The sequence below is a fragment of the Solirubrobacter phytolaccae genome, assembly GCF_027587195.1.
GTDB lineage: Bacteria > Actinomycetota > Thermoleophilia > Solirubrobacterales > Solirubrobacteraceae > Solirubrobacter > Solirubrobacter phytolaccae.
In genome coordinates, this window is sequence record NZ_JAPDDP010000019.1 from 1 (window position 1) to 55,171 (window position 55,171).

The window sequence follows — 55,171 nt, forward strand, 5'->3', positions numbered from 1 at the left end:
AAGGAGCACTTCAACGCGGCGTACCTCGAGCCCACGAGCCACGCGCCGGACGACGTCCTCGCCACGCTCACCGAGCTGACCGCGCGCACGGTCACCGGCGCCGCGCACGCCCACGGCGTCACCGAGCTGATCGTCTCCGGCGGCGGCGTAAGCAACCCGACGCTGATGGCCGCGATCGAGCGCGAGCTGCCGACGCTCGTCAGCGACGAGCTCGGCCTCCCCGCGCAGGACAAGGAGGCGTACGCGTTCGCGCTGCTCGGCTTCCTGACGATCCACGGCCTCCCGGGCACGATCGCGCGCTGCACCGGCGCGACGCGCGCCGCGATCCTCGGCTCGATCACGCCCGGCCTCGAGACCGGCCCGGCACCGACGCGGCTCACGCTCGGGTGACCGCGCTCGCGATCAGCCCGGGCCACGCGACCACCCCACGCGGCGCCGCGCCGTGACCGCGCTCGCCATCGTCCTCGGGCTCGCGATCGGGATGATCGTGGGCGCCGTCGGCGGCGGAGGCGCGATCCTCGCGCTGCCCGTGCTCGTCTACGTGCTCGGCGAGCCGGTCGGCCCGGCCTCCACCGCGAGCCTCGTGGTGGTGAGCCTGGCCGCGGCGATCGGCGCCGGCGCGCTCGCCCGCCACGGCCGCGTGTGCTGGCGGATCGGGTTCACGTTCGCCGTGCCGGCCGCGCTGGGCTCGCTCGCGGGCACGGTCGCCAGCCACGAGATCGAGGGCAGCGCGCTGATCCTCGCGTTCGTGCCGGTGATGCTGCTCGCCGCGGTGCTGACCTGGAAACGCGCGGGGGAGACCGGCGGCGACGGCGCCTGCCCCGAACCGGCGCTCGACCGGACCGTGCTCGCGGGCCTGCTCGTCGGCCTGCTCACGGGCTTCTTCGGCGTCGGCGGCGGGTTCGTGATCGTGCCGGTGCTGTCGGTCTGGCTCGGCGTGCCGTTCCGGCGCGCGGTTGCGACGTCGCTGGTGATCATCGCGCTCACGGGTGTCGCCGCGCTCGCCAGCCACCTGCTCGCGGGCTCACGCCCCGACCTCACGATCACGCTCACCCTCGCGCTCGCGACCGGGGCCGGCGCGCTGCTCGGCACGCAGTTCGCCGAGCGTGTCCCGCAGTCACTGCTGCGTCGCGGGTTCGCGGTGCTGGTGGGAGCGGTGGCCCTGGCGCTGCTGGTCGACGTGCTCGCGCTCGGCGGGCCGCCCGGTCGCTGACACGCGGTGCACACCCCAGGCCAGCGCGGCCAGGAACGCGAGCGCGATCGCCAGCACAACCCCGTACGCCACCGCCCACAGCCAGCCCGCGACGTCGGTCTTGCGCTCGCGCTGGAGGAGCTGCTGCTCGGGCCCGAAGTCGCGCGTCGTCTCCGCCCGCGCGGGGATGCCCTCGACGGGGATCGCCGGATCGGCCGGCAGGTAGATCGGCAGCGCGCTGAGCGTACGGCCGTAGTGCAGGCGGATCATCGTCTTCCACTCGCCGTCCATCGGGATCGGCTCGGTCGTGCGGTACTCGTCCGGGCCGACGCGCTCGAGCCGGTCGACGACCAGCCCGCCGCCCTGCCACGAGGTCGAGGTCAGCCAGATCGGGTCCTGCGGGAGGTCGGTGCGCACGGTGAACCCGTCGCCCGCGACCGTCACGGTCCCGCGCGCGCCGCTCTCGCCGTTCGACCACAGCCCGTAGGCGGTGAGCGCGAAGATCAGCGCGGCGCCGCCGACGGCCGCGCTGCGCAGCGACGGCGTGCGGTCGGTCGCCAGCCGCGCGCCGAGCCATCCGCCCACGCACGACGCCGCGAGCGCCATCACGAACCCGGCCACGGCCCCCTCGGGCAGCAGCGCAGCCGGCCACGGGAGCGGCATGAACACGTGCGTCCACGCCCACTCGGACGCGAGCCCGACCGTACCCAGCAACCCGCCGCTCACCACCGCCAGGCGCAGCGGCTCCTTCACCCGCAGCGCGGCCAGCTCGACCAGCACCGCGGACACCAGGAACAGCGGGAAGTACGGCGTCGGCTCGCCCAGCACCGGCCCGACGAGCACGGCCATGAGGCCCCGCATGGCGAGGAAGAACACCGCCGCGCCGAGCGCCGCGCCGCGGCCGAGCCAGATCCGCGCGGCTACGAGCGACACGCCCGCGGCGAGCATGATCAGCAGCGGTTGGAAGACCATCCGGAACTGCGGCACGCCGAAGTCGAACTCGGCCTGGAAGGTCGAGAGCCCGAGCAGGAACGCGCCCGGGAGCGAGACGCGCTGCACGAAGGCGACCCACGAGCGGGCCCGGCGAGCGCTCGAGAGCCCCGCCTCGGTCATCAGCACGGCCAGGCCGATCAGGGCCATCGCCGCGCCGCCGATCAGCATCAGGTGCGTCGGGCCCCACAGCGTCACGTCCTGGCCGAACAGCCGGTGCCAGACGTCGTCCAGCGGGAAGCCGATCAGCGCGAACGTCCCCGCGGCGGCGATCAGCACGCCGCCGAGCGGCGCGTACCAGCCCGGCGCGACCTTCACCGCCACGCGCGAGGGCTTCTCCAGCGGCAGGCACATCGACAGGAAGCCGGACGCGAACACGCCGAACAGCCCGGCGAGGATGAAGTAGTGCGCGACGTTCGCCAGCGGGCCCTCGTCGCGGCCCTCCGCGATGTGCAGCGAGATGTCCCACAGCATCCCGAACAGCGCCGTGATCAGCGAGACGACGATCATCCCGGACGGGATCGCCGCCCACGCGGGCAGGCCGGACACGCGCTCGGAGTACGCGCCGATCCGGCCGAGCAGCGCGACCTTCCCGCTCCGGTGGCCCAATCCGAGCCACATGAGGACGGCGGTGACGACGATCGCGGCGCCCGAGGCGATCGCGACCTGGTCCAGCGCCGCGCCGCCCGCAGGCTTGGCCTGGGCGATGAGCTCGAACATGGAGGCGAATGTATCGTCGTTTGACGTCACGTTCTGTGACGTCGGATACCCTGAACGCCGTGCTCACGATCGACGAGCTCGCGCGGGAGACAGGGCTGACGGTCCGCAACGTGCGCTCGCACCACGCCCGCGGGCTGCTCCCACCGCCGCAGGTCCGCGGCCGCACCGGCTACTACGGGCCTGAGCACGTCGAGCGGCTGCGGCTCATCCAGGAGCTGCAGTCCGAGGGGCTGAAGCTGAGCGGGATCAAGCGGCTGCTGGGGGACCCGAGCGAGCGGCTGATCGCGCTGCGCAACGCGACCCGCGAGGCGCCGGAGACGTCCGAGGTCGTCACGGCGGCGCAACTGGCGGAGCGGCTGCAACTGGGGCCGGACGACGATCCCCGCAAGCTGATCGGCAAGGCCACGAAGCTCGGGCTCCTGCACCCGCTGGGGGAGGGCACGTACGAGGTCCCGAGCCCGGCGTTGTTGGCCGCGGCCGAGGAGGTCGTCGCGCGTGGGGTGGGGTTGGGCCACGCGCTGGACATGCTCGAGAGCGTCCAGCGGCACTCGCGCGCGGTCTCCAAGGAGTTCGTGAAGCTGTTCGTCGACGATGTGCTCAAGCCGTACGCGGACGCCGAGCGCTGGGACGAGCTGGAGGAGTCGATCCAGGCGACGCGGCCGCTCGCCGCGCAGGCGCTGCTCGCGGTCTTCCGGCAGACCATGGACGACGAGGTCGAGGCCACCTTCACCGCGCTCGCGCGCTCGCTGACGCGACGTAAGTAATGTGCAGGAGGTGAACGCCGCACCGTCGCAGCGGCCGACCCCGGTCCTTCTCACGCTCACCGGCGCCGGTATCGCCTTCGCCCTTTCCCAGACGCTCGTCGTGCCCGCGCTGCCCGCGCTGGCGCAGGAGTTCGACGCGTCCCCGTCGGCCGTCAGCTGGGTGCTGACCGGCTTCCTCGTCAGCGCCTCCATCGCCACGCCGATCGCCGGCAAGCTCGGCGACCTGTACGGCAAGGGCCGCGTGCTCACGTGGATCATGGCCCTGTTCGCACTCGGCGCGGTGGTCAACGCGTTCGCGCCGTCGATCGAGGTGCTGATCGCGGGCCGCGTCCTGCAGGGCGTCGCCGGGGGCGTGTTCCCGCTCGCCTTCGGCATCGTGCGCGACACGTTCCCGCGCGAGCAGGTGCCGAGCGGGATCGCGATCATCAGCGCCGTGTTCGGGATCGGCGGCGGCATCGGGCTGCCGCTCTCGGGTCTTATCGTCGACCACCTGAACCTGGACTGGCTGTTCTGGATCTCGCTGATCGCGCTGCCCGTGGGGTGGGCGGTCTGGCGGTTCGTGCCGCCTTCCCCGCCGGTCGAGAACGCGAAGGTGGACTGGCTGGGCGCGGCGATCCTGAGCGCCGGCCTGGCTGCGATCCTGCTCGGCGTCTCCCAGGCGGGCGAGTGGGGCTGGGGCTCGCCGGCGAACCTCGGCTCGGTCCTCGGCGGCCTCGCGCTGATCGGCCTGTTCGTGTGGGTCGAGACCCGTGTGCATCAGCCGCTGATCGACATGGCCGTGCTGCGCAAGCCGGCCGTGGCCTTCACGAACCTGACCGGGTTCCTGGTCGGCATCGCGATGTTCTCGAGCTTCCTCGTGTTCCCGCAGTTCGCGCAGGCGCCGGAGTCGACGGGGTACGGGTTCGGCTTCTCTGTGACCGCCGCGGGCTTCCTGATGCTGCCGACGGCGCTGGCGCAGCTCGCCGCCGGGGCGCCGGCGGCGAAGCTCGGTGAGCGGATCGGCTTCCGCGCCGTGCTCACCCTGGGCGCGATCCTGATCACGCTCTCGTTCCTGATCAACACCTTCGCCCACCAGCACCCGTGGGAGCTCGTGATCGGCGGCATGCTGATGGGCGTCGGGATCACGTTCGGCTTCGCGGCGATGGCGAACCTGATCGTCGACGCGGTGCCGCAGGGCGAGGTCGGCATCGCGACCGGCATCAACACGGTCATGCGGACGGTCGGCGGGTCGTTCGGCGCCGCAATCGTGACGGCGATCCTGACGAGCGGCTCCACGCCCGTGCCGAGCGAGGACCTCTACACGACGGCGTTCGCGTTCTCGGCGGCGGCGGGCGCGATCGCCGTGGCCGCTTCGCTGCTGGTCCCGCGCGGGCCGCGCCTGAAGCCCGCGCTGGCGACCGACTGATGGAGCTCGGCATCTACACGTTCGGTGAGCGCACGGACCCGGCGCTCACCGTCCAGCAGCGCATGGCGGATCTGGTCGAGGAGATCGTCCTGGCCGACGCGGTCGGGCTCGACGTGTTCGGCGTGGGGGAGCATCACCGGCCGGACTTCACGGTCTCCTCGCCGGCGGTCGTCCTGGCGGCGGCCGCGTCCCGGACCTCGCGCATCCGGCTGACGTCGGCCGTGTCGGTCTTGTCGAGCGACGATCCCGTGCGCGTGTTCCAGGACTTCGCGACGCTGGACCTGCTGTCGGGTGGGCGCGCCGAGATCATGGCCGGGCGCGGCTCCTTCATCGAGTCGTTCCCGCTGTTCGGGTTCTCGCTCGACGACTACGACGCGCTGTTCGCCGAGCACCTCGACCTGCTGCTCGCGGTGCGCGACAACGAGGTCGTGACGTGGTCCGGGAAGCACCGGGCGTCGATCGAGGGCCGGGGCGTCTACCCGCGGCCGGTTCAAGATCCCTTGCCGGTCTGGGTCGCGGTCGGCGGGACCCCGCAGTCGGTGGCGCGGGCCGGCGCGCTCGGCCTGCCGATGGCGCTGGCGATCATCGGTGGCCAGCCCGCCCGGTTCGCCCCGTTCGCCGAGCTGCACCGGCGCGTGGCGTCCGAGTACGGGCACGCGCGGCCGCTGCTGTCGATCAACTCCCACGGCTTCATCGCGGACTCCGAGCAGGAGGCGCTGGACATTGCCTTCCCCGCGCACAAGACCGTGATGGACCAGCTCGGCCGCGAGCGCGGCTGGCCGCCTCTGACCCGCGCCGCCTTCGAGGCCTCCGCGACGCTGGAGGGCGCGAACCTGATCGGCTCACCCGAGCAGGTGATCGAGAAGATCCTCCACCAGCACTCGCTCTTCCAGCACGACCGCTTCCTGCTCCAGCTGAGCGTCGGCACGCTCCCGCACGACGCGATGATGCACGCGATCGAGCTCTACGGCCGCGTGGTCGCGCCGGCCGTGCGTGAACGCCTCGGCTAGCGGGAACCAATGCGGCCATGCCCGTCATGGCCAAGCTCGGAGGGACGCTGGCCGCGCTGCTGGCCGGCGTGTGGCTGTGGTTCACGATCGAGGTGCTCGCCTACGATGACTGGGTCAACCCGGCGGCCGTCCTGTACGTCGCGGTCGTGGTCGGCGCGCTCCTGGGCCTCGCGGCACTGACCCGCCTTGCCTTGGCTGGCTTCGGCGTGCGCCCCCTCCGGCCCGGTGTAGTGGCCGTGCTCGTCCTGACGGTGATCGTCGGAGCGATGATCTGGGCGTTCTTCGGGCTCGCGCTGGGCGCGAGCTGAGGCTCAGGTGATCACGTCGACGGTCCAGCTCCGGCCTGAGCCGTTGAGCTCGACCTGATGGCCGGCCTGGCGGACCGCGCTCGCCACGTCCTCCGGCGTCTCGACCGGCTCGCCCGACAGCAGGATGCGCGCGACGTCACCGCGCGTCGCCTTGACCATGTGGCTGATCGTCTTGCCGTTCTCGAACGCGCGCACGCCGACGAGCGTCGCGGTCTTCGGCTTCCAGGCGGCGGTGTAGGCGCCGCTGCGCATGTCGACGATGAGGCCCTCGTCCGGGACGGCCTTGCGGAGCGGGTCACGCCACAGCGCCGGGAGCGAGTTGATGCGCGGGAGCGTTGCGCCCATGCTCAGGCGGTACGCGGGGATCCGGTCGCTCGGCCGGACGAAGCCCCAGAGCGCGCTCGCGATCAGCACGCGGTCGGTGTCGGCGAACGTGCCGAGACCGAGGTGCTCGTAGAGGACGCCGGTGTAGACCTCGTGCGCGGGTGCGGCGGGCGCCTCCCGCAGCGTGAGGTTGCGGCGCGCTTCCGGCTCGAGGCCGGGACCGACGTCGAGGTACTTCAGCGCGCGCGGGAACGTCAGCCGCGACAGCACGTCCAGCAGGCGTTCCCGCGTCTTGCTCAGACCCGGGAGTGCCAGCGACGTGATGTCCACCGGCTCCCCGTCGGAGGGCGCGGTCTTGCCCTCCGACGGTGGAAGCAGGATCAGCACTAGTCGGTCTTGACCTCGGTGCCGTCCTGCGACCAGCGCGTGTGGAAGGAGCCTTCCTTGTCCACGCGACGGTAGGTGTGGGCGCCGAAGAAGTCGCGCTGGCCCTGGATGAGGTTCGCGGGCCCGCGCTCGCGGCGGTAGCCGTCGTAGTACGCGAGCGAGGAGCTGAACGCCGGGACGGCGATGCCCTGCTCGACCGCGGACACGATCACCTTGCGCCAGGCGTTCTGGGCGTCGGCGACGGCGTCGCGGAAGTACGGCGCCATCAGCAGGTTCACGAGGTCCGGCGTCTCGGCGTAGGAGTCCGTGATGCGGTTCAGGAAGCGGGCGCGGATGATGCAGCCGCCGCGCCAGATCTTCGCGAGCTCGCCCATCTGGAGGTCCCAGTCGTACGTCTTCGCGGCCGCGGCCATCTGCTCGAAGCCCTGCGCGTAGGCGACCACCTTCGACGCGTAGAGCGCCGAGCGGATGTCGTCGACGAGGGACTCGCTCAGGCCACCCGGCTGCGGGCCGGCGAGGAAGCCGGACGCGGCCTTGCGCTGGTCGCGCAGGTTCGAGAGCGAGCGGGCGAAGACGGCCTCGGTGATGCCGGTGAGCGGGACGCCCAGCTCGAGCGCGTCCTGCGCGGTCCAGCGGCCGGTGCCCTTCTGCTCGGCCTGGTCGACGATCACGTCGACGAGCGGCTGGCCGGTCGCCTCGTCGGTCTTGCCCAGCACCGTGGCCGTGATCTCGATCAGGAAGGACTCGAGGTCGCCCGCGTTCCAGTCGTCGAAGATGCCCTTGATCGTCGGCACGTCGAGCCCGATGCCGAAGCGCAGGAGGTCGTAGGCCTCCGCGATCAGCTGCATGTCGGCGTACTCGATGCCGTTGTGGACCATCTTCACGTAGTGGCCGGCACCGTCGGCGCCGATGTACGCGCAGCACGGCTCGCCGTCGACCTGCGCGGCGATCGTGGTGAAGATCTCCTCGACCTCGGCGTACGCCTCACGTGGGCCGCCCGGCATGATCGACGGGCCCTTCAGCGCGCCCTCCTCGCCACCGGACACGCCGGTGCCGATGAAGCGCAGGCCCTTCTCGGTCAGGTACTGCTCGCGCCGGCGCGTGTCGACGTAGTGCGAGTTGCCCGCGTCGATGACGATGTCGTCCTTGTCGAGCAGCGGGATGAGGTCCTCGATCACGCCGTCGACGGGCGCGCCCGCCTTGACCATGACGATGATCCGGCGCGGCCGCTCGAGCGACTGCACGAACTCCTCCAGCGAGTCCGACCCGGTGTAGTCGCCCTCGGAACCGAACTCGGACACGAAGTCACGCGTCTTCGCGGAGGTGCGGTTGTGTACAGAGATGGGCACACCGCGACTGGCGATGTTGCGCGCGAGGTTCGCCCCCATGACGGCGAGCCCTGTGACTCCGATCTGGCTCATTGTTCGCCACCCTAGTGCAACGCAGCTGACGTTCGGGTGCTGACCGAACACTCTCGGCGCTTCCACTGCCTAAGCTCTAGGCGGTGGCGCGCCCCGACTACTACGGCAACCCGGCCGGCATCACGGAGGAGATCGAGATCGTCCGTGGGCTCTACGACGCCTTCGAGCGCCGCGATCTCGACGCCATGCTGGCCGCGATCTCCGAGGACTGCGTGCTGCATTTCGAGGGCACGGCGCGGCTCGCGGGGCGGTCGACGCCCTACGTCGGGCACGCCGGGCTGCGCGAGTACTTCGCCGACGTCCAGCGCCTGTGGGAGGAGCTCGTCCTCCACGCCACGGACTACCGCGCCGTTCCCGGCTCGGTGATCGTGATGGGCCACATCACCGGTCGCCGCCAGGGCCTGGACGTCCGCCGCTCCTCCGTCTGGACGTGGAAGGTCACCGGCGGCCGCGCCACGTCGGTCAAGGCCGCCGACCTCGGCGACATGGCCTGATATCCCATACGGGAGTGCCGCAGGACATCGAGACCCGTGACGACGTGGAGCGCCTCGTCCGCGCCTTCTACGGCCACGCGATGTCCGACGCGATGATCGGCTACCTCTTCACCGACGTCGCCAAGCTCGACCTCGAGGCCCACGTGCCCGAGATCACCTCCTTCTGGGCGACGATCCTGCTCGGCGAGCAGAGCTACCGCGGCGGCGCGTTCCGCCCGCACGCCGAGCTGAACCGGCAGACGCCGCTGCGCGCCGGCCACTTCGAGCGCTGGCTCGTGCTCTGGACGTCGACGATCGACGAGCTGTTCTCCGGCCCGCGCGCCGACCAGGCCAAGCATCACGCCACCCGCGTCGCCCGCGCGTTCTACGGCCGGATCGAGGCGCTGAACGCGCCGCTGTCCTCGCTCGGCGGCGGGTTCGCCGTCACGCAGCACGGACCCGGCTGAGCATCCGGTCGGGCCGGCTCGTCATCTCGGCCCACGACGTGCGGATGACGGTGTAGCCGAGGCCTTCGAGAACGGCCTGCTTGGCGCGGTCGTCGGCGCGGGCGAGCATCCCACCGTGGTGGCGCTCGGAGTCGGCCTCGAGGATCAGTTGCTTCTCTGGCCAGAGGAAGTCGGGGATGAGGTTGGTGCCTTCGATGGCGGGGTTGACGAGCGGCTTGGCGATCTCCGCGTCGTGGAGCAGCTGGAGGGCGAGGTTCTCGTTCTCGCTGCGCGTGGGCGCGGCCGTGGCGAGGACGGCGCGGAGCGTTTTCGCGCCGCGATGGCTCTGGGTGACGAGGTCGCCGAGCGTGACGAGCTTGAGGTTGAGCCCCTCGTTGACCGCGCGGCGCAGCGTGGCGAACGGCGCCACCGAGGAGAGGTGGATCACCGTCTGCGCCGGGGTCGTGACGGGGATGCCCTTGTGGACCGTGCGCTCGAAGGAAGCGGCGCGGAAGGTGTTGATGCCGTCGTGGCGTTTGACCGTTGGCGCAACCACGTCGGGGTAGCGGCCTTTGGGTTCGAGCAGCCCCCACAGAACCGCGGCCGCGTAGTGCGACAGCGCTGCGCTCGCGCTACACGCCTTAACCGCCGCGAGACACCACGCGGTGAACGGAACGTTCGCGTGGCCCGTGGCGTAAACACCCCGATAAAGGGGGAACAGCACGCGGCTCCGAACGCGACCCGCGATTGCGTCGTCCGACAGCCCGCAATCGTGCAGCTCGGCCGTGCTGATCACGCCGTACTGCCTCGCCGCGCGTTCTGCCACGCGAGCGTTCACGAACTCGGCTGAGGGACGAGTTCGTGAACGCTCGCGTGGCATGGGGCGGATCGTCGCCCAGGAGCGTGTTGCGGATCTACACGTGAATGTGCCGAAAGTGTGCCAATCGCCGGCTCGTCACCCAGCTGACTCAAGTGGTCGGGGCGGTCCGCCGATACAGGGGGTGTCAGACAGCGACGGCAACCAGAGGGCTGAGACCTCGTAACACGACGTCCCCCGACCATTATTCGCCTGAACTTCTGATGGCCGAAACCCGCCTCCCGAGGCGGGTTTCCGCGTTTAAGGGGCGTCCTCGCGGATGACCTTGCGCGGGTCCTTGTCGATGCGCTGGCCGAGGTAGCGGGGATGGCGGAGCCGGCCGTCGTTCGTCCACTCGGCGAAGCCGACCTGGGCGACCAACTCGGGCGAGACCCAGGTGACGTCGCGGAAGCGCGGTGCGTCGTAGAACGGGGCGTCGTCGCACGCCAGGGGACGCAGCAGCGCCGCCAGGCGGGACAGTTCCGCGCGGTCGAAGCCCGTGCCGACCTTGCCCGCGTAGTGCAGGCGGCCGTCGGGTTCGTAGACGCCGACGAGCAGCGCGCCGAACTCCGTCCGTGAGCCCTTGGGCGGCGTGAAGCCGCCGACGACGAGCTCCTGGCCGTGCTCGCACTTGAACTTGAGCCAGTCCTTGGAGCGCTTGTCGGTGTAGAGGGAGTTCGCGCGCTTGGCGATCACGCCCTCCCAGCCGCTCGAGCACGCCTCGGCGAACATGGCCTCGCCCGCCTCGTTGCGGTACTCGGTCAGCCGCAGCGGGTCGTCCCAGCTCAAGGCCTCCCGGAGCACGCCCTTGCGCTCGCGCAGCGGCACCGACCGCACGTCGTGCCCGTCCAGCCAGAGCACGTCGAACACGTAGTAGAAGAACGGCCCCGCCCGGTCCTGGAACTTGCCGGAGGCGGACACGATCTCGCCGTCCACGGCGAACCGCGCCCGCGACTGCCCGTCGAGCGCGTCGGCGATCAACGGGTAGCGATCCCGAAGCGACAGATCGTTGCGCGAGAGCATCCGGACGGCACCGCCGTCACGGATCGCCACGCAGCGGATGCCGTCCAGCTTGCGCTCGAAGATCCAGTCGGGGTCGGAGAAGCGCGCATCCGTCAACACGGCCTTCATCGCCGCCGCGCGCACAGGTGCGGGCGTCAGGCGCGCTTCTTGATCAGCAGCCACTGCGGCTTCTCCCCATCGGAAGTCCGATGCAACGTCCAGTCGCCCTGCAGGCGCTCACCGTCCAGGGTGAACGAGGCGTGCCCGTTGTCCAACGCCGCCGCGAACGAGCCGTCCGTCAGCGACGCGTACGTCCCGCGATCCCAGATCTCGACGTTCGGCCCCTCGTAGTCGCCGTGCGCCAGCGAGTGGTCGGGAACCTGCACGGCGAGCCGTTTCTCGGCCGGGTCCTCCGAGGGACCTTTGGGTACCGCCCAGGACCGCAGCACGCCGTCGACCTCCAGCCGGAAGTCGTAGTGCAGCGACCGCGCTTGGTGAAGCTGGATGACGTACCGAGGCACGCCCTCCGTTCTACACCACGGTGAAGCGGCCCACGAGCGCGTCGAGGTCGGCCGCCGTGCGCGAGAGCCCCGCGGCGGACGCCGCGATCTCCTGCGCGGAGGCGCCGGTCTCGTGCGTGGACGCGCTGACCTGCTCGGCCGAAGCCGAAGACGACTCGGCCACCGAGGCGACATCGTCGACCTCGCGCTCGGCCCTCGCCGCCTCGGCCGCGATCTGCTCGACGGCCACGGTGATCTCGGCCACGCGCGCGGTCATCTCCTCGACCGTCACGCCGATCGCCTCGAACGCCGACCGCGTGGTCGCGACCGTCGCCACGCCCGCCTCGGTCTCACGCCGGCTCTCGGCGACGACCTCGACGACGTGCACGGTCTCGGTCTGGATCTCGCCCACCAGGACGGAGATCTGGCGCGCCGCGCCCTGCGACTCCTCGGCGAGCTTGCGCACCTCCTCGGCCACGACCGCGAACCCCCGCCCGGCCTCGCCGGCCCGCGCCGCCTCGATCGCCGCGTTCAGCGCCAGCAGGTTGGTCTGCTCGGCGATCGCGGTGATCGTGTCGACGATGCCGCCGATCCGCGTCGAGCGCTCCGACAGCTCCTCGATCGCCTCGCCCACCGCGCTGGAAGAGGCGGCGATGCGGGTGATCGAGTCGCTCGCGTGCTCGGCGGTCGCGGCGCCGTCGCCGGCCGCCACGCGCACGCTCTCCGCGGCCTCGGAAGTCGCCCGCGCCGTCAGAGCGGAAGCCTCGGCCGCGCGGGCCGCTTCCTGCACCGCGGAGCGGGTGGACTCGACGAGCCGCACCTGGCGCTCGGCGCCCTGGGCCACGTCGTTGACGGCCGCCGCGATGTCGCCGACCGCGCGGCCGGTCTCCTGCGAGGACGCTGCCATCTGCTGCGACGCGGCGGAGACGGAGCCCGCGTTGGAGGACACCGTCCCGATCAGCTCGGCCAGCGAGGCGCGCATCGCGTTGTAGGCGTCGATCGAGCCGACCGTGCGCTCGCGGATCGTGTTGACGGCCACGGCGACCTGGCCGAGCTCGTCGCGCGAGATGTCGGTGATCGGCTGCGTCACCGGCGTGACCTCGACCGTGAGATCCCCCTCGGACATGCGCCGCAGCGCCGCGCCGAGGTCGGTCACGCAGTTGTCGCGCAGCGAGCTCAGGCGCTCGGAGATCTCGCGCACGCCACGCCGCGTGGAGAGGAAGAACCCGACGAACAGGAACACCGCCACCAACGCGCCGATGACGACCAGCAGCGCGATCTTCAGCCGCGCCGCCGAGAACTTCTCGGCGCGGGTGACGAGCAGCGCGTCCAGCGCGGGCGCGGCGGCCTGCTCGAGCGCACGCACGTCGCGCCCGGCGGCGAGCTTGCCGAGCGCCGGCTCGAGGTTCGCGTCGGCGGTCTCCTCGAACGAGGTCTTGAGCCCGGCGCGCATCGCCGCGATCGTCCCCGCGAGCGAGCTCTCGGCGGCCGCGAGCGCGATCCGGTCGTCCATCGTCTCCGCGACGACCTGCAGGTCGTTCACGCGCCCCGTGCCGTCGGCGATCGCCGGCAGCTTCGTGATCAGCGCGTCCATCACGTAGTAGGAGTCCAGGTCGGGATCGAGGATGAGCTTTGAGCCGTCGCCGGTCTTGATGACGAGGCCGAGCGTCGCCGACACCGCGTCCTCGTAGGCCGCGTAGGCCTCTTTGCCCGGCTTGGGCTTGGACCCGATCGCCGCGAGCACGGCCGTGCGGGTCTCTTGCCAGGTCCCGTCGACGCCGATCACGGCGCCGTCCGCGCGGTCCACCGCGGCGATCGCGGCCTCGACCGCCTTCGTGTCGACCGCGTCACCGCGGACGGCGGCCGAGCGCGCCGCGACGACGTCCAGCACGAGCTGGTTCGCGGGGATCACGAACGCCACGCCCGCCCGTTCGCTCTCGGCGAACGCGATCGTCTCGCCCTGCACGTTCCAGTACGCGTGAAGCGCGAACGCCGCGGGTGCCAGCAGCACCAACCCGACGAGGAGGAACTTGCGGGCATACGTCAGACGCGCCATGAGGGCGGCCACGGCGTTGAACGGGTTCATGGTGCCCCCGGTAGTCGACCGGAGAAGACCTACTCAGTAGAAGGACTGGACGAAGGTATGACCTTCAGCCCGTCGATTAACACCCGCAGCATCCGTCGCGCGCGCTCGCCGTCGGTGACCTTCCACACCGCCCCGATCATGCCCCGGACATCGTCGGCGTCCACATCGGCGCGGATCGTCCCGGCCTTTACGCCTGCACCGACGAGCAGCTCGATCGCGCCCGGGATCTTGCCGACCGTGGCCTCGCGCATGTCGGCGGTGAGCACGTCGGCCATCCCGCGCTTGGTCGCCGTGTAGTCGACGAAGCGGTCCATCCAGCGGGCGAGCGCCTCGTCGGGCGGGAAGGACGCGAGCAGCTCGTCCGCGGCGGCGCGCAGGTCGTCGACCTCGGCGGCGTAGGCGGCGGCCACGAGATCCTCGCGCGTGGGAAAGTGGCGATAGAGCGTGCCGATCCCGACGCCCGCCCGCTTGGCCACGGCCTCGAGCGAGGCGCCGGACCCGCGCAGGGCGAACTCCTCCGCGGCGGCGGAGAGCAACTTCTCGCGATTTCGGGCGGCGTCGGCGCGCATGATGGGGTTGGAAGCGGAGGCAGCCTCCGCTAAGCTGCAGGCATGCAACCGGAGGTGTCCTCCGGTTCACAGTTTAGGAGGCACACGCACATGTCGAAGGTCTGGTTCATCACCGGCACGTCGAAGGGCTTCGGCCGCATCTGGGCCGAGGCCGCCCTCGAGCGCGGCGACCGCGTGGTCGCCACCGCGCGCAACGCGGCCACGCTCGCCGACCTCGTCGAGCGCTACGGCGACAACGCCCTCGCGCTGCAGCTCGACGTCACCGACAAGCCCGCCGTCGAAGCGGCGGTCGCCAAGGCGCACGAGCACTTCGGGCGGCTCGACGTCGTCGTCAACAACGCGGGCTACGGCCTGTTCGGGATGGTCGAGGAGGTCTCCGAGGAGCAGGCCCGCGCGCAGCTGGAGACCAACCTGTTCGGCGCCCTCTGGGTGACGCAGGCGGCGCTCCCGTTCCTGCGCGCGCAGGGCTCCGGCCACATCCTCCAGGTGTCCTCGATCGGCGGCGTGAACGCGTTCCCGATCGTCGGCCTCTACCACGCGTCCAAGTGGGGGCTCGAAGGCTTCAGCCAGTCGCTCGCGCAGGAGGTCGCGGCGTTCGGGATCAAGGTCACGCTCGTCGAGCCGACCGGCTTCTCGACCGACTGGAACGGCCCGTCGGCCGTCACCGCCGAGCCGCTGGAGGCCTACGCGGAGCTGCGCGAGCAGTTCGCCGCGGCACGCGCCGCTCGGCTCGGCGTTCGCGGCAACCCGGAGGCGACCGGCCCCGCGATCCTCAAGCTCGTCGACGCCGATGAGCCGCCGCTGCGCCTGTTCCTGGGCGCCGGCACGCTGGACATGATCAAGGCCGAGTACGCGAAGCGGATCGCCGAGTGGGAGCAGTGGGACGACGTCGCAGTCGCCGCGCACGGCATCGTGGAGGAGGTGGCGTAGGTGGGGTTCAACTTCCACTCCACGGCGCAGGACGTCGTCGCCGGCCTCGACCTGACCGGCCAGCGCGTGATCGTCACCGGCGGCGCGTCGGGGATCGGCATCCCGACCTCCCGCGCGCTCGCGGGTGCGGGCGCGCAGGTCACGCTGGCGGTGCGCAACCCGGCCGCGGCGCAGGCGCTCGCCGCGGAGATCGGCGCGGACGTGCGGCAGCTCGACCTCGCGGACCTCACCTCCGTGGACGCGTTCACGCGTGCCTGGGACGGCCCGCTGCACATCCTCGTCAACAACGCGGGGATCATGGCCACGCCGGAGCTCGAGCTGAGCCCCGAGGGCTTCGAGCTGCAGTTCGCGACCAACCACCTCGGCCACTTCGCGCTCACGGTCGGCCTGCACGGTGCGCTCGCGGCCGAGGGCGCCCGCGTGGTCAGCGTCTCCTCGCGCGCGCACCTGCGCTCGCCCGTGGTCTTCGACGACGTCAACTTCGCCTTCCGCGACTACGACCCGTTCGCGGCCTACGGGCAGTCCAAGACAGCGAACGTGCTGTTCGCGGTCGGCGCGACCGAGCGCTGGGCGCGCGACGGCATCTACGCCAACGCGTTGATGCCGGGCGGGATCGCCACCAACCTGCAGCGCCACATGCCGCCGGGCTACCTGGACCGCGTGCGGGACACCGGCTTCGCGCTCAAGTCGCCGGAGCAGGGCGCGGCGACGTCGGTCTACGTCGCCACCTCACCCGACCTGGAGGGCATTGGCGGCCGCTACTACGAGGACGTCGCCGAGGCCTACGTGGTCGACCGGCGCGAAGAGCTGGGCGTCGCCCGCTACGCGCTGGACCCCGACAACGCCGACCGCCTGTGGGCGCTCTCGGAGGCAGCGGTCAAGCGCCAGGTCGAGGTGTGAACCACCTCACCCCGCCGAGCGATGGTCGAATTCCACGCTCGGCGGGCACACTTGACGTATGACCTGCATCGTGAAGCTGATCATGGACGCGCTTTTCGGGCGCGAAGAGCAGATCGCCTACGTGACCGTGACGACGCGCTGAGCGCCTCGTCCTGCGTCCGTAGCCGCTCCTCCATCGCGCGCTCCAGCGCGACGCGGAGCTCCGGGCGCGCGGCCAGCACCGGCTCGTACTGCTGCCGGCCGACCTCGTAGACGAGCGCACCGTCCAGCGCCCGCACGGTCGCGGATCGGGGTGCGCCCGTGAGCAGTGACATCTCGCCGAGCACGCTGCCCTGAGGGCGGGTGCCGAGGGCGACCTCCGTGCCGTCGTCGCGGCGCAAGAACACCTCGACGGTGCCCTCGACGACCACGAACAGCGAGTCGCCCTCCTGGCCCTGGACGATGATCCGCTCGGCCGGACCGATCGTGAGCGGCCGGGCGGTGCGCGCGAGCGCGTCCAGCTCCTCGGGCTTCAGCAGCGAGAACACCGGCGTGCCGGCCAGCGCGGCCGCGACGTCGCCGAGCGGCGGCGTGTAGTCGGGCGGCAGGTCCTCGCCGACTTCCAGCGGCCGCGCCGGGTCGTAGCCGTCGCGCGCCTGCAGGAGCGCGACCCGCGTCGGCTGGTTCATGTGCGCTTCGAGCAGGCTCACCTGGCGCGGCACGGACTCGTCGCCCGCGTGGTCCATCAGCCCCTGCTCGCGCGCCCAGTCGGCGACGTGGTTCATCGACGCCCGGTACTGGTTGCAGGCGGAGGCGAACAGCCCGTCCTGGTCGCCGAGCAGGCGCGGGAGCGGCCCGGGGACGCGCAGCGCCCGTTTGAGCCCGAGGTGCCCGCGGCGGTGCCAGAGCACGACGCGGCGCAGCTCCGCGGGCAGCGACTTGAGCTCGGGGAACGCGTCCGGCGTCTTGCACAGCACCGCCCGCTCGGCGTCGCGGAAGACGCGGTGCCAGGTCTCCTGCGCGTTGGTGGAGTTCGGGCCGGCGAGCGCGATCGCGTGCTTGAGGTCCTCGTGGTGGACGTGCAGGAACTCGAGCGTCGCCTTGCGCTTGGCGAGCAGGTTGCGGGAGCTGAGCGGCTGCGCGATCTTGCGCAGCGCCCACACGTCCTTCCAGCCGTCGACGTTGATCGTCAGGTCGTCCCAGGACTCGTAGGCGGCGCGCTCCTCGGGCGTCAGCAGGTCACCCAGATCGTCCTTGACCGCCTCGACGATCCCGAGCGCGGTCATCAGCTCCAGGTACAGCCCGACGCGCGTCAGCCACCCCGGGTCGGCGAGGTTCTGGCGCTTGTGCACGACGTCGCCGACCAGCGCCCGTGTGTACAGCTCGGCCTTGTGCGCGCCGATCAGCAGCACCGGGAACCACGGGTGCAGCGTGTGCGAGTGGCCGGGGGCCTGCCGCTGCGTGTCGGGCTTGACGACCCGCTCGACGATCCGCTCGTACAGCGACCCCATCTGCGCGAGGTCGAACACGTCGAGCCGCGTCTCGTCGACCGCCTCGCCGTTGCGGACCTGCACGAGCACCGTCTGCGAGAAGCGCTGCGCGAACCCGTAGTCGCCGGCGAAGTCCACGTCGGGGTCCAGCGCGAGCCCGAATGCGGCGCCGATCGGCTCGGGCGTGAACGACCGGCGCCGGATCGAGTGGCCGATCACGGTCGTGACCTCGAACGGCCCGTCGCCCTCGAGCTGCATCAGCAGCAGGCAGCGGTTGCCGGGCCCGGCGTTGACGAACGCCATCGGCTCGCTGGAGCCGAGGCCGGCGCTGCGCGCCTCGTCGGTCGGGCGCCGGCCGGGGACGAAGGGGATGATGCGAACGGAGGCGATGCTCCGAAGCTACCGGACCAGGTCGGCCGCTTGCACGGCCATCTCGAGTTCTTCGTCCGTCGGGATCACCAGCACGCGCACCGTGGAGTCGTCGGCGCTGATCACCGGACCGCCCGCGCGGTTGCGCTCGGGGTCGAGGATGATGCCCAGGCGCTCGAGCCCGGCCAGGGAACGCTCGCGCACGACGGCGTCGTTCTCCCCGACGCCCGCCGTGAACACGATCGCGTCCGCGCCGCCGAGTGCGGCCAGGTAGGCGCCGACGTACTTCTTGATCCGGTAGCAGTAGACGTCGAGCGCGAGCTGCGCGGCGGCGTCGCCGGCCTCGATCCGGCGGTGCACCTCGCGCATGTCGTTGTCGCCGGCGAGCGCGAGCAGGCCCGAGCGCGAGTTCAGGACCGTGTCGATCTCGTCCGTGGAGAGGTTGAGCGTGCGGCGCAGGTGCAGGATCAGCGCCGGGTCCACGTCGCCCGAGCGTGTACCCATCACGAGGCCCTCGAGCGGCGTGAGGCCCATCGAGGTGTCGATCGAGCGGCCCTTGGCGACCGCGCTCGCCGACGCGCCGTTGCCCAGGTGCAGGACGATCACGTCGACGTCCTCGGGCGCGCGCTCGAGCAGTCGTGCCGCCTCGCGGGAGACGTACGCGTGCGAGGTCCCGTGGAAGCCGTAACGGCGCACGTTCCACGCGCGCGGGACCGCGTACGTGTAGGCCTGCGGCGGGAGCGTGGCGTGGAACGCGGTGTCGAAGACGGCGACGTGCGGGACGTCCGGCAGCGCCTGCATCGCCACCTCGATCCCGTCCGCGTTGACCGGGTTGTGCAGCGGCGCGAGCACGCTGAGGTCGCGGATCGAGTCCAGCACCGCTGCGTTGATGCGCACGGGCGCCGAGTAGCGCTCGCCGCCGTGGACGACGCGGTGGGCGACGACCTCCAGCCCTTCCAGCGGCGCCTCGTCCAGGACCGCGCGCAACGCCTCCGCGTGGTCCTTGACCTGCTGCACGGTGCCACTCGCCACCGTCTCCGGTGGGTCGACCACCGACCACTTCAGCGACGAGGAGCCCGCGTTGACGGTGAGGACGCTCACGCGGCATCGCCCCCAAGTGCGGCGCGAGAACGAGCCGCCAGGCGAGTTCTCGCCGAAGCATGCGAGCGCGCAGCGCGAGTCATGCGGCTGCCTGGATCGCGGTGATGGCGACGGTGTTGACGATGTCGTGCACGGTGGCGCCTCGCGAGAGGTCGTTGACAGGCTTGTTCAGGCCCTGCAGCACCGGGCCAACGGCGACCGCGTTGGCGGAGCGCTGGACGGCCTTGTAGGTGTTGTTGCCCGTGTTCAGGTCCGGGAAGATGAACACGGTCGCGCGGCCGGCGACCTCGGACCCGGGCAGCTTCGTGCGCGCCACGCCCGCGTCCACGGCCGCGTCGTACTGGATCGGGCCCTCGACGGACAGCTCCGGCGCGCGCTCGCGCACCAGCTCGGTCGCCTGGCGCACACGCTCGACCTCCGCGCCCGAGCCGCTCTTGCCGGTCGAGTAGGAGAGCATCGCGATCCGCGGCTCGATCCCGAACTGCGCGGCGGTCGCGGCGGACGAGATCGCGATGTCCGCGAGCTGCTCGGCGGTCGGGTTCGGGTTCACGGCGCAGTCGCCGTAGACGAGCACCTGGTCGGCCAGGCACATGAAGAACACGCTGGACACGAGCCCCGCGCCCGGCGCCGTCTTGACCGTCTCGAACGCCGGCCGGATCGTCTCCGCGGTGGTGTGCGTGGCGCCCGACACCATGCCGTCGGCCATGCCCAGCGCGACCATCAGCGTGCCGAAGTAGGAGACGTCGGTGACGATGTCGCGCGCCGCGTCGAGCACCATCCCGCGGTGCTTGCGGCGCTCGGTGTACTCGAGCGCGAACCGCTCGCGCAGCGCCTCGTCGCGCGGGTCGATGATGTGCGCGCCCCACAGGTCCACGCCGAGGCGCGAGGCCGCGCCGCGCACCTCGTCCTCCGGGCCGAGCAGCGTGAGCTCGACGACGCGGCGGCGCAGCAGGATCTCGGCCGCGCGCAGGATCCGCTCGTCGTTGCCCTCGGGCAGCACGATGTGCTTGCGCGAGGCCCGCGCCCGGTCGAGCAGCTCGTACTCGAACATCAGCGGCGTGACCGCGTCCGAGCGCGCGACGTCCACGCGCGAGAGCAGGTCCTCGCCGTCCACGTACTCCTCGAAGACCGCGAGCGCCTTGGTGATCTTGCGCGGCGTGTCGCGGGCGATGACGCCCTCGCGCGCGCCGGCCAGCGTCGCCGCCTCGTAGGTCCCGTGCTCGGTCAGCACGACCGGCAGCATCGTCGGGAAGCCTTCGAGCGGGCGCAGGAACGCGTCGGGCGGCTTGAGCCCGCCGGTGAGCACCACGCCGGCGGGGGAGGGGAGCTCCTTGGAGGCGTGCGCGAACAGCGCCGCGAGCAGCACGTCCGCGCGGTCGCCGGGCGTGATCAGCACCGCGCCGTCCTCGACCCGCTCCATCAGGTTGGGGAGCGTCATCGCCGCGACGATGATGTGCAGCGCCTCGCGGCCGAGAAGGTCGGCGTCGCCGGCGATGATCTCGCCGTCGCAGGCCGCGGCCACCTGGCCGACGGTGGGCGCCATCAGTAGGTCGATCTCCGGCAGCGCGTACACCGGGACGCCGTCGTCCGTCGTGATCTGGTCGAGCTGGTCGGCGTGGACGCGGTTGGCGATCACGCCCACGACCTCGCAGCCGGAGCCGCGCACGGCCGTGAGCGCGACCCCGACGGCGTCGCACACCTCTTCCGCGGTGCGGTCGTGCCCGGAGACGACGATCAGCGCCGGGAGCCCCAGGTTGAGCGCGATCCGGCCGTTGAACTCCAGCTCGCCCGCCGTGCCCACGCCCACGTAGTCCGTACCGACGACGAGCACGCCGTCGCACTGCGCGGCGAGCGCCCGGTAGCGCGCGACGATCTCTTCCAACGCTCGTTCGGGGTCCGCGCGGACCTCGTCGTAGGTGACGCCGATCGACGCCTCGTACGGGAACGCCTCGTCCGCGCGCAGCAGGTCCACGAGCGGGTCATGCTCGGGGTCGGCGACCACCGGCCGGAACACGCCGAGCCGCGCGGTGCGGCGCGCGAGCAGCTGGCGGACGCCGAGCGCGACCGCCGACTTGCCGGTCGCGGGCTCGTTGCCCATCACGTACACGCCCGGCGTCATGTGAGGCGGACAGCCTCGTCGCCGAGCGTCACCACGTCACCGGGATGCAGCTGTCGGCCACGGCGGGTCTCGACCTCGCCGTTCACGCTCACCTGCTCGTCGGCGAGGAGCAGCTTCGCTTCCCCGCCGGTGCTCACGAGCCCGGACGCCTTCAAAAGCTGCCCGAGCCGGATCATGCCGTCCTTCGCCTGGAACTCGTCCATCTCGCCCACCATCATGCCCAACCGATGGAACTCCGCCACCTGCGCTACTTCGTGGTCGTCGCCGAGGAGCTGCACTTCCGCCGGGCGGCGGAGCGCCTGCACATGTCCCAGCCACCGCTGAGCCAGCAGATCCGCGCACTCGAGGAAGAGGTGGGGGCGACGCTGCTGCTGCGCAACCAGCGGCGCGTGGAGCTGACCGCGGCGGGCGCCGTGTTCCTGGAGCGGGCGCGGGAGATCCTCGCGGCCACCGAGGACGCGGCGCGCCAGGCCCGGCGGGTGCAGCGCGGCGAGGTCGGGCGGCTTGCGGTCGGCTTCGTCGGCAGCGCGATGTACTCGTTCGTGCCCGACCTGCTGCGGCGGTTCGGCGACCATGCGCCCGACGTGACCCTGCGCCTGCACGAGCTGGGGACGACCGAGCAGCTGCGCCAGCTCGAGGACGGCCGGCTGGACGTCGGCTTCCTGCGCGCGGGCCGCGCCCGCCCTGAGCTGCGGATCGAGAACGTCGCCGAGGAGCCGGTGATCGCCGCGCTGCCGGACCTGCACCCGCTGGCGGCCAAGCCGCAGCTGACGCTCGAGGACCTGGAGGGCCAGCCGCTGATCCTGCTCACGAACGGCGTCGCGCCCGGGCTGCGCACCGCGCTCCAGCCGACGATCGATCGCCTCGGCGGCGACGACACGATCGTGCAGGAGGTCCAGGAGATGCAGACCGTGATCGGGCTCGTGGCGGCCGGTGTGGGGATCTCGCTCGTCGCGGAGTCGGTGCGCGAGCTCGTCCGCGTGGGCGTGACCTACCGGGCCTTCACGGGTGAGGTGCCGAGCCTGCGCCTGGACATGGCCTGGCGGGCGGCGGACGAATCGCCGCTGCTCGCGACGTTCGTGGACATGGCGCGCGCGGCGGCCCCCGCCGAAGGAGAGAGAGGTCGACGGGGGCCGGCGCCACGTTGACGTCGCCTCAGCCCCGGGGAGGAGAGATATGTATCCGGGACCGCTGCGAGGTGGGGAGCCACCAAGTCGTCGAGAGGGATAGTACGAATCTCGGCCGAAGTGGTCCAATATCGAAACCAACCATCATTGATAGCTTCAACGTCTCACGGAAGGTCCGCTGATATGGAAACGAGCCTCGTTGGGTCTTACCCGCAGCCGGAATGGCTGGTGGACCGCGAAAAACTGCGTACCCGGCTCCCGCCGCGCGTGCGGGCGAGCGACCTCTGGAAGATCGATCCCGAGCAGCTGCGCGACGCCCAGGACGCGGCGACGCTCGCCGCGATCCGTGACCAGGAGCTCGCCGGGCTGGACATCATCACCGACGGCGAGATACGCCGCGAGAGCTACTCGAACTACTTCGTGCTCGCGCTGGACGGCATCGACGTCGACAACCCGGGCGAGGCGCTGGACCGCAACGGCAACCCGATGCCCGTGCCGCGCGTCGCTGGTCCGATCTCCCGCCGCGAGAGCATCCTGCGCGCCGACGCCGAGTTCCTGCGCGGCGCCAGCGACCGCAAGATCAAGGTCACGGTGCCCGGCCCGTTCACGATGGCCCAGCAGGCCCAGAACGACCACTACGGGAGCGAGGAGGAGGTCGCGTTCGCGTTCGCGGACGTCGTGCGCGAGGAGGTGACCGAGCTGTTCGCGGCCGGTGTGGACATCGTGCAGCTGGACGAGCCGTGGATGGAGTCGCGCTCCGAGCAGGCGCGCGCGTACGGGATCGAGACGCTGCGCCGGGCGCTCGACGGCGTCGACGGCACCACCGTCCTGCACATCTGCTTCGGCTACCCGCTGTTCGTGCCCGGCCACAAGCGCACGTACCGCTTCCTGCCCGAGTTGGCGGAGGCGCCCGTGGACCAGATCTCGATCGAGACCGCGCAGGCCGAGCTGGACCTCGAGGTGCTCGAGCAGCTGGGCGACAAGACGATCGTGCTCGGCGTGATCGCGCTGGACTCCAACGAGGTCGAGAGCGCGGAGACGGTCGCGAAGCGGATCGAGCGCGCGCTGCCGTACACGAAGAACCTCGTCGCGGCGCCCGACTGCGGCATGAAGTACCTCACGCGTGAAGCCGCGCTCGGGAAGCTGCAGTCGCTCGTGGCGGGCGCGCGGCAGGTGGCCGCATGAGCCGGACCTGCGCGACGATGGTCGTCCACGAGCTGCTGGCCGAGACCGTGCCGGGCTACCGCGAGGCGCGGCTGGAGGCGGAGGCGCTCACGCAGCGGTTCGTCCTGGAGGCGGTGGCGCGGACGGAGCCGGTGACGCTCCAGACGGTCGTCCACGTCGTGTACCGCACGGACGAGGAGAACCTCTCGGACGCGCAGATCGCGAGCCAGATCGACGTCCTCAACCGCGACTTCCGGGCGCGCAACGAGGACCGCGCGCAGGTGCCCGAGCCGTGGGCGCCGCTCGTGGCGGACGCGCTCGTCGAGTTCGAGCTGGTCGAGGTGACGCGCACGAAGACGGACGAGACGTCGTTCGGCGCCGACGACAGCGTCAAGGCGCTCGTCCCGGCCCAGCCCGACCGGCTGAACGTGTGGGTGTGCACGCTCGGCGGCGGGCTGCTCGGCTACGCGCAGTTCCCCGGCGGGCCGGCCGAGACCGACGGCGTCGTCGTCCTCAACCGCGCCTTCGGCACCGTCGGCACGGCGGAGGCGCCGTTCGACGGCGGGCGCACGGCGGTGCACGAGGTCGGCCACTGGCTCGGCCTGCGCCACATCTGGGGCGACATCAACGACTGCACGGGCGACGACTTCGTGGCCGACACGCCGCCCGCCCAGCAGGCCAACACCGGCACGCCGGAGTGGCCGCACATCACGTGCGACAACGGGCCCAACGGCGACATGTTCATGAACTACATGGACTACGTCGACGACGTGGCGATGTTCATGTTCACCGCCGGGCAGGCCGCGCGGATGAGCGCGACGTTGAGCGGGCCGCGGGCGTGAGTCGCTGGCTCCTCGAAGACGCCGGCGACGAGGAGCTGGTGTTCCGGCCGGACGGCTACCCGCTGCCGCTCGCGCGTGGACGGCGCGCGCTCGAGCTGCACGCGGACGGCTCGTTCACCGCGCTCGCGCCGGGCGCCGACGACCGGCCCGTCGAGTCCTCGGAGCTCGACGGGTGGGTCGTGGAGGCGGTCACCGAGGACCGCCTCACTTTGAAGCGAGGTCCGCGCCTTCCCTGAGGGCGCGGAGCTTGGCCCAGACGACGTCGGGGTCGACGGCGGCCTGGCCGACCCAGGTGCCGTAGCCGCAGTCGCTGCCGGCCATCACGGACTCGTCGCCGACGAGGTCGGCGTACCGGCGGATGCGCTGGGCGATCAGCTCGGGGTGCTCGATGAAGTTCGCCTTGGACTCGAGCACGCCCGGGATGAGGATCTTGCCGTCGGGCAGCTTGACGTCCTCGAAGATCGCCCACTCGTGCGCGTGGCGCGGGTTGGCGGCCTCGAACGCGATGCTGGCCGGCCGCGCCTCGAACACCAGGTCGATGATGTCCTTGAAGGGCACGTCGCAGTGGTGCGGGCCCTCGTAGTTGCCCCAGCAGACGTGCAGGCGCATCGCTTCCGGCGCGATGTTCCGCGTCGCGTGGTTGAGCGCCTCGATGTTGAGGCGCGCCTCGTCCCGGAAGGCGTCGAGGGACTTGTCCGCGAACTGGATGTGGCGGCCCATCGCGAGGTCGGGCGCGTCGATCTGCACCTGCAGGCCCGCGTTCGTGATCGCCTCGTACTCGACGCGCATGGCGTCGGCGATCGCGTACACGTACTCCTCGCGCGTGGCGTAGTAGTCGTTGCGGAAGAAGAGCGCGATCACGCCGGGGGAGGCGGCGTTCATGAAGCCGCGCTGGCCGTCCGGGAGGGCTTTGAGCATGTGCTCGATGTCGGCGTTCGCGGCTTCGGGGTCGCGGACCGTGATGGGCGCGTCGCAGGCGGGGGTCTTGCGCCGGGAACGTCCCGGGTCGCCGAAGACCTTCTTCTGCAGCGTCGGGAACTCGACGAGGTCCGCGTAGGTGAGCGGCTGGCTCGTGCCGCCGAAGCCGTCGAGGCGGTCGGCGATGTAGGTGACGTAGCTCGGCTTGCCCATCTCGCCGTCGCTGGGGACGTCGACCCCGCACTCGACCTGCTTGGCGACCACTTCCGCGACCGCCTCGCGGGTGCGCTGCTCGAGCGCGACGGGGTCCACGGGGACACCCTCCTGCTTGGCGAACATCGTGCGGATCAGGTCTTCTGGACGGGGAAGGCTGCCGACGTGGGTGGTGAGGATCTGGCTCATAGGCGTGCGGCGACGTGCTCCACGGTGTTCTCGAGATGGACGCGGGTGGCGGTGGCGGCGCGGTCGGGGTCGCGCGCCAGGCAGGCGGCGAGGATCGCGCGGTGCTCGGTGTCGAGGCGGGTCGTCGGGAAGTCGTCCTGCGCGCGGTAGATGTGCAGGTAGGCGCTCGAGGCGTCCCGCAGCGCGGCGATCATCGTGACCAGCTGCGGGCGGTTCGCGTGCTCGTACAGGCGCGTGTGGAAGCGCTGGTTGAGGGCGATGTAGCGGGGCGCGGGCGGTGCGTCGCGCATCTCGTCCAGGAGGGTGGTCAGCGGCGGCGCCCAGTCGGGCTCGAAGCGCTCTGCGGCCTTGGCCGCGGCCAGCGACTCGAGCGCGGCGCGGATCTCGTAGTGCTCGCGGAGGTCGTCGACGCTCGGGAGGAAGACGACGGCACCGCGTTGCGGGTGCGCGCGGACGAGGCCTTCGCGCTGCAGCGTGGCCAGCGCTTCCCGCACGGGTGTGGTGCTCACGCCTAGGGCACGGGCGATCTCGACCTGCCGCAGCTTCTCACCGGGGGCGCGCTCACCCGCGAGAATCTGGGCCTTCAGCTGCGCGGCGACGTGGCCGGCGACGGTGCGGGGTGCGGTCAACGCCACACAGCGGTACGTTAACGAATGTGCAAATTCTTGCGCCAGCGTGAGGAGACTAGGTATGAAGCAGCCGCTCAAGGGACCGCACCACTTCACCGGCATCACCCGCGACGTCACCGCGAACGTCGACTTCTGGTGTCGCGTGATCGGCCTGCGGTTCGTCAAGAACACGCTCAACTTCGAGACGACGTTCCGGTACCACACCTACTTCGGCGACGAGGAAGGCAACCCGGGGTCCGTGGTCACGTTCCTGGAGTTCAAGGAGGCGCCGGTCGGCGTTCCGGGTGACGGGGACATCCAGCGGCTCATCCTGCGCGTCGGCTCCTACGCCTCGCTCGAGTACTGGATGGATCGCCTGATCGCCAACCAGCACCACAGCGAGCTGATCCGGCTCGATCCGACGCAGCCGCAGTCGCTCGTGTTCTGGGACCCGGAGGGCCACGAGGTCGAGCTGATGGTGTCGGACACGACGGACGCGCCGCTGGTCGCCGACGCCGACGACATCCCCGCCGAGCACCGCATCCTGGGCATCGAGGGCGCACGCTCCTTCACCACCAAGGAGGAGCAGCTCCCGTTCGCCGAGCACCTCGGCTTCCGCGACGACGGCTACCGCCTCGTGCTCGACGCCGAGCGCAGCGGCCGCTGGTACTTCTCCGCGCCGCCCGGTCGCCCCTCGGGTGACGGCAAGGTCGGCGTCTGGCACCACATCGCCTACGACGCCGGCGACGGCGCCGAGACCGAGCGCACCCGCGACGAGGCCAACGAGGGCCCGCGCCCGTGGACGAAGATCTTCGACCACTACTTCTTCGACAGCTGCTACTCGATGTCTCCCGGAGGGCGGATGGAGATCTGCACGTCGGGGCCTGGATTTCAACTCGACGAGAAGCTCGAAGACCTCGGCGACCGACTCTGCCTCTCACCGCGAGTGGAGCCACTTCGCGCCAAGCTCGAATCCGAGCTCACCCTGATCACCAACCCGCGTCCGCGCAACAAGGCCAAGCAGGCCGCGTCGACCGCCCCACCCGCCGCGGACCCCGCCACCAACGGCCTCCCCGCAGCGACCGAGCCAGCCACGTCCGCCAACTAGGAGCCCGTTGGCCAATAACGACACGCCCGCTGCGGCACATCCCCGGCGCCTCGCGCCACCCACGACGCTCACGTGCCAGAGGCACGCCACGCTTGTCGCGGGCGGCCCGACGCACTGGGGGCTGCACCACATCAGGCGCATCGCCCATTGTCCAACGCACTCCTAACGCTCACCTTCGACAACGGTCCGGACCCGGCGGCCACGCCCCGGGTCCTGGACGTGCTGGCCGCGCGCGGTGTGCTTTCGACCTTCTTCGTGGTCGGCTCGGCGCTGCGCGAGCACCGCGCGCTCGCCGAACGCGCCCACGCCGAAGGCCACTGGATCGGCAACCACACGCTCACGCACCCGCGCCCGCTCGGCGAGAGCGGCGCCGAGGTGCGCGAGATCGAAGCGGCCCAGGCGGAGCTGGGCGCCTTGGCCCACCCCGATCGCCTGTTCCGGCCGTCCGGCGCGGGCGGCGACCTGTCGCCGGGGCTGCTGTCGACCGCGGCCGTCGAGTCCCTGATCGCCGGCCGCTTCACCTGCGTGCTCTGGAACGCGGTCCCGGGCGACTGGCGCGACCCCTCAGGCTGGGTCGACACCGCGCTCGCTCAGATCGCCTCACAGGACTGGACGCTGCTCGTCCTCCACGACGTCGCCGACGCCTGCGCGGACCGCCTCGACGAGTTCCTCTCGCGCGTGGACGCCGAGATCGTCCAGGCCTTCCCGCCGGCCTGCGTCCCGATCAAGCGCGGCGCGGTCCGCCGCTCGCTGGACGGGTTGCTCTGAATCCGCGTCGCCATCGTCGGTGCAATTGCTACAAATGACACATGGGTTCCCTCGGCCTAGAAGCTCGGCCGACCCAGCACCGCCGAGCGCTTGAACTGTCCGCGATCGCGCTCACTCCGCTGGTCGGGTTTGCGTTGCTCTTCGCCGGTGGACGTGCCACCACCGCGCTCGTCACGGATTTCGAGCGTGCGCCGCTGCTCTGGCTCACGATCGCGTCGCTGGCGTTCTCTGTCGCCCATGTGCTGACGGGAAACATCGGGCGGTGGGCCAGTGTCGCGCTCGAGGGCCGCATCGTCGAGTTCCTCCTCGCGCGGGAGCAGTTCCAGGCGGTGTACCCGGTTCGGGAGCGGACGGCGTCCGAGCTGATCGAGGAGCGCCTTCCCCTCAAGGTCCGCTGGGCGCGCGACACGCTTGAGGACCTCCGGCCGGCACGTTGGACGCGGTGGACGGCCTGCACGGTGTCGGCGCTGGTCGAGGCGTCCACGGTGGCGGTCGTGGTGCGCGACGTCATCGCTGGCGGGCGTCCATCGCTGTGGCTCGTGATCTCCGGTGCGCTGGCGCTCGGCGTGTTCTCGATCACGTGGTTCGACTTGGCCCGCGGGCAGTCGAGGAAGTGGCGGCAGCCACGGACGGTGGTTCGGTGGGGTGCGCGGTACGCCCCGGAGCGCCTCGACACGATCATCCCGTCCGCGTCGGTGCTGGCGATCGTCGCGGGTCCGCTGCTGCTGGCGTACCTGATCGCCACGGCACCGGGTCTGTCCGCCTCGCAGCGTGTGGTGGCCGCGGGTGGTGGCCTGTTGGCCACCGATCTGGTGTGGGACAAGCGCACGTTGCTGCGCGCCGGCGCATGGTGCGCTCTGGAGCGCCGCACGGTCTGGATCTCCACGGTCGTGGCCGGAGTCGTGGCGCGAAGCTGGACGTTCCTCCGCGGCCTCGCGTTTGCGGGCGGTGCCGCCTCGCTGGCGACGTGGGCCATCTTCCTGACCGCTTCGCCCGCGGAGCTCGCAGCGAGTCCGTGGTTGGACGAGCTCGCCACGCTCTTCGTGATGCTGGCCCTGGGACCGGTGATCATCCTGATGGGGTGGCGCCGGCCGCGAGCCGTTCACACGGTCAACGGCGCCGAGCTGATGGATCGATACGAGGATTCGGCCCTGGAGCGGCGCCTTGGCGCGATGATCCACTGGGCTCGCTGGCTGGCCATCGTCAGCCTGCTTGCGGCCCTGTTCGTGGAAACTGGCGCCTACCTGCGGTAGCCGGCGCGCAGCGCCGTGAGAAAGCCCCGCAGACGGCCTTCGAAGTCCGGCTGCAGTAGGTCCGTGCCCGCGTAGGCCTCGCGCACGGCCGGCGACGGGTTCGCGAGCGGATAGAGGGACGCCGCGAGCAGGAGTGCGGCGGCGACGACCTCGAAGGGCTCCGGGACCTCGAGGCGCGCGGCGACGTCCTCGACCAGCGCTATTGACGCGGCGCGGAACGCGCGGACGGCGTCGGCGGAGACGTTGTGCTCGAGCACGGCCGCCTGCTCGCCGAGCAGGTCGCAGAAGAACGGGCGCGCGGCCAGGGTGGGGGCGAGGTCGTCGGGACCCGTCACCGCGGCCGCCCACGACTCCCACTCGCGGAGCAGGAGCGTGAGGAAGATCTCCTCGCGCGACTCGAAGTAGCGCAGCAGGTTGGACTTCGCGAGGCCGACTTCACGGGCGACGTCACCGAGGGAGACGTCGCGCACGCGACGTTCCTCGGCCAGGGCACGGGCCGCGGCGAGGATCGCCTCGCGGCGCTCCTCCTTCTGCTCCGGCCGTCTCGCTCGCTGATAGCTCATTCACGCGATGACAATAGGGGAACGGCGTTCTATAGTTAGGAGAACACTGTTCTTGTATTGGAGGCATTCATGCCGCAGACCTGGCTCATCACCGGCTCTTCCCGCGGACTCGGCCGCGCGCTCGCCGAAGCGGCGCTCGCCGCCGGGCACAACGTCGTCGCCACCGCGCGCAACCCAGAGCAGCTCAAGGACCTGGAAGGCGCGTACGCCGTCGCGCTCGACGTCACCGACCGCGCGCAGGCCGACAAGGCCGTCGCCGCCGCGGTCGAGCGCTTCGGGCGGCTCGACGTCGTCGTCAACAACGCGGGCTACGCGAACGTGAACTCGCTCGAGGACTTCGCCGAGGAGGACTTCCGCGCGCAGGTCGAGACGAACCTGTGGGGCGTCATCAACGTCACGCGCGCGGCGCTGCCGGTGCTGCGCGAGCAGGGCGCGGGCCACATCATCCAGGTCTCGTCCGTCGGCGGCCGGGTCACGTCGCCGGGGATTGGCCCGTACCAGACCGCGAAGTGGGCGGTGGAGGGCTTCTCCGGCGTGCTGGCCAAGGAGGTCGCCCCGCTCGGCATCAAGGTCACGGTGATCGAGCCGGGCGGGTTCCGCACGGACTGGGCGGGCGCGTCGATGACCGTCCACGGCGTGCGCGAGGCGTACGAGCCGAGCGTCGGCGGGTTCATGCGCTACCGCGAGACCGCCGTCGCGCTCGGGGATCCCGCGAAGGCCGCCCAGGCGATCCTGCAGGTGGCCCAGCTCGACGAGCCGCCGCTCCAGCTGCTGCTCGGCAGCGACGCCTACAAGATCGCGCGCGCCACCGACGAGGCGCGGATCGCGTCGGACGAGACGTGGAAGGACCTCACGTTCTCGACCGACTACGAGGACGCGCTGACCTAGTCCTTCGGGACGACCGGCGCGGCGTCCTCGTCGCCGGCCTCGACCTGCTCGAGCCGCGAGCGCAGCCGCTCGCGCAGCTCCTCGGGCGCGAGGTCGGACTGCGGGCGACGGTTGCGCGCGACGACCGCGCCGGTCGCGGCGACACCGGCCGCGCCGGCTAGGCCCAGGAGCTTCCAACGCGCCTTCATGCCGCGAACCCTACTCTCTGGCCCTTGTCCGAGCTTGCATTCGACGAGGCCGTCGCAACCACGCGCACGGGTGACATCTGGCTGTTCCGCGGCCGGTCGCTGGCCGACCGCGCGATTCAGACGCTGACCAACTCGCCCGTCAACCACGTCGGCATGGCCGTCGCGCTCGAGGACATGCCGCCGCTGCTGTGGCACGCCGAGCTCGGCAAGTCGCTGCCGGACGCGTGGACGGGCGAGCGCCACCGCGGCGTCCAGCTGCACAAGCTGGAGGACGCGGTGCGCACGTGGGACACCAAGTACGGCCAGCGCGCGTGGCTGCGCCCGCTCGAGGGCGGCGAGGTCACGCGCGAGCAGGAAGACCGCCTGATCCAGACGATCGACAAGTACAGCGGCAAGCCGTTCCCGACGACGCCGGGCCTGGCCCGCTCGTGGGTGACCGGGCGTGTGCGCCGGAGCGAGGCGTCGCGCGAGACGATCTACTGCGCCGAGCTCGTCGCCGTGACGATGCAGCAGATGGGCCTGCTGCCGGACAAGCGGCCGATGAGCTGGTACGACCCCGGCAAGTTCTGGAGCGGGGACGCGATCGTCCTCGTGGAGCCGTTCTCGCTCGGCGAGGAGATCGCGGTCCGGCCCGGGTGATCGGGGTCGGCGTCATCGGCGCGGGCCTGATGGGGTCGATCCACGCGCGCCTGCTCGCGCACGACGTCCCGGGCGCGCGGCTCACCGCGGTCTGCGATCCCGACCGGGCCGCGGCGGAGCGGCTGGACGCGCCCACGCTCCACGCCGACGGCTTCGCCCTGATCGCCGACCCGGCCGTGGACGCGGTCGTGATCGCTAGCCCGGTCCCGACGCACGAGCCGTTCACGCTCGCCTGCGTCGCCGCGGGCAAGCCGGTGCTGTGCGAGAAGCCGCTGACTGCGACCTCGGAGGCCGCGCGCCGGATCGTCGAGGCCGAACGCGCGAGCGGCCGCCGGCTCGTCACCGTCGGCTTCATGCGCCGCCACGACCCCGCGTACGTGGAGCTCAAGGCGCAGCTGGACGCGGGCACGATCGGCCGGCCGCTGCTCGTGCACTGCGCGCACCGCAACCCGTCCGTGCACGCGTTCTTCGACAGCGCGATGATCATCACCGACAGCGCCGTCCACGAGGCCGACATCGTCCGCTGGCTGCTCGGCGAGGAGATCGTGAGCGTGGACGTGCGGACGCCGCGCTCAACGTCCCGCGCGCGCGAGGGCCTGCGCGACCCGCAGCTCATCCTGCTCACGACCGCGTCGGACGTGCTCGTCGACGTGGAGGCGTTCGTCACCGCGGGCTACGGCTACGACATCCGCTGCGAGGTCGTGGGGGAGGACGGGACGCTCGCGCTCCCGCTGGCCGTCGCGACCGGGTTCGAGGAGCGCTTCGCCGACGCCTACCGCAACGAGCTGATCGCGTGGCTGTCCGGCGAGCCGGTGGGCGCGACCGCGGCCGACGGCCTCGCCGCGGCTGCCGTGTGCGAAGCCGGCGTGCGCTCCCTCGCGGAAGGCCGCGCCACGCCGGTTGCGTGCTGATCCCCATGGGGAACAGCACGCGACGTGCGACCCTGAACGGGTGACTTTGCTGTGGCGTGTCGCCCTGATCAACGCAGCGGTGCTGGGGGCGGCGTTCGCCGCGCTCGTGCTCCTGCCCGTGAAGGTCAGCACGCACGCGACGCTCACGGAGATCGCCGTCCTGGCCGCGGGCGCGCTCACGCTGCTGGCGGTGAACCTCGTCGCGCTGCGGCTGGTGTTCGCGCCGCTGAACGAGCTGACCGCGCTGATGCGGCGCGTGGACCCGCTGCGCCCCGGGCGCCGGATCGACGTCCAGCGCTCGGTCGCCGAGGTGACCGAGCTGCAGGACGCGTTCAACGACATGCTGGACCGCGTCGAGCAGGAGCGTCGCACGAGCGGGCGCCGGGCGCTCGACGCGCAGGAGCGGGAGCGGCGCCGCCTCGCGCGTGAGCTGCACGACGAGCTCGGGCAGACGCTGACCGGGATCGTCCTGCTGCTGGACGGGCTGGTGCGCGAGGCGCCGGCGCCGCTGCAGCCGTCGGTCACCCAGGTGCAGGAGGCCTCGCGCGACGCGGTCGAGAAGACGCGCGACATCGCGCGCGGGCTGCGACCGGCGGCGCTGGACGAGTTCGGGCTGCGCAGCGCGCTGACGACGCTCGCCGCCGGGTTCGCGGAGCGCAGCGGGCTGCGGGTGCGGCACGAGCTCGCCGACGACATCCCCGCGCTCGCGCCGGAGCACGACCTCGCGATCTACCGCACGGCACAGGAGTCCTTGACGAACGTGGTCCGCCACGCGGAGGCGAGCGGCGTCTCGATGTCGCTCGCGGCGGTCAACGGGCACGTGGTGCTGAGCGTGGTCGACGACGGGCGCGGAGTCGCCCAGGAGGCGCTGCACGATTTCGGTGGCGTCGGCGGGATGCGCGAGCGCGCGATGCTCGTCGGCGGGCGGCTGGAGATCGGGCGTGGGCCGACCGGTGGCACGCAGGTACGGCTGGAGGTGCCGACGACATGAGCACGCCGTTGACGACGAACGTGATGATCGCCGACGACCACCCGCTGATCCGCACCGGCATCCGCAAGGTGCTCGACGCGGCGCCGGACCTGCGGGTCGTGGCGGAGGCGAGCGACGGGATCGAGGCGACCGAGCTGGCGCTGCGGGAGGACGTCGACCTCGCGATCCTCGACGTCGCGATGCCGCTGCGCACCGGGCTGCAGGCCGCGCGAGAGCTGGCCAAGCGCCGCCCCGAGCTGCGGATCCTGATGCTCTCGATGCACGACACCGAGGACTACTGCTTCCAGGCGCTGAAGGCCGGCGCGTCCGGCTACGTCCTGAAGACCGTGGCGGATCGTGAGCTCGTGGACGCGTGCCGGGCCGCGATGCGCGGCGAGCCGTTCCTCTCCCCGCCCGCAGTGCGCTCGATCATGCGCGCGTACCTGGAGAGCCCGGGGGAGGCGGTCGAGCATCCGCTGACCGACCGTGAGCTGCAGGTGGTCAAGCTCGTCGCCGAGGCGCACACCAACGAGCAGATCGCGCGGCTGCTGGTGATCAGCCCGCGTACGGTCGAGCGCCACCGCGAGAACATCCTCGCCAAGCTGGGCATGCGGGACCGCGTCGAGCTCACGCGCTGGGCCATCCGCCACGGGCTCGTGGAGCCTTAAAACCCCCATACGGGGGACCGCAAAGCGGTCTGTCGGTGCGCAGACCTAAAGCGATGCAGCACTGCAGCCGAGACTTCTTCTAGGTCGCAGTACGAAGTCCTTCTTCACGCAAGGCACTTCCCCACGACAAAGGCACACCCGCTGTGAAGCGGCGTCGCAAAGCTACGGGGCTCCTGCCTCCACAGGAGCGCGCCGGGCTGCCGAACGGGTCTGGGGAGCTGCATTTTCCATGCCCGTCCCAGGGGGTTCAGTCATGCGCAGCATCCGTCAGCTCGTCGCCACGTCAGTCGTCGCCGTCTCCGCCTTCGCCGCCGCTCCGACGGTCGCCGAGGCCGCCGCGTGCAAGGGCGCCGACACCGTCCCGTCGGCCACGTCGCACGAGACCCACGCGACGCTCTGCCTGCTCAACGAGCAACGCCGCGCTCACGGCCTGCGCCCGCTGCGCCTCGACGGCAAGCTCAACCGCGCCGCCCGCGGCCACGCGCAGGACATGGTCGCCAAGCGCTACTTCGCGCACGAGTCCCGCAACGGCGCGACGTTCGCGACCCGCATCAAGCGCACGGGCTGGACCAAGGCCCGCCGCTCGTACTCGATGGGCGAGAACATCGCCTGGGGCGGCGGCTCGCTCGCCACGCCGCGCGAGATCGTCAAGAGCTGGATGAACAGCGCCGGCCACCGCGCGAACATCCTCGACCGCGGCTTCCGCTACATCGGCATCGGCATCGCCGCCGCCACGCCCGAGGGCGGCGCCGGGGCCACCTACGCCACCGACTTCGGCGGCTGAGTTCGCGCCCCCTTTAGGATTGGGGGCGTGGCGCGTGGTGAACCTGTCCGTCGGCGCCAGGCCGGGGTGCTCGTCGTAGGTGCGGCGGAACCCGAGATCCAGTCCTGGCTGAGAGCCGCGGGGCATCTCCCGCGGGCGGTTCGGCGTGTCTCGGCGGCCGGTGCGGCGCTGGAGGCCGAGCCGGTGGATCTCGTGATCGTGGACCGGGACTCGTCCGGCAAGGACGCGCCCGAGGTGTGCAGCGCGCTGCGCGAGGACCCGCGGCTGGGTGACGCCTGGATGCTCGCGATCACGGTCGCCGCGAAGGGGCGGATGGCCGACTCGGTGCTCAACGCCGGCGCCGACGACTACCTGCACCGCCCGTTCACGCGCGCGGAGCTGATCGCGCGCACCCGGGCCGGGCTGCGCGCCGCGCAGGAGCGCTCGAACGACCGCATGCTGCGGACGCTGATGGAGAACGTGCCGGGCGCGATCTACCGCTCCGCCTGGCACGCCGACCACCAGCTGGAGATGATCACCGACGAGATCGAGCGGATCTCCGGCTACCCGCCGCACAACTTCCTCGCTTCGACGAAGCGGACGATCCTCACGCTGATCCACCCCGAGGACCTGACCGCCGTCATCGACGCGATCTCGCACTCCACCCCCGAGGAGCCGTTCGAGCTCGAGTACCGGATCGTCCGCGCCGACGGCGAGGTGCGCTGGGTGCTGGACCGCGGCCAGCTCGTCGCCGGCCCCGGCAACCGGCTGTGGCTGGATGGCGCGATGTTCGACATCACCGAGCGCAAGGGGGCCGAGGAGGCCGCGCTGCGGCACGAGGTCGAAGCGGCAAGAACCGCGGAGCTGCGCGCCTCGCGCGCCCGCATCATCGACGCCGCCGACAAGGCGCGGCGCAAGATCGAGCGCGACCTCCACGACGGCGCCCAGCAGCGCATGGTGAGCCTCGTGCTCGACGTCCAGGTCGCCAAGCGGCGCTTCGCGAAGGACCCCACGGACATCGTCCCGTTCTTCGAGAAGCTCGGCAAGGACCTGCAGGAGGCGTCCGCGGAGCTGCGCGAGCTCGCGCGCGGGATCCATCCCGCCGTGCTCACCGAGCGTGGGCTCACCGCCGCGGTCGGCGCGGTCGCGGCGCGCTGCGTCGTGCCGGTCGAGGTGGTGGACGAGCTCGAGGCGCGGGTCCCGCCCGCCGTGGAGGCGACCGCCTACTTCACCGTCGCCGAGGCCCTGACGAACGTGGCCAAGTACGCGGAAGCGACCCACGCGGTCGTCACTTTGACGCACACCGCCGAAGGGCTCGTGGTGGAAGTGCGCGACGACGGCATCGGTGGCGCGTCCACCGGCGGTGGCTCCGGGCTCAGTGGCCTCGCCGATCGGGTGGGTGCGCTCGACGGGACTTTGAGTGTGGATTCACCTGTGGGAGTTGGAACGTTGGTCCGCGCGGTGTTACCGGTGAACGGGGTAGGTTGAGTGTGATGGCCGATCGGCGAGTGGTGTATTCGAGCTCCGGTGGTGACCAGCGCAAGGCGCCGCCGGCGGACGCGGTCCGGGCGCGCGCGAACGCGGGCGGCCGGGTGAAGGTCAAGCGCGAGGTCGCGGGCCGCCGCGGCAAGGGTGTGACGACCGTGTACGACCTGCCGCTGCGCGACCCGGAGCTCAAGGCGCTGGCCGGCAAGCTCAAGAAGCGCTGCGGCGTCGGCGGGTCCGTCAAGGACGGCGTGATCGAGCTGCAGGGTGACCACCGCGACGTGGTCATGGAAGTCCTGAAGGCCGAGGGCTACGACGTCGTGGCCGCCGGCGGCTGACACGGCTCGACGCGAGCGCGCCAACATTTGCCCACGGCGTGTTCACATGTTGACATGATGAACACGGCGCGGCACTGACCAGTTGCGCCTTCCGTCGGTCCGGCGGCGTGGACAACCTGGGAATAGGTCGCGCCGCCGGCCCGCGCCCTCAGCGGGTGAGGACCAGCTTGCCGAAGACGTCGCCGGCGGCGAGCGCCGCGAACGCGTCGCGGGCCTGCTCGAGCGGCAGCTCGGACTCGATCACCGGGCGCACGTCGCGCTCCACGCACAGGCGCACGAGCCGCTCGAGCTCGTCGCGCGTGCCCATGGTCGAGCCGACCACCGACAGCTGCAGGAAGAAGATCCGGTTCAGGCTCGCTTCCGGGTTCTGCCCGCTCGTCGCGCCGGAGATCACGAGCGTCCCGCCCGGCTTGAGCGACTTGAGCGAGTGGTCCCAGGTCGCGGCGCCGACGGTCTCGGCGACGACGTCGACGCGCTCGGGTAGGCGCGCGCCCGGCTCGAAGACGGCGTCGGCGCCCAGCGCGCGAGCACGTTCCCGCTTCTCCTCGGACCGTGAAGTCGCCCACACGCGCGCGCCCGCAGCCTGCGCGAGCACGATCAGCGCCGTCGCCACGCCGCCGCCCGCGCCCTGCACCAGCACCGTCGCGCCCGGCTGCAGCCCCGCCCGCGTGAACAGCATCCGGTAGGCGGTGAGCCACGCGGTCGGCAGGCAGGCGGCCTCCGCGAAGGACAGCTCCGGCGGCTTCGGCACGAGGTTGCGGCGCGGCACCCACACCGACTCGGCGAACGTGCCCGCGTGCACCTCGGAGAGGATCGAGCGGCGCGGGTCGAGCGTCTCGTCGCCGCGCCACTCGGGGTCCGAGACGACCGCGTGGACGACCACCTCGTTGCCGTCCTCGTCCACACCCGCGGCGTCGCAGCCGAGGATCATCGGCAGCGCGTCCGCCCGCAGGCCGACGCCCCTCAGCGACCACAGGTCGTGGTGGTTGAGCGAGGCCGCGCGCACCTGCACGCGCGCCCACCCGTCGGGCACGCGGGACGGCTCGTCGACCTCGCCCACGATCAGCCCGGAGAGCGGATCGTCGGCGCTTAAAGACTTCGCGAAGACGGCGAGCACGCCTTGAGCGTACGCGCCGAAATGCCGACAAGCGTTGGAGATGATCCGGAAGTTCGCCCTCCCCATTTCCCTCCTGACCCTTGTGCTCCCCGCGACCGCGCAGGCCGCTCCCCGGATGGAGTTCGCCCTCCAGGACGACGCCGTCTTCGTCGAGCAGGCGTACATGCCGCGCGAGAAGGCGCTCGACCACGCCGCGGCGCTGGGCACGAAGCGCATCCGCGTGAACATCCTCTGGGCGCGTGCGCTCGTCAGCGGCGCCGACCACCGCACCCCGCCGGCGCAGGGCGCGCAGTACGACTTCTCCAAGATCGACGCGCTCCAGGCGGCCGCGGCCGCCAAGGGCATCAAGCTCCAGTTGACCCTTACAGGCCCGGCGCCGGCGTGGGCGACGAAGGACGGCAAGGTCGGCGCCAACCAGCCCGACCCGGTCAAGTTCGCCGCGTTCGTGCGCACCGCCGCCGCGCACTTCAAGGGCCGCGTCGACCGCTACTCCGTCTGGAACGAGCCGAACCTGAGCGCCTGGCTCGCGCCGAGCAGGACCGCGCCGAAGCAGTACCGCGCCCTCTACAAGGCCGCCTACACGGCGATCAAGACCGTCGACCCGAACTCGAAGGTGCTGTTCGGCGAGCTCGCCCCGAACCGCGACGGCCGCACGATCGCCCCGCTGAAGTTCATCCGCGAGGCCGCCCCGAAGAACGCGAGGCTCAAGGCCGACGGCCTCGCCCACCACCCGTACCAGTTCACGGTCGCCCCGAACAAGCCGACGGGCGGTCCGGAGGACGCGCCGATCAGCCAGCTGGCGCGCCTGACGAAGACGCTCGACCAGGTCGCGAAGCACAAGGGCCTGAGCACGCCCAAGGGCAAGGGCCTGGACCTCTACCTGACCGAGTTCGGCTACCTCAGCGCCGGCAACCGCGCCATCTCCCAGAGCGCCCGCGCCGCCTGGCTGCGCAAGTCCTACGCGATGCTGCGCGCAAACAAGCGCGTCAAGCAGGTCCTCCAGTTCCAGCTCGTCGACGGCCCCGCCGAGCAGCTCTGGCACACGGCGATCATCGACCACCACGGCCGCCCGATGGGCGCGTACGCGGGCCTGGTGAGCGCCGCAGCATCCATTGCGCGCTAGGACCGGTACGCGTGACCACACGCGATCGCTGGTGGTCGCCGGCGCCGGCTGGGGGCGCACGGTGACTGGAAGTGGGCTGGTGGCCCATGACCGGTCGCCGGGGGCCGCCAGGCGGTGATCGGCGGACGCCAGAATCGTGTGTGGGCGCGCGTGCCGGTCCAGGAGTAGCATCGCGAGCCCAGCGTCGACGGGGGAGGAGAGCCTCGTGAAGACCAAGGCAGCGATGTTGCGCGACACCGGCTTGGACTGGGAGATCGCCGAGCTCGAGCTCGACGAGCCTAAGGCCAACGAGGTGTTGATCCGGTGGGTGGCCGCGGGTCTGTGCCACTCGGACGAGCACCTGCGCCACGGCGACATCGTCCCGCGCTTCCCGATCGTCGGCGGTCACGAAGGGGCGGGGGTGATCGAGAAGTGCGGCCCGGGCGTGAGCCGGGTCAAGGAGGGCGACCACGTCGTCACCTCGTTCCTGCCGGTCTGCGGGCACTGCCGCTGGTGCGCGACGGGCCACTCGAACATCTGCGACTACGGCGCGACGATCCTCGACGGCTGCCTGCCCGACGGCACGTTCCGCTTCCACAGCAACGGCTCCGACGTGGGCGCGATGTGCATGCTCGGCTCCTTCAGCCAGTACTCGGTGATCTCCGAGACGAGCTGCGTGTCCGTGGACAAGGACCTGCCGCTCGACGTCGTCGTGCTCGTCGGCTGCGGCGTGCCGACGGGCTGGTGCTCCTCGGTCTACGCGGCCGACGTCACGCCCGGCGAGACGGTCGTCATCTACGGGATCGGCGGGATCGGCGCCAACGCCGTCCAGGGCGCCGCCCACGCCGGCGCGGCGAACGTGATCGCGGTGGACCCGCTCGCCAACAAGCGCGAGGCCGCCGAGGACCTGGGCGCCACGCACACCGCGGCCAGCGCCGAGGAGGCGCACGAGATCGCGCAGGAGCTGACCCGCGGGGTCGGCGCCGACAAGGCGATCATCACCGTCGACATCGTCAACGAGGAGGTCGTCGGCAACGCCGTCAACGCCATCCGCAAGGGCGGGACGGCCGTGATCACCGGCCTGGCGGACCCGAACAAGGTCACGGTCCAGCTCTCGGGCGCCGTGATGACGCTCTACGAGAAGACGGTCAAGGGCACGCTGTTCGGCTCGGGCAACCCGATGTACGACATCCGCAACCTGATCGGCCTCTACCAGGCGGGCAAGCTCAAGCTCGACGAGCTGATCACGAACCGCTACGCCCTCGAGGACATCGGCCAGGGCTTCCAGGACATGCTCGACGGCAAGAACATCCGAGGCGTGGTCGTCCACGAGCACTGACGCCTCAACGCTGCTGGCGCGGGTCGACGAGCAGATCGTCGGCCTGCGCCGTGAGGCCGAGGTGCTGACGGCGAGCCTCACCGCGGGTCTGCACGTCGTGCTGGAGGGCCCGCCCGGGACGGGGAAGTCGACGCTGCTGCGTGCCGTCGCGCAGGCGGCGGGGCTCGGCATGGAGTTCGTGGAGGGCAACGCGGAGCTGACGCCCGCGCGGCTGGTCGGCCACCACGACCCGGCGCTCGTGCTCGAGACGGGCTACACGCCGGACATCTTCGTCGACGGCCCGCTGGCGACCGCGCTGCGCGAGGGGCATCTGCTCTACATCGAGGAGCTCAACCGGGTCCCGGAGGAGACGCTCAACGTGCTCGTCGGCGCGCTCGCGGAGGGCGAGATCCATGTGCCGCGGCTCGGCCGCATCGTCGCCGGCCCGGGCTTCCGGCTGATCGCCGCGATGAACCCGTTCGACGCCGTCGGGACCGCGCGCGTGTCGCAGGCCATCGCCGACCGCATGTGCCGGATCGCGATCGGCTACCAGGACGCGGTGGGGGAGCGGCGGATCGTGAAGGCCGTGGCCGGCGTGGACGGCGCGCTGCCCGCCGCCGCCGTGGAGCTCACCCGGCTCACGCGCGAGCACGCCCAGGTCCGCATGGGCGCTTCGGTGCGTGGCGCGATCGATCTCGTCCGCCTCGCCACGGGGCTGGCCGCGCTGCGCGGGGAGGGGGAGGCCGCGCCGGGCGACGCGACGTTCGCCGACGCCGCCGTCGCCGCGCTCTCCGGCCGCCTGCGGCTCGACGAGGGCTGTGAGCGCACTCCGGAGGACATCGTGCTCGAGCTCCTCGAGCGCCTGAAGCCTCGACCCAAGGATCAGCCGCCGGGAAAAGCGACGGCGCCGGAGCGGCGCCCGACCTGAGCGAGGACGCCGCCGGCGAAGAGAACGGGGACGGCGCCCGGCGGCGTCGTCAAGCCCGTGCGACGGGCCGCGTCGGCGCCGGACCGCCACCCGGCGCGGCCGGGCGGGCCGTCGGTGGCGCCGAGGCCCGCGCCGTCGTCCGGGATCGCGGCCGCCGGACGCTCGCCCGCCCGCAGCTCGAACGCCGCCACGCGCAGCTCGCTCGGGTCTCGCCCCAGGTCGGAACGCTCGACGAGGACGCGCTCGGGACGCTCCTGCGCGAGGACGCCGACGCCGCGCTCGCGCTGCTCGCGGACCTCGCCGCCGCGACCGACCCGCAGCTCCGTGCGCAGGCTCGACGGCTCGCGGCTCGGGTCTTCGTCCGGGCGGGACGGCTCGGCGCGGCGAACACGCGGGGCTATCGGCGGCTGACGCCGCACCGGGGCGCGGGGGAGGGCGACCTCGACCTCGACCTGACCCTTGAGGTTGCGGGCGGAAGGCCGCGCCACGCCGACGATCTCGTTGTTCGTCGCTGGGCGGCGCCGAAGCGCGCGCTGTGCCTGGTCGTCGACCACAGCGGCTCGATGGAGGGCCACGCGGTCGGGCTCGCGGCGATGGCCGCCGCCGCTGTGGTTCTCGCGCGCGCGGAACGTGCGTCCACGAGCGTGATCGCCTTCGCCAAGGACGCGCTCGTGCTCCAGGCGCAGGGCGAGACGCGCCCGCCCGCGGCCCTCGTGGACGACCTGCTGTCGCTGCGGGGCAAGGGCCGCACCGACCTGGCCCTGGCCCTCCGCACAGCCTCGACCCAGCTGAACCGCCAGTCAGGTGCCGAACGCGTGGTCATCGTGCTGTCCGACTGCCGCCCGACGGCCGGATCGGACCCGCTCACGGCGCTGTCGGGCCTGGACCGGGTCGACGTGCTCGGCAGCAGCGACGACCCGGAATCCGTGCGCTGCGGCCAACTGCTGGCTTCACGCGCGCGAGGTTGTTACCGGTCTGCGACGACCTACGTCCGATTGCAGTCCGGGCTGATTACGCTGCTCTCCTGAAGAAAGCGTGGAGGGATCTGGACGAATGGTGGCTTGACGTCACCGTCGCAGCCGGGTTACCTTCGCCGCACTCGGGGTGTGACGCGCCTCAACGGGGAGATGCGCGTCCTACGATGCTCCGCTCGGTCAACTACGGGTCCATGCAGTTCTTGCAGGAGGGAGAGTGGCAGAGATGCCCTCAGCAGGTCGGATAATGCGAGTTTCGATAGCGGGAGTCGTCGCAACCGCGATCCTGGGCATCTCAGCCGCCAGCGCTTCTGCGAGCGACGTGTGGATGTGGGCGTGCCATGGCCCCAACGGCCAGGCGCTCACCAACATCGCTGTGTCGCCCTACACCAGCAACGGTGGCGTGATCACGGACGGCGGCTGCAACACCGCCGGCACCGACCAGGCGCGGACGCTCACCGCGGCCGCGACGGGCAGTGTCGCCACGCTCACCGTCACGGTTCCGGACGGCCTGAACGTCAAGCGCGTGCGCCTCGTCCGCACCGCCAACGGCCTCGGCGGCGCCGGCGCGGCGAGCTACGCCGCCACGTACGGCCCGAAGCCCAACGGCGACACGACCTTCCCGGCCACCCCGCTCCCCGACACCGACTTCTCCGTGGCCAACCCGGAGTTCGCCGTCAGCGGCGCCGGCGAGCTCAAGCTCAGCTTGAGCTGCAGCGCGACCTGCACCGGCTCGCTCGGCGTGCAGGGCGTCGCGTTCCTCGTCGAGGACAACGACGCGCCGTTCGCGCTCGGCGTCAACCGCAACAACCCGGTCGTCACGACGCGCGACAGGGAGCTCGACAAGGACGGCAACCCGATCGTCGACGCCAAGGGCAACGCCGTCTACTACGTCAAGGAAGTCCCGATGGTCATGTCGGGCAAGGACTCGGGCGTCGGCCTCGACCGTGCCGTCGTCACGATCAACGGCGCCGGCCTCGCTTTGCCGGCCGTCGCCACGGTCTCGTTCTTCTGCGAGGACCTCTCGCCGACCGACGCGGCCTCCAACGACCGCCCGCTGGACCGCGCGAAGTGCGGCGACGTCGCCGGCAATGACGGCGACGAGACCCGGGGCTACGACCCGCGCTTCGCCACCACCGTCAAGACGGCGTGGCGTGACCTCATCCCGGGGGCCGGTGGCAACTACACCCGCACCGTCGTCTTCTACGACGCGGCCGGCAACGCGACGACCGCGCTCGAGAACGAGCCGTTCGAGGCCGCCGTCATCTCCAAGCCGATCAGCACGCGCACGCTGAGCATCGGCACCGACCCGCTCTCGCTCAACGAGAACCCGAACGGCCCCAAGCCGCCGGGCGGTGGCGTCCAGGGCGCGCAGCGCAACCAGTGCCGCACCCCGCGCCTGTCGGTCGTGCTGAACACCAAGCCGGTGCGCGTCACGAAGGGCACGCCGGTCCTGAAGTACAAGAAGGCCTACAAGTTCACGGGCCGCCTGACCTGCGTGATCGACGGCAAGCGCCGCTCGGCTCCCAAGCGCACGAAGGTGTCGATCCTGAACAAGGTCGGCAAGAAGACGGTCCGCAAGCCCAACACGGCCATCCGTGACAAGGGCGCCGTCAACCTCAAGCTCGCCTTCGTCAGCGACCGCACGGTGATCTTCCGCTACACCAACGCGGACGGTCAGAAGTCCGAGGTCAAGATCAAGGTCCGCGTCACCAAGAAGAAGAAGTAGAGGCGCCTGAGCATCGTCTCAGCGCGCGGGAGGAAGTGGGAATGAAGCGAGTTACGGCGCTGGGCGCCACGGTTCTGGTGCTTGGCGCCGGCGCCGCGGCGTACGGCAACAAGGCGGCGGCCGGCGGGGCCGCCGCCGCCCAGGCGGACGGCGGCCTCTCGGTCGCGCCCGCCACGTTCGAGTCACCGGCGCGCACCGGCGCGCTGGGCACGATGAAGGTGGCCAACCGCTCCGCGGCGCCGCTCACCGTCACCGTCACGCCGCGGCAGTGGACCCAGGCCGCGACGGGCAAGGTGTCCCCGAACCGTCGCTCGACGCTCGCGGGCGTCAGCGTGAGCGAGGCGAGCTTCACGCTCGCCCCGGGCGCCGAGAAGGACGTGGCGGTCAACCTGAACTCGGTGCCGAGCGCCGGCGCGCTCTACGGCGCGATGGAGGTCGTGGGCCTTCCGGCCGACGTCGCCACCCGCAAGGGCCTCGTGCTGGGTTACCGCGTGGTGGGTGCCATCCGCATCCTGCCGACCGCGCCCAAGCTGGGCGTCAGCGCCGGGGCGATCAAGCCAGGCAAGGGCACCGCGCTGCTCCCGATCAAGAACACCGGCAACACGCTGGACGCCGTCAGCGGCACCGTCGCGGTGAAGGACTCGCGCGGCACCCGCAACCTGACCGTCTCGGCCGTGAAGATCCTGCCGGGCAAGACGATCAACGTCCCGCTCGGGACCAAGCTGCAGAAGGGCACCGCCACCGCCAAGGTGACGCTCAAGCAGAAGGGCAAGACCGCGCTCACCCTCACGAAGAAGTTCACGGTCAAGTGATGGGCGAGTCACGTCCGATTGACGCGTCCGGCAGCTACCTTCGCTCCGAATCGCGTTCCCGCGTGTTGGGTCTGCAGGTGGTCATGAAGCGAGTTCTCAGAGGGCACGAAATGAAGCTGCGTACGTTCATCGCCGCATCCGCGGTCGGAGCGATGGCGATCGCCGCGCCGATGGCCTCGGCGCAGACGGCGCCGGTCGACGGCGGCACGACGATCGGCGGAAGCGTTCCGAGCTTCCTCGAGCTGATCATCAACCAGCCCAAGGCGAACTTCGCGTCCTTCTCGTCGGCCAAGACGTACTCGACGTCCTTCGACGTGGCCGTCACGACCACCGACGGGGCGTCGCAGCTCTCGGTCGCGGACGGCGAGGTCGCGACGGGCTCGAAGATGGGTCGGCTCGCGGCGGGCTCCAAGCTGCTCCCGCTGCCGCTCGAGGCGCGTGTCGGCAAGTCGGCCTTCGCGCCGCTGAACACGTCCGTCGAACCGCAGTTGACGAAGTGGTCGGACGCTCAGGCCCGCGGCAAGGCGACGGTCAACCTCCGCCAGCAGGTCAAGTCCAAGGTCAAGGGCAGCTACCGCAAGGTCCTGCTCGTCACGCTTTCCACGGATACGCCCTAGCGCGCACTCCGGGCACGAATTCAGAGAGAACCAAGGAGATACCGAAGTGAAGCTCGTTAGGAGTCGGCTGGTCGCCGGCGCCCTCGGCCTGGCCGTCGCGGGAACCGCGACCGGCAGCGTCATCGCTCGTGCGGACGAGTCCGCGCCGGTGGCGAAGGCCTCGCAGCAGGGCGGCGTGTCGATCACGCCCGCTCTCGTCGAGAAGACCGCGAAGCGCGGAAACATCGGCACCATCACGATCAAGAACACCACCAAGGACACGATGCGGGTCACGGTCAACGTGCGCCCGTGGATCCAGAACCGCAACACGGGTTCGGTCGTCCTGAACACGAAGGCCAGCCTCGCGCCGTACGTGCGGGCGTCGCCGCAGACGTTCGACCTGGCGCCGGGTGAGCGTCGCGTGTCCTTCAACATGCGCCGCATGACCGCGTCCGGCTCGCTCTACGCCGGCTTCCAGGTCTTCGCCAAGCAGAAGAAGGCCAAGGCGCGCAACGGCATCGTCCCGCAGTGGGATCTGCGCGGGAAGATGCGCCTGAACCCGACGCGCAAGAACCCGAACCTGCGCATCGGTGCCAGCGACGTGGCCGGGCGTGGCAACAACCGCTCGCTCATCCTCGCGGTCCGCAACACGGGCAACACGCTCGATCCGGTCGGCGGCACCGTCTCGATCACCGGGCCGACGGCCCGCAACGCGACGATCCCGCAGGTCGGCATCGTCCCGGGCCAGGTCGTCTACCTCAAGGGCGGCGCGCTGCGCGGCATGAAGGCCGGCAACTACACCGCCACGTGGGCCGTCACCATCGGTGGCAAGCGCTTCAACGTCAAGCGCACGTTCAAGCTGTAAGCAGGAGCTGAAGGCATGGCCACGCCCCCACCTCTGCACGAGCTCGAGTCCGAGATCATGGAGGAGATGTGGGGGCGTGCCGAGGCCACCGTCCGCGACGTGCAGTCAGCCCTGAACGCGCGCAGCGAGAAGACGCGCGCGTACACGACGCTGCTGACGGTGATGACGCGGCTGGACGGCAAGGGTCTGCTCGTCCGCCGTCGCGAAGGCCGCGTCGACGTCTATTCGGCGGCGATCCCGCGTGACGAGTACTTCGCGGCCCGCGCGGAAGCGTCGGTCGAGGCGCTCGTCGAGGACTTCGGGGACCTGGCGCTGGCGCACTTCGCCCGTCACATCCGCGGCCTCGATCCGCAGCGGTTGGAGACGCTGCGCCGCATCGCCGAAAGTGACTGAGTGAAGTGACCGAGTCCCGCGGGCTGCGGCGGGCCGAGTTCGCGGTTGCCGCGTTCGGGGTCACGGCGTTCCTGCTCGCGCTGCTGTACGTGATCGACGCCGTCCGCTTCCACAGCGGCGCGGTGCTGCATCCGCTCACCGAGGACATCCCCAACGGTGAGCTGCACATCGGCGAGCTCGTGCTGATGGCGCTGCTGATCTTCGACGGGCTCGCGTTCGGGCGCGCCGCGCGCTCGCTGCGTCGCGGTGTCGCGGCGCACCGGCGGCTGTCGGCCGAGCTGCCGGTCGTAGGCACGCGGGTGATCGGGGGACGCGAGGTGGCGGTCGTCCCGGGCTCGGCACCGCGCGCGTTCTGCTCCGGCCTCGCGCGGCCGCGGGTCTACGTCTCCCAAGGCGCGCTGGCGCGGCTGGGGGAGCGCGAGCTCGCCGCGGTCGTCGCGCATGAGGCGCATCACGCCGACCGTCGCGACCCGCTGCGCCTGCTGGTGGCGCGCGCGATCGGCGACGCCTACTCGCTGCGCACGCTCCCGCGGCGCGAGCAGGCCTTGTCAGAGCTGTCGGCCGACGCCGCGGCGGTCCGCCGGAGCGGGGCCGCACCGCTCGCGTCGGCGCTGCTGGCGTTCCCGGATGACGTCGCGCCGGAGCGCGTGGACCGGCTCGCCGGCGCCAAGCCGGTCGGCCAGGTCTCCAACGCGATGGTGGTCGCCGCCGGGCTCGTGATGGCGGTGCTCGTCGTGGCGATCGTGGCCGAGCTGTTCGTGCCCGGCCACCCGGCCTTCTGCCTGCCGCTGGCGTCCGCGCCCGGGTGGATCCTGGTCGCGGTCACCGCGCGCGTCGCGGTGCTGGGGCCCGCGTGGCTCGGCTGGCGCCGAGCCGCCGCGTTCCTCAGACCCGCCTAGGAGATCCGCGAAGCGATCTCCAAGCGATCGCGCTTGGCGCCGACGAAGTCGGCTGCCGCGTTCGATCGCCTAGCCCTTCTTCTTCTTTTCGCAGTCCTTGGCGACGGTGACGCGCTTGGCGTTGCCCTTGAAGCGCGAGACGATCACGGTGTCATTGCCGGCGCCGCAGGACACGCGCGCCTTGCCGCTGGCGGTGATCGCGTAGATGGTGTCGTCGTCGGGGCCGGCGTCGACGATCGTGTTCTTGCCGGCGATCCGGATGTTGTCGGCGCCGTTGCCGCCGAAGATCGTCGAGATCGTGCCGTTGCCCTGCAGGAAGTCGTTGCCGTCGCCGCCGAGGATGCGGTTCTTGCCGCGACCGCCGTAGACGGTGTCGTCGCCCGAGCCCGCGTCGATCAGGTCGCTCTGCTTGCCGGCCTTGCCGGTGTGGCGGGCGTCGCCCCACAGGATGTCGTTGCCGGCGTGCCCGTGGAGGGTGTTCGAGCCGCCCTGGCCGTTGAGGCGGTCGTTGCGGTCCGTGCCGTTCTTGGTGCCGTTGCCGGACCAGGTGATGCCGCGCGTGGGGTCACGCTCGGCGGCCAGGTCGATCACGTTCTCGCAGTTCGGCTGGACGGCGAGCAGCTTGCGGTTCGTCCGGCCCTTCGGCGCGGGCGTGTTGTAGACGGTGTCGTTGCCGTCGCCGCAGTCGATGCTCTTGACCGCGCTCGGCGGGTCCGAGTTGAGGTGGATGATGTCGTCGCCGGGGCCGGCGTCGATCCGGTCCGGGCCGGTGTCGGAGAAGATCGTGTCGTTGCCGTTGCCGCCGTTGATGTCGTCGCCGCCGCTGCCGCCGTCGAGGGTGTCGTTGCCGTCCCCGCCGTTGAGCACGTCGGGCGCCTCGTTGCCTTCGAGGTTGTCGTCGCCGGGGCCGCCGAGCAGCGTGTCGTGGCCGAAGCCGCCGAGGCCCTGGTCGTTCCCGTCCTCGCCGATCAGGCGGTCGTCGCCCGAGCCACCGTTCATGTTGTCGTTGCCGAAGCCGCCGTAGACCTCGTCGGGGCCGGTGTCGCCGGTCAAGATGTCGTCGCTTCCGAGGCCACGGATCGTGTCACGACCACCGAGGCCGTTGATCACATCTGGGCCTTCCGTCCCGGTGAGTCGCTCTGCGGCGCCGGAGCCGACGATGTTCTTTGCGAACGCAGTCGTGGCGAACACGAGCGCTCCAGCGAGTATCAGGGCCATCAAGGTACGGAATTTGGACACACTTATCCTTTTGCCCAGAGCGTCCAGGCGGTTAACGGCGCCGGGGCGCCAAGAAATAGTGGCTGACGAGCCAGTCGTCGCCGTCGTGCCGGCTCCAGATCTCGGCGGCCGAGATCAGGAACAACCGCCAGGCAGCAAGGCGGCGCCGTGCTTCTTTGCGAGTCGTAGCGTGTTCGAGTATGGCGACCGCGGGCCCTGAGTTGGCGTCCAACCGCTCCAGCCAGGCACGCAAGGTTCTGGCGTAATGGAACCCGGCGACGGCCCACCGATCTTCGACCACCAGATCGTCCTGAAAGCGGAGCAACAGGTCGTGGCTGGGCATGGTGGTGCCGGTGAACAGCCGCTCGGACGCCCACGCGCCCTCGAAGCGGTAGGCGAGGCTGCGGTGGCTGAAGTGCTGGATGAACACGCGGCCGTCCGGCGTGAGCGCCGCGGCGACCCGGTGCAGCAGCTCCTTCCAGTTGCGCATGTGCTCGAGCAGCTCGACGGCGAGGACCCGGTCGAACGTGCGGCCGGAGCGCAGCGCCTCCTCGGCGGTCAGCACCTCCAGGTTGGCCAGCCCGCGCCGCTCGATGTGCTCGCGCTGGGCGGCGGAGTTCGTCACGCCCACCACGCGCGCCGCCGGGTAGCGCTCGGCGATCCAGATCGCGAGCGCGCCCCAGCCGCACGCGAGGTCGAGCACGTCCATCCCGTCCGCGACCTGCGCCCGCTCGCACGTGAGCGCGAGCATCGCCTCCTCGGCGGCCGGCAGGTCCGTCGCGGTCGTCCACAGCGCGCAGCTGTACTTCTCACGCGGGCCGAGGAACAGGGCGTAGAACGCGGCCGGGAGGTCGTCGGGCGGCTCGCGTTCGCTGATCGGCCCGTGCGAGAGGTGCCAGACGAGCGAGCGCAGCCGGTCCTCCTGCGCCTCGACGCCGCCGGCCTGCTCGCTCTTGAGCCGCATCCGGGTGGCGAGCCGGCTCCCGAACCGCAACGCCGGGTCCGGCAGCCGGGGGTGCGTGAGCGCACGGTCGAGCAGCGCGGAGCGGAGCATCGCCCGGAGGATGCCATCCTCCGGACATGAGCGAGGCTTCAGTCGAGCCGATCGCCCGCGCGGAGCACCCGCTTCCCGCCGGGACCCGGATCGGTCACGTCCATCTCCGCACCGCCGACATCGACCGCGTGCGCGCCTTCTACGTCGGCGTGCTCGGGTTCGACGTCATCACCGAGCTGCGGGACATCCCGGGCTGGGGAACCACCGGTGACGCGCTGTTCCTCAGCGCCGGCGGCTATCACCATCACCTCGGCTTCAACACCTGGAAGTCGGCCGGCGGCCCGCCGCAGCCCGACGGCGTCTGCGGCCTGCACCACGTCGCGATCCTGTTCCCCACCCGTGCCGACCTTGCCGCTGTGGTCCGCCGGCTCATCGCTGCCGACTGGCCGCTGCGCCAGCTCGCCGACCATGGCACGCACGAGGCGGTGTACATCTCAGACCCCGACGGCAACGACCTCGAGCTCTACTGGGATCGCCCCTTCGAGGAGTGGCCGCGCACCGAGGAAGGTCACCTCGCGTTCGCGGGTGGTGAGTTGGACCTCGACGATCTACTCACTACACAGTAAGTTCGCCGGCGAGGTCACTGGCAAAGAGTCTCCGCACCTCGTCGGGGTCGTGTCCCTCTGACAGCAACACGACGAGCTTCGCGTACGCGGCCTCGGTGGTCATGTCCAGGCCGCCGACCGCACCGGCCTCGATCAGCGGTTGGCTCGTCGCGTAGGCGTTCAGGTCCACGCGGCCGTCGACGCACTGGGACACGACGCCCACCACGACCCCGCGCTCTGCTCCCGCGGCCAGCGTGCGCAGCAGCGCCGCGTCGTGCGTCGGCAGCGTGCCGGCGCCGTAGCCCTCGACGATCAGCCCGCGGGCGGGCGGAGCCATCGCGGCCTCGAGCAGGCCCGCCGGCATCCCGGGGTAGACACGCAGCAGGTTGACCGGCGCGTCGAGGTCCATCGGGAGCCCGACGGCGCCGGACGCGTGGCCGAGCAGGCGGGACTCGTCGACCTGGATCTGCACACCGGCCATGCCCAGCGGCGGCAGGTTGGGTGAGGCGAAGGCCTCGAACCCGGACGCGCTGGACTTCACGGTGCGGCAGCCGCGCAGGATGTGCGAGCCGAACACGAGGCAGACCTCGCGCACGTCGTCGCGGGCGGCGACGAGCACCGCGGTGAGCAGGTTCTGGCGGCCGTCGCTGCGCAGCACGCCGAGTGGGATCTGGCTGCCGGTGACGACGACCGGCTTGTCGAGCCCGCGCAGCAGGAACGCGAGCGCCGAGGCGGTGTAGGCCATCGTGTCCGTGCCGTGCAGGACGACGAAGCCGTCGTAGTGCTGGCGGCGGGTCGCGATGTCGCGCGCGATCCGCAGCCAGTCGGCGGGGAGCGCGTTGGCCGAGTCCAGCAGCGGCGCGTACTCGCAGATCGAGAGCTCGGGCACCTCCGCGGTGTGCAGCTGCGGGTTGTCGCGCACCTGCTCGGTGAGGTGCCCCGGAACGGGCGCGTAGCCGCTCTCGGTCGACTTCATCCCGATCGTCCCGCCCACGTAGGCGACGTAGATGCGCTTGCGGTCGCTCATGTCGTCACCAACGCGTCGAAGTGCTGCTGGGCCGCGGGGGCCCACTGCTGGTGGCGGTCGGTGAACAGGTCGTGCGCGCGCCGGCGGGGCCAATCGGCGGGCAGGAGGTCATCCGGGAGGTCCGGGTCGATGAACGGGAACCGCCGCCAGGCGTGGACGAGCGCGGTCTGCGCGGCGAACGTGGCCGCTTCGTCACCCGGGCGCAGGTGGGCGAAGTCCTCGATGAACTGCTCGTAGTGCTCGCGCAGGTCGGGCAGGTCCCACGCCTCACCGATCACCTTCTCGGTCCCGCCGAGCGCGCCGAGCTCGGCCCGGAACGTCAGCAGCTCCGCGGGCGCTTGGACCCGCACCTGCGCCTCGCGGTCCACGTGCGGGGTGATCCACAGCCCACCGCCGAGCGAGCCGAACCCCGCCCACGCGAGCTGGGTCGTGGCCCGGTGGCGCAGCTCACGCCGCTGCTCGGGCACGCGCAGCACGAGCAGCAGCCAACGCCCGTCCCAGCTCACCGGGCCGCCGAAGCCGTAGATCCGGCGGGCGCCCACGCGCAGCAGCTCGGCGGAGCGGTGCGTGAGCCGCATCCGCGAACGCCGACCGATCCGCTCGCTCTGCAGCCAGTCCTCGCGCGCGGAACGTACGACCGCCTGCCGGGCCGCGGACGGGCTGAAGCCGAGCAGCTGCAGCGAGCCGATCAGCGCCTCCTGCCAGGCGCCGTCCGGGCGTGGCAGCAGGAACTCGCCCAGCACCGTCAGCAGGGTCGAGCGGGCGGCGGGAGCGCCGACGGAGGCGCGTCGCAGGACGTCGTCCACTCCCGCCAACATATCGGCGCATGACCCGGGCACTCGTGGGAGGGACGATCGCGGACGTCTACACCGGCACGTGGACGCGGGCAAACGTCGAGTTCGACGGCGGCGTGATCACGTACGTCGGCCCGCGCGAACCGGCGTGTGAGGCGATCGACATCACCGGCAAGGTGCTCGTGCCGGGCTACATCGAGCCGCACACGCACCCGTGGTGCCTGTACTCGCCGGCCTCGTTGCTCGAGGTCGCGGTGCCGGACGGGACGACGACGCTGGTCTACGACAACCTGTTCTTCTTCCTGTCGCACGGGGTGGACGGGCTGCGGTCGATCGTCGACCAGTGCCGCGCCGCGCCGGCGCACATCCGTTGGGTGGCGCGGATCTCCCCGCAGTCCGCGTACCCGGACGAGGCGGAGCGCTTCGCCATCGACACGATCGCGCCGATGCTGTCGTGGCCGGAGGTGGTTGCGAGCGGCGAGATCACGAATTGGATGTCGGTCGTGCGCGGTGATCCACGGGTCGCGGCGGGGATCGCCGCGGCCAAGGCGGCGCGGCGGCGTGTGGAGGGCCACAACGCCGGCGCCTCCTACACCCGGCTGAACGAGCTCTCGCTGGCGGGCATCTCCGCCGATCACGAGGCGATCACCGCTGACGAGGCACGGGATCGGCTGCGGCTGGGCATGTGGACGATGCTGCGCCAGTCCTCGCTGCGTCCCGACCTCCCGGCGCTGCTCGACGGCCTGCGCGACGTGCTCCCGAGCGCCCGGCGGCTGATGCTCACGACGGACGGCGCGACCCCGTCGTTCTACGCGGAGCACGGCGTGATCGGCGGCGCGCTGCGGATCGCGAGCGAGCAGGGGATCGACCCGATGCGGGCGCTGCAGATGGCGACGATCGACCCGGCCACGTTCCTTGGGCTGGACGAGCGGCTCGGCGGCATTGCGCCCGGCCGGGCGGCGACGTTCAACGTGCTGCCCGAGATCGGCGAGTGGCAGCCGGAGACCGTGTACGTGCGCGGCGAGGTCGTCGCGCGGGAGGGACGGCTGACGGCGGCGCTACCGGAGATCGACTGGCCGGCGGGCCCGGGGCTGGTGGCGCCCGACGCGTCGCTGTTCGCCCCGTTGAGCGGCGTCGTGCCCGTCGCGCGTTACGAGTCCGCGGTGATCAACCGGCGCGTGGACCGGGAGGTCGTGCCGGGCGACGTGCACGCGGTGCTTGTCGGTCGCGACGGCTCGTGGGCCGCGAAGGGCGTGGTGGAGCGGTTCCTGGACGTCGACGGCTTCGCCACCACCGCGACGACGTCGCTCGAGCTGCTCGTGGTGGGGCGCGATCCCGCCGCGATGGCCCGCGCGGCCGCCCGGGTGGCCGAGCTGGGCGGCGGGTTCGCCTTCGACGGCGGCTGGTCGGCGCCGCTGGAGATCGATGGGCTCATCTCCGCCGGGACGTTCGACACAACGGTTGCGATCGATAGTAGGCTGTCTGACGAGATGAGGAGAGCCGGGTATCCGTTCCACGATCCCCTGTACAGCCTGCTGTTCGCGTCCGGCGACTTCCTTCCGGAGTTGCGCGTGACGCCGAGCGGCCTGCTGGAGGTGAAGTCGCGCACCGTCCTCACTGGTACGGTGCGGCGGTGAACAACTCCGGGACGCTGGTCGACCGGCGGTTGGAGGCCGGTCACGGGGAGAAGGTCGCGATCCGCTGCGCCGGCGAATCGGTGACCTACGCGCAGCTGCACGACCGCATCTGCCGGGTCGGCAACGTGCTCGAAGGGCTCGGCGTCGGGCGCGAGGACCGCGTGCTGATGGTGCTCGACGACTCGCCCACGTTCGCGGCGCTGTTCCTCGGTGCGATGCGCGCGGGTGCGGTTCCGGCGCCCGTGTCCTTTCTTGACACGACCGAGAACTTCGCGCACTACGCACGTGACTCATACGCGAAGTTGATCGTCGCCGAGAACGCGCTGTTGGAACGTCTGCCCGAGGGCACGATGGCACGTTCACGGTTCGAGTCGCTGCTGGCGGAGGCGCCCGGTGAGCGCTCGCCGGCGGACACGCACCGCGACGACATGGCGTTCTGGCTGTTCAGTGGTGGATCCACCGGCTTCCCCAAGGGCGTCGTGCATCTGCATCACGACATCGAGTGCACCTGCGAAACCTACGCGAAGGAAATTCTTCGCATACGGGAAGACGACGTGACGTTCTCTTCCACCAAGCTCTACCACGCCTACGGGCTGGGGAACAACCTCACGTTCCCGTACTGGGTGGGGGCGACGACCGTGCTCCGTCCGGGCCGCCCAGACCCGCGGGGGCTGCTCGAGACGGCGGCCGAGCAGCGGCCGACGCTCTTCTTCAGCGTGCCGACGCTGTACGGCGCGATGGTGAACCTGGAGGATTCGTTCTCCTTTGACTTGAGCTCAGTGCGCATGTGCGTGAGCGCCGCCGAGCCGCTGGCGCCGGAGGTGCTGCGGCGCTGGCAGAACTGCTTCGGGCTGGACATCGTCGACGGCATCGGCTCGACCGAGCTCCTGCACATTTACTGTTCGAACCGGCAGGGTGACGTGCGGCCGGGGACGAGCGGCAAGCCGGTACCCGGCTACGAGCTCGTGCTGCGCGACGAGCTCGGCGGCCCGGTCGCCGACGGCGACGTCGGCAACCTGTGGGTGCGCGGCGACTCCGCGCTCGCCTACTACTGGCACCAGCACGAGAAGACCAAGGCCGCGATCCACGGCGATCTGTTCTTCACGGGCGATCGGTACCGCGTCAACGAGGACGGCGACTACGTCTATGAGGGCCGCGCCGACGACATGATCAAGATCGGCGGTCTCTGGGCCTCCCCGATCGAGATCGAGAACGCGCT

The 55,171-nt window shown here is 71.3% G+C and carries 59 protein-coding genes and 1 riboswitch (1 of these 60 cut by a window edge); of the genes, 38 read left to right on the forward strand and 21 right to left on the reverse strand.

What is annotated here, in order from left to right; genetic code table 11:
* Positions 1–390: anhydro-N-acetylmuramic acid kinase (locus tag OJ997_RS12475; RefSeq protein WP_270025429.1), on the forward strand; the 390-nt coding region annotated here is incomplete at its 5' end.
* A 52-nt stretch (positions 391–442) separates the two neighbouring features.
* The gene (locus OJ997_RS12480; RefSeq protein WP_270025430.1) at positions 443–1,213 is read left to right on the forward strand and encodes a sulfite exporter TauE/SafE family protein; all 771 of its coding nucleotides are present in this window, start codon (positions 443–445) and stop codon (positions 1,211–1,213) included.
* Here OJ997_RS12480 and OJ997_RS12485 read toward each other — a convergent pair.
* Positions 1,118–2,902: a hypothetical protein gene (locus tag OJ997_RS12485; RefSeq protein WP_270025431.1), complete on the reverse strand. Its 1,785-nt coding sequence runs from the start codon at positions 2,900–2,902 to the stop codon at positions 1,118–1,120. The genes OJ997_RS12480 and OJ997_RS12485 overlap by 96 nt on opposite strands.
* A 59-nt stretch (positions 2,903–2,961) precedes the next feature.
* Here OJ997_RS12485 and OJ997_RS12490 point away from each other — a divergent pair, with 59 nt between their 5' ends.
* From OJ997_RS12490 to OJ997_RS12505, 4 genes are read left to right on the forward strand one after another with little or no spacing between them, the layout of a single operon-like run.
* On the forward strand, positions 2,962–3,666 hold the full coding sequence (locus OJ997_RS12490) for a MerR family transcriptional regulator (RefSeq protein WP_270025432.1): 705 nt from the start codon (positions 2,962–2,964) through the stop codon (positions 3,664–3,666).
* Positions 3,667–3,676: 10 nt separating this feature from the next.
* Complete coding sequence (locus OJ997_RS37530; protein ID WP_270025433.1) at positions 3,677–5,071, forward strand: MFS transporter; 1,395 nt, start codon at positions 3,677–3,679, stop codon at positions 5,069–5,071.
* Positions 5,071–6,081, forward strand: a complete 1,011-nt coding sequence (locus OJ997_RS12500; protein ID WP_270025434.1) for an LLM class flavin-dependent oxidoreductase — start codon at positions 5,071–5,073, stop codon at positions 6,079–6,081. The genes OJ997_RS37530 and OJ997_RS12500 overlap by 1 nt, the downstream gene beginning before the upstream one ends.
* A gap of 26 nt (positions 6,082–6,107) precedes the next feature.
* The gene (locus tag OJ997_RS12505) at positions 6,108–6,389 is read left to right on the forward strand and encodes a hypothetical protein (protein ID WP_270025435.1); all 282 of its coding nucleotides are present in this window, start codon (positions 6,108–6,110) and stop codon (positions 6,387–6,389) included.
* A gap of 3 nt (positions 6,390–6,392) precedes the next feature.
* On the opposite strand, the gene OJ997_RS12510 is transcribed toward OJ997_RS12505, so the two are convergent.
* Both OJ997_RS12510 and gnd read right to left on the reverse strand, forming a co-directional pair.
* Positions 6,393–7,100, reverse strand: a complete 708-nt coding sequence (locus tag OJ997_RS12510; protein ID WP_270025436.1) for a YaaA family protein — start codon at positions 7,098–7,100, stop codon at positions 6,393–6,395.
* Positions 7,100–8,521: an NADP-dependent phosphogluconate dehydrogenase gene (gene gnd, locus OJ997_RS12515; RefSeq protein WP_270025437.1), complete on the reverse strand. Its 1,422-nt coding sequence runs from the start codon at positions 8,519–8,521 to the stop codon at positions 7,100–7,102. The genes OJ997_RS12510 and gnd overlap by 1 nt, the downstream gene beginning before the upstream one ends.
* Before the next feature lie 83 nt (positions 8,522–8,604).
* On the opposite strand from gnd, the gene OJ997_RS12520 reads away from it, so the two are divergent.
* Positions 8,605–9,015, forward strand: a complete 411-nt coding sequence (locus OJ997_RS12520; RefSeq protein WP_270025438.1) for a nuclear transport factor 2 family protein — start codon at positions 8,605–8,607, stop codon at positions 9,013–9,015.
* Between the two features lie 14 nt (positions 9,016–9,029).
* Positions 9,030–9,461: a group III truncated hemoglobin gene (locus OJ997_RS12525; protein ID WP_270025439.1), complete on the forward strand. Its 432-nt coding sequence runs from the start codon at positions 9,030–9,032 to the stop codon at positions 9,459–9,461.
* Here the strand turns inward: OJ997_RS12525 and OJ997_RS12530 are convergent.
* From OJ997_RS12530 to OJ997_RS12550, 5 genes are all read right to left on the reverse strand, one after another.
* A complete protein-coding gene (locus OJ997_RS12530) occupies positions 9,439–10,320 on the reverse strand; it encodes a DUF559 domain-containing protein (RefSeq protein WP_270025440.1) in 882 nt (293 codons plus the stop codon). The two genes, OJ997_RS12525 and OJ997_RS12530, sit on opposite strands and share 23 nt — an antisense overlap.
* A 237-nt stretch (positions 10,321–10,557) precedes the next feature.
* Positions 10,558–11,427 carry a non-homologous end-joining DNA ligase gene (gene ligD, locus OJ997_RS12535; protein WP_272599698.1) on the reverse strand — a complete coding sequence of 290 codons (870 nt, stop codon included), beginning with the start codon at positions 11,425–11,427 and terminating at the stop codon, positions 10,558–10,560.
* A 26-nt stretch (positions 11,428–11,453) separates the two neighbouring features.
* Positions 11,454–11,819, reverse strand: coding sequence for a DNA polymerase ligase N-terminal domain-containing protein (locus OJ997_RS12540; protein ID WP_270025442.1), 366 nt, complete (start codon positions 11,817–11,819; stop codon positions 11,454–11,456).
* Between the two features lie 10 nt (positions 11,820–11,829).
* Complete coding sequence (locus OJ997_RS12545) at positions 11,830–13,884, reverse strand: methyl-accepting chemotaxis protein (protein WP_270025443.1); 2,055 nt, start codon at positions 13,882–13,884, stop codon at positions 11,830–11,832.
* A gap of 29 nt (positions 13,885–13,913) precedes the next feature.
* Entirely contained in the window at positions 13,914–14,453 is a 540-nt protein-coding gene (locus OJ997_RS12550) for a TetR/AcrR family transcriptional regulator (protein ID WP_270025444.1), read from the reverse strand.
* Positions 14,454–14,543: 90 nt separating this feature from the next.
* Between OJ997_RS12550 and OJ997_RS12555 the strand changes: the two genes are divergently transcribed.
* Both OJ997_RS12555 and OJ997_RS12560 read left to right on the forward strand, forming a co-directional pair.
* Entirely contained in the window at positions 14,544–15,383 is an 840-nt protein-coding gene (locus OJ997_RS12555; RefSeq protein WP_270025445.1) for an SDR family oxidoreductase, read from the forward strand.
* Positions 15,384–16,283, forward strand: a complete 900-nt coding sequence (locus OJ997_RS12560) for an SDR family NAD(P)-dependent oxidoreductase (protein ID WP_270025446.1) — start codon at positions 15,384–15,386, stop codon at positions 16,281–16,283.
* Positions 16,284–16,363: 80 nt separating this feature from the next.
* Here the strand turns inward: OJ997_RS12560 and OJ997_RS12565 are convergent, their stop codons facing one another.
* The 4 genes from OJ997_RS12565 to OJ997_RS12580 form a co-directional block, all read right to left on the reverse strand.
* Positions 16,364–18,055 carry a cyclic nucleotide-binding domain-containing protein gene (locus OJ997_RS12565; protein ID WP_270025447.1) on the reverse strand — a complete coding sequence of 564 codons (1,692 nt, stop codon included), beginning with the start codon at positions 18,053–18,055 and terminating at the stop codon, positions 16,364–16,366.
* 96 nt (positions 18,056–18,151) lie between these two features.
* Positions 18,152–19,222 carry an acetate/propionate family kinase gene (locus tag OJ997_RS12570; protein ID WP_270025448.1) on the reverse strand — a complete coding sequence of 357 codons (1,071 nt, stop codon included), beginning with the start codon at positions 19,220–19,222 and terminating at the stop codon, positions 18,152–18,154.
* A 79-nt stretch (positions 19,223–19,301) separates the two neighbouring features.
* Positions 19,302–21,341, reverse strand: coding sequence for a phosphate acetyltransferase (gene pta / locus OJ997_RS12575; RefSeq protein ID WP_270025449.1), 2,040 nt, complete (start codon positions 21,339–21,341; stop codon positions 19,302–19,304).
* Entirely contained in the window at positions 21,338–21,544 is a 207-nt protein-coding gene (locus tag OJ997_RS12580) for an RNA-binding S4 domain-containing protein (protein WP_270025450.1), read from the reverse strand. Before OJ997_RS12580 ends, pta begins: the two co-directional genes overlap by 4 nt.
* A gap of 24 nt (positions 21,545–21,568) precedes the next feature.
* Between OJ997_RS12580 and OJ997_RS12585 the strand changes: the two genes are divergently transcribed.
* The 4 genes from OJ997_RS12585 (at position 21,569) to OJ997_RS12600 (ending at position 24,710) form a co-directional block, all read left to right on the forward strand.
* The gene (locus tag OJ997_RS12585) at positions 21,569–22,489 is read left to right on the forward strand and encodes a LysR substrate-binding domain-containing protein (protein ID WP_270025451.1); all 921 of its coding nucleotides are present in this window, start codon (positions 21,569–21,571) and stop codon (positions 22,487–22,489) included.
* Positions 22,490–22,696: 207 nt separating this feature from the next.
* Positions 22,697–23,653 (forward strand): uroporphyrinogen decarboxylase family protein, encoded by a 957-nt coding sequence (locus tag OJ997_RS12590; RefSeq protein ID WP_372517890.1) that lies wholly within the window; start codon positions 22,697–22,699, stop codon positions 23,651–23,653.
* Complete coding sequence (locus tag OJ997_RS12595; RefSeq protein ID WP_270025453.1) at positions 23,650–24,474, forward strand: zinc metalloprotease; 825 nt, start codon at positions 23,650–23,652, stop codon at positions 24,472–24,474. Before OJ997_RS12590 ends, OJ997_RS12595 begins: the two co-directional genes overlap by 4 nt.
* Entirely contained in the window at positions 24,471–24,710 is a 240-nt protein-coding gene (locus tag OJ997_RS12600) for a hypothetical protein (protein ID WP_270025454.1), read from the forward strand. Before OJ997_RS12595 ends, OJ997_RS12600 begins: the two co-directional genes overlap by 4 nt.
* On the opposite strand, the gene OJ997_RS12605 is transcribed toward OJ997_RS12600, so the two are convergent.
* The gene (locus OJ997_RS12605) at positions 24,679–25,794 is read right to left on the reverse strand and encodes a cobalamin-independent methionine synthase II family protein (RefSeq protein ID WP_270025455.1); all 1,116 of its coding nucleotides are present in this window, start codon (positions 25,792–25,794) and stop codon (positions 24,679–24,681) included. The two genes, OJ997_RS12600 and OJ997_RS12605, sit on opposite strands and share 32 nt — an antisense overlap.
* On the reverse strand, positions 25,791–26,429 hold the full coding sequence (locus OJ997_RS12610) for a GntR family transcriptional regulator (RefSeq protein WP_270025456.1): 639 nt from the start codon (positions 26,427–26,429) through the stop codon (positions 25,791–25,793). The genes OJ997_RS12605 and OJ997_RS12610 overlap by 4 nt, the downstream gene beginning before the upstream one ends.
* 55 nt (positions 26,430–26,484) lie before the next feature.
* Here OJ997_RS12610 and OJ997_RS12615 point away from each other — a divergent pair, with 55 nt between their 5' ends.
* The 3 genes from OJ997_RS12615 (at position 26,485) to OJ997_RS12625 (ending at position 29,531) form a co-directional block, all read left to right on the forward strand.
* Complete coding sequence (locus OJ997_RS12615) at positions 26,485–27,510, forward strand: VOC family protein (RefSeq protein WP_270025457.1); 1,026 nt, start codon at positions 26,485–26,487, stop codon at positions 27,508–27,510.
* 147 nt (positions 27,511–27,657) lie between these two features.
* Complete coding sequence (locus OJ997_RS12620) at positions 27,658–28,278, forward strand: polysaccharide deacetylase family protein (RefSeq protein WP_270025458.1); 621 nt, start codon at positions 27,658–27,660, stop codon at positions 28,276–28,278.
* Between the two features lie 41 nt (positions 28,279–28,319).
* Positions 28,320–29,531 (forward strand): hypothetical protein, encoded by a 1,212-nt coding sequence (locus OJ997_RS12625; RefSeq protein WP_270025459.1) that lies wholly within the window; start codon positions 28,320–28,322, stop codon positions 29,529–29,531.
* On the opposite strand, the gene OJ997_RS12630 is transcribed toward OJ997_RS12625, so the two are convergent.
* Entirely contained in the window at positions 29,519–30,094 is a 576-nt protein-coding gene (locus OJ997_RS12630) for a TetR family transcriptional regulator (protein WP_270025460.1), read from the reverse strand. The two genes, OJ997_RS12625 and OJ997_RS12630, sit on opposite strands and share 13 nt — an antisense overlap.
* A gap of 69 nt (positions 30,095–30,163) precedes the next feature.
* On the opposite strand from OJ997_RS12630, the gene OJ997_RS12635 reads away from it, so the two are divergent.
* The gene (locus OJ997_RS12635) at positions 30,164–30,982 is read left to right on the forward strand and encodes an oxidoreductase (RefSeq protein ID WP_270025461.1); all 819 of its coding nucleotides are present in this window, start codon (positions 30,164–30,166) and stop codon (positions 30,980–30,982) included.
* Here the strand turns inward: OJ997_RS12635 and OJ997_RS12640 are convergent.
* A complete protein-coding gene (locus tag OJ997_RS12640) occupies positions 30,979–31,170 on the reverse strand; it encodes a hypothetical protein (protein ID WP_270025462.1) in 192 nt (63 codons plus the stop codon). The genes OJ997_RS12635 and OJ997_RS12640 overlap by 4 nt on opposite strands.
* Positions 31,171–31,194: 24 nt before the next feature.
* Between OJ997_RS12640 and OJ997_RS12645 the strand changes: the two genes are divergently transcribed.
* The 7 genes from OJ997_RS12645 (at position 31,195) to OJ997_RS12675 (ending at position 36,944) form a co-directional block, all read left to right on the forward strand.
* Complete coding sequence (locus tag OJ997_RS12645) at positions 31,195–31,809, forward strand: C40 family peptidase (protein ID WP_270025463.1); 615 nt, start codon at positions 31,195–31,197, stop codon at positions 31,807–31,809.
* On the forward strand, positions 31,806–32,720 hold the full coding sequence (locus tag OJ997_RS12650; RefSeq protein ID WP_270025464.1) for a Gfo/Idh/MocA family protein: 915 nt from the start codon (positions 31,806–31,808) through the stop codon (positions 32,718–32,720). The genes OJ997_RS12645 and OJ997_RS12650 overlap by 4 nt, the downstream gene beginning before the upstream one ends.
* A 40-nt stretch (positions 32,721–32,760) precedes the next feature.
* Entirely contained in the window at positions 32,761–33,711 is a 951-nt protein-coding gene (locus OJ997_RS12655) for a HAMP domain-containing sensor histidine kinase (RefSeq protein WP_270025465.1), read from the forward strand.
* Entirely contained in the window at positions 33,708–34,358 is a 651-nt protein-coding gene (locus tag OJ997_RS12660; RefSeq protein ID WP_270025466.1) for a response regulator, read from the forward strand. The genes OJ997_RS12655 and OJ997_RS12660 overlap by 4 nt, the downstream gene beginning before the upstream one ends.
* 121 nt (positions 34,359–34,479) lie before the next feature.
* Positions 34,480–34,563: riboswitch (cyclic di-GMP riboswitch) on the forward strand.
* Positions 34,564–34,611: 48 nt separating this feature from the next.
* Entirely contained in the window at positions 34,612–35,142 is a 531-nt protein-coding gene (locus tag OJ997_RS12665) for a CAP domain-containing protein (RefSeq protein WP_270025467.1), read from the forward strand.
* Positions 35,143–35,169: 27 nt separating this feature from the next.
* Positions 35,170–36,609, forward strand: coding sequence for a PAS domain-containing protein (locus OJ997_RS12670; RefSeq protein ID WP_270025468.1), 1,440 nt, complete (start codon positions 35,170–35,172; stop codon positions 36,607–36,609).
* Between the two features lie 5 nt (positions 36,610–36,614).
* A complete protein-coding gene (locus OJ997_RS12675) occupies positions 36,615–36,944 on the forward strand; it encodes a translation initiation factor (RefSeq protein WP_270025469.1) in 330 nt (109 codons plus the stop codon).
* 148 nt (positions 36,945–37,092) lie between these two features.
* On the opposite strand, the gene OJ997_RS37535 is transcribed toward OJ997_RS12675, so the two are convergent.
* On the reverse strand, positions 37,093–38,061 hold the full coding sequence (locus OJ997_RS37535) for a zinc-binding dehydrogenase (protein ID WP_270025470.1): 969 nt from the start codon (positions 38,059–38,061) through the stop codon (positions 37,093–37,095).
* Positions 38,062–38,101: 40 nt separating this feature from the next.
* On the opposite strand from OJ997_RS37535, the gene OJ997_RS12685 reads away from it, so the two are divergent.
* The 10 genes from OJ997_RS12685 to OJ997_RS12730 all read left to right on the forward strand — a co-directional run bounded on the left by OJ997_RS12685 (position 38,102) and on the right by OJ997_RS12730 (position 47,677).
* Positions 38,102–39,184, forward strand: coding sequence for a glycoside hydrolase family protein (locus OJ997_RS12685; protein WP_270025471.1), 1,083 nt, complete (start codon positions 38,102–38,104; stop codon positions 39,182–39,184).
* Positions 39,185–39,389: 205 nt separating this feature from the next.
* The gene (locus tag OJ997_RS12690; protein WP_270025472.1) at positions 39,390–40,502 is read left to right on the forward strand and encodes an NDMA-dependent alcohol dehydrogenase; all 1,113 of its coding nucleotides are present in this window, start codon (positions 39,390–39,392) and stop codon (positions 40,500–40,502) included.
* A gap of 61 nt (positions 40,503–40,563) precedes the next feature.
* Positions 40,564–41,409 carry an AAA family ATPase gene (locus OJ997_RS12695; protein WP_270025473.1) on the forward strand — a complete coding sequence of 282 codons (846 nt, stop codon included), beginning with the start codon at positions 40,564–40,566 and terminating at the stop codon, positions 41,407–41,409.
* Positions 41,410–41,816: 407 nt separating this feature from the next.
* Positions 41,817–42,437, forward strand: coding sequence for a VWA domain-containing protein (locus OJ997_RS12700; RefSeq protein ID WP_270025540.1), 621 nt, complete (start codon positions 41,817–41,819; stop codon positions 42,435–42,437).
* Positions 42,438–42,711: 274 nt separating this feature from the next.
* Positions 42,712–44,112, forward strand: coding sequence for a hypothetical protein (locus tag OJ997_RS12705; protein WP_270025474.1), 1,401 nt, complete (start codon positions 42,712–42,714; stop codon positions 44,110–44,112).
* A gap of 41 nt (positions 44,113–44,153) precedes the next feature.
* A complete protein-coding gene (locus OJ997_RS12710; protein WP_270025475.1) occupies positions 44,154–44,924 on the forward strand; it encodes a hypothetical protein in 771 nt (256 codons plus the stop codon).
* Positions 44,925–45,034: 110 nt separating this feature from the next.
* Positions 45,035–45,541, forward strand: a complete 507-nt coding sequence (locus tag OJ997_RS12715; protein WP_270025476.1) for a hypothetical protein — start codon at positions 45,035–45,037, stop codon at positions 45,539–45,541.
* 46 nt (positions 45,542–45,587) lie between these two features.
* Complete coding sequence (locus OJ997_RS12720) at positions 45,588–46,385, forward strand: hypothetical protein (RefSeq protein WP_270025477.1); 798 nt, start codon at positions 45,588–45,590, stop codon at positions 46,383–46,385.
* Positions 46,386–46,400: 15 nt separating this feature from the next.
* Complete coding sequence (locus OJ997_RS12725; RefSeq protein WP_270025478.1) at positions 46,401–46,778, forward strand: BlaI/MecI/CopY family transcriptional regulator; 378 nt, start codon at positions 46,401–46,403, stop codon at positions 46,776–46,778.
* A gap of 5 nt (positions 46,779–46,783) precedes the next feature.
* Positions 46,784–47,677 (forward strand): M56 family metallopeptidase, encoded by an 894-nt coding sequence (locus OJ997_RS12730; RefSeq protein WP_270025479.1) that lies wholly within the window; start codon positions 46,784–46,786, stop codon positions 47,675–47,677.
* A gap of 69 nt (positions 47,678–47,746) precedes the next feature.
* On the opposite strand, the gene OJ997_RS12735 is transcribed toward OJ997_RS12730, so the two are convergent.
* Together OJ997_RS12735 and OJ997_RS12740 are read right to left on the reverse strand one after the other, a co-directional pair.
* Positions 47,747–48,895 carry a calcium-binding protein gene (locus OJ997_RS12735; RefSeq protein WP_270025480.1) on the reverse strand — a complete coding sequence of 383 codons (1,149 nt, stop codon included), beginning with the start codon at positions 48,893–48,895 and terminating at the stop codon, positions 47,747–47,749.
* A gap of 52 nt (positions 48,896–48,947) precedes the next feature.
* Complete coding sequence (locus OJ997_RS12740; protein ID WP_270025481.1) at positions 48,948–49,949, reverse strand: SAM-dependent methyltransferase; 1,002 nt, start codon at positions 49,947–49,949, stop codon at positions 48,948–48,950.
* 26 nt (positions 49,950–49,975) lie between these two features.
* Between OJ997_RS12740 and OJ997_RS12745 the strand changes: the two genes are divergently transcribed.
* On the forward strand, positions 49,976–50,515 hold the full coding sequence (locus OJ997_RS12745; protein ID WP_270025482.1) for a VOC family protein: 540 nt from the start codon (positions 49,976–49,978) through the stop codon (positions 50,513–50,515).
* Here OJ997_RS12745 and ansA read toward each other — a convergent pair.
* Both ansA and OJ997_RS12755 read right to left on the reverse strand, forming a co-directional pair.
* Entirely contained in the window at positions 50,505–51,521 is a 1,017-nt protein-coding gene (ansA, locus tag OJ997_RS12750; RefSeq protein ID WP_270025483.1) for an asparaginase, read from the reverse strand. The two genes, OJ997_RS12745 and ansA, sit on opposite strands and share 11 nt — an antisense overlap.
* The gene (locus OJ997_RS12755) at positions 51,518–52,327 is read right to left on the reverse strand and encodes a PaaX family transcriptional regulator (protein WP_270025484.1); all 810 of its coding nucleotides are present in this window, start codon (positions 52,325–52,327) and stop codon (positions 51,518–51,520) included. The genes ansA and OJ997_RS12755 overlap by 4 nt, the downstream gene beginning before the upstream one ends.
* A 20-nt stretch (positions 52,328–52,347) precedes the next feature.
* On the opposite strand from OJ997_RS12755, the gene OJ997_RS12760 reads away from it, so the two are divergent.
* Together OJ997_RS12760 and OJ997_RS12765 are read left to right on the forward strand one after the other, a co-directional pair.
* Complete coding sequence (locus OJ997_RS12760) at positions 52,348–53,952, forward strand: adenine deaminase C-terminal domain-containing protein (protein ID WP_270025485.1); 1,605 nt, start codon at positions 52,348–52,350, stop codon at positions 53,950–53,952.
* Positions 53,949–55,171, forward strand: partial view of a benzoate-CoA ligase family protein gene (locus OJ997_RS12765; protein ID WP_270025486.1) — the 5' portion only. Its footprint extends 241 nt past the window's final position; only the first 1,223 of its 1,464 coding nucleotides appear in the window; it begins with the start codon at positions 53,949–53,951; the stop codon falls past the right edge of the window. Before OJ997_RS12760 ends, OJ997_RS12765 begins: the two co-directional genes overlap by 4 nt.

Coding starts and splice junctions, on each gene's coding strand:
- OJ997_RS12485 (WP_270025431.1), bottom strand. CDS start 2,902: ATGTTCGAGCTCATCGCCCAGGCCAAGCCTGCGGGCGGCGCGGCGCTG.
- OJ997_RS12500 (WP_270025434.1), top strand. CDS start 5,071: ATGGAGCTCGGCATCTACACGTTCGGTGAGCGCACGGACCCGGCGCTC.
- OJ997_RS12505 (WP_270025435.1), top strand. CDS start 6,108: ATGGCCAAGCTCGGAGGGACGCTGGCCGCGCTGCTGGCCGGCGTGTGG.
- gnd (WP_270025437.1), bottom strand. CDS start 8,521: ATGAGCCAGATCGGAGTCACAGGGCTCGCCGTCATGGGGGCGAACCTC.
- OJ997_RS12530 (WP_270025440.1), bottom strand. CDS start 10,320: ATGCCACGCGAGCGTTCACGAACTCGTCCCTCAGCCGAGTTCGTGAAC.
- ligD (WP_272599698.1), bottom strand. CDS start 11,427: ATGAAGGCCGTGTTGACGGATGCGCGCTTCTCCGACCCCGACTGGATC.
- OJ997_RS12545 (WP_270025443.1), bottom strand. CDS start 13,884: ATGAACCCGTTCAACGCCGTGGCCGCCCTCATGGCGCGTCTGACGTAT.
- OJ997_RS12550 (WP_270025444.1), bottom strand. CDS start 14,453: ATGCGCGCCGACGCCGCCCGAAATCGCGAGAAGTTGCTCTCCGCCGCC.
- OJ997_RS12555 (WP_270025445.1), top strand. CDS start 14,544: ATGTCGAAGGTCTGGTTCATCACCGGCACGTCGAAGGGCTTCGGCCGC.
- OJ997_RS12565 (WP_270025447.1), bottom strand. CDS start 18,055: ATGGCGTTCGTCAACGCCGGGCCCGGCAACCGCTGCCTGCTGCTGATG.
- pta (WP_270025449.1), bottom strand. CDS start 21,341: ATGACGCCGGGCGTGTACGTGATGGGCAACGAGCCCGCGACCGGCAAG.
- OJ997_RS12580 (WP_270025450.1), bottom strand. CDS start 21,544: ATGGACGAGTTCCAGGCGAAGGACGGCATGATCCGGCTCGGGCAGCTT.
- OJ997_RS12585 (WP_270025451.1), top strand. CDS start 21,569: ATGGAACTCCGCCACCTGCGCTACTTCGTGGTCGTCGCCGAGGAGCTG.
- OJ997_RS12595 (WP_270025453.1), top strand. CDS start 23,650: ATGAGCCGGACCTGCGCGACGATGGTCGTCCACGAGCTGCTGGCCGAG.
- OJ997_RS12605 (WP_270025455.1), bottom strand. CDS start 25,794: ATGAGCCAGATCCTCACCACCCACGTCGGCAGCCTTCCCCGTCCAGAA.
- OJ997_RS12615 (WP_270025457.1), top strand. CDS start 26,485: ATGAAGCAGCCGCTCAAGGGACCGCACCACTTCACCGGCATCACCCGC.
- OJ997_RS12625 (WP_270025459.1), top strand. CDS start 28,320: ATGGGTTCCCTCGGCCTAGAAGCTCGGCCGACCCAGCACCGCCGAGCG.
- OJ997_RS12630 (WP_270025460.1), bottom strand. CDS start 30,094: ATGAGCTATCAGCGAGCGAGACGGCCGGAGCAGAAGGAGGAGCGCCGC.
- OJ997_RS12635 (WP_270025461.1), top strand. CDS start 30,164: ATGCCGCAGACCTGGCTCATCACCGGCTCTTCCCGCGGACTCGGCCGC.
- OJ997_RS12640 (WP_270025462.1), bottom strand. CDS start 31,170: ATGAAGGCGCGTTGGAAGCTCCTGGGCCTAGCCGGCGCGGCCGGTGTC.
- OJ997_RS12660 (WP_270025466.1), top strand. CDS start 33,708: ATGAGCACGCCGTTGACGACGAACGTGATGATCGCCGACGACCACCCG.
- OJ997_RS12665 (WP_270025467.1), top strand. CDS start 34,612: ATGCGCAGCATCCGTCAGCTCGTCGCCACGTCAGTCGTCGCCGTCTCC.
- OJ997_RS12675 (WP_270025469.1), top strand. CDS start 36,615: ATGGCCGATCGGCGAGTGGTGTATTCGAGCTCCGGTGGTGACCAGCGC.
- OJ997_RS12685 (WP_270025471.1), top strand. CDS start 38,102: ATGATCCGGAAGTTCGCCCTCCCCATTTCCCTCCTGACCCTTGTGCTC.
- OJ997_RS12705 (WP_270025474.1), top strand. CDS start 42,712: ATGTGGGCGTGCCATGGCCCCAACGGCCAGGCGCTCACCAACATCGCT.
- OJ997_RS12710 (WP_270025475.1), top strand. CDS start 44,154: ATGAAGCGAGTTACGGCGCTGGGCGCCACGGTTCTGGTGCTTGGCGCC.
- OJ997_RS12715 (WP_270025476.1), top strand. CDS start 45,035: ATGAAGCTGCGTACGTTCATCGCCGCATCCGCGGTCGGAGCGATGGCG.
- OJ997_RS12725 (WP_270025478.1), top strand. CDS start 46,401: ATGGCCACGCCCCCACCTCTGCACGAGCTCGAGTCCGAGATCATGGAG.
- OJ997_RS12735 (WP_270025480.1), bottom strand. CDS start 48,895: ATGGCCCTGATACTCGCTGGAGCGCTCGTGTTCGCCACGACTGCGTTC.
- OJ997_RS12740 (WP_270025481.1), bottom strand. CDS start 49,949: ATGCTCCGCTCCGCGCTGCTCGACCGTGCGCTCACGCACCCCCGGCTG.
- OJ997_RS12745 (WP_270025482.1), top strand. CDS start 49,976: ATGAGCGAGGCTTCAGTCGAGCCGATCGCCCGCGCGGAGCACCCGCTT.
- ansA (WP_270025483.1), bottom strand. CDS start 51,521: ATGAGCGACCGCAAGCGCATCTACGTCGCCTACGTGGGCGGGACGATC.
- OJ997_RS12760 (WP_270025485.1), top strand. CDS start 52,348: ATGACCCGGGCACTCGTGGGAGGGACGATCGCGGACGTCTACACCGGC.